Consider the following 55,352-nt stretch of genomic DNA (forward strand, 5'->3'; position numbering starts at 1 on the left):
TGGGCCAGAAGAAGCTCGTTCTTCTCAGCTTCGCTCAGCACATGAAGCGGGGGTGGGGCCATCAGCAGGGTGAATCAAACTCCGAGTCACCGCGCAACCATTTTCTGCCAACCTCCTGAGCAGTTACCCCGGCCCAGACCCGTGCGCGAATTCCGCGCGCGGTTTTTTTTGCGTCCGGAAAGGCCGGTTACCCCCACCCAACCCTCCCCCGAGCGGGGGAGGGCTTGTTTGTGGGCGGAGGGGAGGAGCCAGCGCGATGGGTTTGCTCCCCTCCCCGTCGGGGAGGGGTTGGGGGTGGGGGTTCGGCGCTTCAGGAACGGCGCGGTCTACCGCTCAGAGCGTCGCGATGATCCGGCTGACCGCATTGGCGACGGCGGGGTGGCTGGCGAAGCCCAGGTGGGTGCAGCGCAGGCCGATGGCCAGATCGCGCTCACCCGGCAAGCCGCGCGACGAGCGGGGCGAGACGATGCCATCGCGCGAACTCCACAGCGCCACCGTCGGCACCGGCGGCTTGGGGCCGAAGCAGTGCTCACCCACCGGCGGGTTGTCGACCGAATGCCCGGCAATCGCCTGATAGGCGCGCCAGGCGTTGTTGGCGCGGCGGTCGCCCGAAAACGGCGAGCCGAGCGTGATCACCATCGCCACCGCTTCGGGGTGCAGATGCGCCAGTTCGCGCGCGTACAATCCGCCAAGGCTCCAGCCGACCAGCACCAGTGGCTGGCCTTCCTTGCGCGCCATCGTGCAGACCCGCTCGCACAACCGCTCGAACCGCGCCTCGTCCGCGCCGAAGTTGAAGCCCAGCCCCCAGTCGCTGACCCGGTGCCCCGCCGCGCTCAACCGCTTGCCAAGGCCCTTCATCCGCGCCGGGTGGGTGCCGAAGCCGGGCAGCAGCATGACCGGATGCGATACCTCCGCAATCGGTTGCGGCGTAACGCGCAACGGCGCCGCGCGCCCGGCCTGCCACAGTTCATACGGCGTGCGCAGTTCCCCCAGAAAGCGCCCGATCGCAGGCCCGCGCGCATCGCTGGGACGCGGCTGAAACGCCAGCGCGCGGCGACGCTCAAGCTCGCCGCGCAAGCGGGCAAATTGCTCACCCGCCTGACGAATCAGGCGCGCGGTCTGGCCTTCGGGGGGATTCTCAAGGGTTTGCTGCATCGCGATCATGTGCCGTCCATTGTCTCAACGCACGATGAACGCCAGATGTTTCGGATTGTTTCAAATCAGTGTCAGAAATGTTGCAGGGCTGGTGGGCCGTGCCCCCGCTCATCCGCCCGCTTTGCCACAGTCTATTGGCATTGCATGGACGCGCTTTGTTCCCCATATCCTCCGCATGGCCGAACTCGTTATCCGCAGGGGACTCGAAGAGCCCGACACCTCAGGCACGTTCGTGCCGCACAAGCCGCAGCGCCCGGAAAAGAGCGATGGCGGGCGGCCGTTCAAGGTCGTGTCCGAATACCAGCCGGCGGGCGACCAGCCGACCGCGATTGCCGATCTGGTGGCCTCCGCGCGCGATGGTGACAAGACGCAAGTCCTGCTGGGGGTGACCGGTTCGGGCAAGACCTTCACCATGGCAAAGGTGATCGAGGAATTGCAGCGCCCCGCGCTGATCCTTGCGCCGAACAAGATCCTGGCCGCGCAGCTTTACGGCGAGATGAAAAGCTTCTTCCCCGAAAACGCGGTGGAATATTTCGTCTCCTACTACGATTACTATCAGCCCGAAGCCTATGTCCCGCGCTCGGACACGTATATCGAGAAGGAAAGTTCGACCAACGAGGCGATCGACCGTATGCGCCATTCGGCCACGCGATCCTTGCTCGAACGCGATGACGTGATCATCGTCGCCTCGGTTTCGTGCATTTACGGCATCGGGTCGGTCGAGACGTATTCGGCGATGATCTTTGACCTGAAAGTCGGCAGCAGCGTCGACCAGGGCGAGATCATCCGCAAGCTGGTGGCGCTGCAGTACAAGCGCAACGACACCGCCTTTGCGCGCGGCGCCTTCCGCGTGCGGGGCGACAATCTGGAAGTGTTCCCCTCGCACTATGACGATACGGCGTGGCGGGTGTCGTTCTTCGGCGACGAGATCGAAAGCATCGTCGAGTTCGACCCGCTGACCGGCAAGGCGGGGTCGAAGCTGGAAACCGTGCGGGTCTATGCCAATTCGCACTACGTCACCCCCGGCCCGACGATGCAGCAGGCGGCGGCCGCGATCCGCTTCGAACTGACCGAGCGGCTCAAGGAGCTGACCGAAGCGGGGCGGCTGCTGGAAGCGCAGCGGCTGGAGCAGCGCACCAACTTCGACCTTGAGATGATTGCCGCCACCGGATCGTGCGCAGGGATCGAGAACTATTCGCGCTTCCTCACCGGGCGCCTGCCGGGCGAGCCGCCGCCGACGCTGTTCGAATATCTGCCCGACAACTGCCTGCTGTTCCTGGACGAAAGCCACCAGACCGTGCCGCAAGTCGGCGCGATGGCGCGCGGCGACCACCGGCGCAAGCTGACGCTGGCGGAGTATGGCTTCCGCCTGCCCAGCTGCATCGACAACCGCCCGTTGCGCTTCAACGAATGGGACGCGATGCGGCCGCAGACGATCGCGGTTTCGGCCACGCCCGCCAGTTGGGAGATGGAGCAGGCGGGCGGCGTCTTTGCCGAACAGATCATCCGGCCGACCGGGCTGATCGACCCGCCGGTGTTCATCCGCCCGGTTGAGGATCAGGTGCAGGATTGCATCAACGAATGCCGCGAAACCGCCGCGCAGGGCTATCGCACGCTCGTCACCACGCTGACCAAGCGGATGGCCGAGGACTTGACCGAGTTCATGCACGAGGCGGGCCTGCGCGTGCGCTACATGCACTCCGACGTCGAAACGCTGGAGCGCATCGAACTGATCCGCGACTTGCGGCTGGGCGTCTATGACGTGCTGGTCGGCATCAACCTGCTGCGCGAGGGGCTGGACATTCCCGAATGCGGGCTGGTGTGCATTCTGGACGCCGACAAGGAAGGGTTCCTGCGCAGCGAAACGTCGCTGATCCAGACCATCGGCCGCGCCGCGCGCAACGTGGATGGCCGGGTGATCCTCTATGCCGACCGGATGACCGGCAGCATGGAGCGCGCCATCGCCGAAACCGACCGCCGCCGCGCCCGGCAGGAAGCCTTCAACCTCGAACACGGCATCACGCCGCAAACGATCAAGCGCAACATCCACGACATCATCGCCGACACCGCCAGCCGTGACGGCGTGCTGGTGGAAATCGACGACGACGGCGCCAACAACCTCGTCGGCCACAACTTGCGCAGCCACATCGAGGACATGGAAAAGCGCATGCGCGCCGCCGCCGCCGATCTGGAATTCGAGGAAGCCGGCCGGTTGCGCGACGAAATCCGCCGACTGGAAGCGACCGAGCTTGGCCTGCCTGAGGGCGAGCGGAAAGCGCCGATTGTCGGCCGCAGCAACGAGGGCAAGCCGGGCACGCGCAAGACGCGGTATGGAAAAAGCCAGAAGAAATGGGGGAAGTGAGGTGGGCTTGACCGCGCGCGCCAAATGTCCCATATAAAGGACAGTGACGTGTCGGCCACGGCATACATTCAGATACACACATTTGGCCACGCAGATCGGAAACGGTCGAAAGCGCTCGTATTGCGCAGCGAATGAGCTGGAGGTTGGTATGGTGAATGGTGTGGTATCACAAATAACGATCAACATGACCGATGGTTTGAAAAAATGGTTGGATGAGCTTCCTGATCGAAAGACTCGATTGAGAATTATCGATCGGATCAAGCGCCTTGCGGATGGCAATGCCGGTGATTTCAAATCTGTAGGTGACAATGTACTGGAATTGAGGTTTCGCTTCGGCCCCGGGTATCGAGTGTATTATACATGGCAGAACTCGCGCTTGGTCCTCTTGCTTGCTGGCGGAGACAAGGACAGTCAGCCTCGCGATATTATCCGTGCCAAGGCTTTGGCGAAGGAGGCAAATGATGGCCTTGAAAGTTACGAAGTTTGATCCAGCCGATTACATAGACACAGACGAAGACATCCTCTTCTATCTGGAAGCGGCGATGGAGGGGAATGACCCCCGGCATATCGCCAGCGCGCTTGGAGATATCGCTCGCTCCAAAGGCATGAGCGAGATCGCGCGCAAAAGCGGCCTTGGACGTCAGGCTTTGTACGCCGCGCTTTCCGACAACGGCAATCCGACGCTTGAGACTTTGACCTCGGTACTTAAGGCGCTGGGCTTGCAACTGAGCGTCCAGCGCGCCGCCTGACCAGCGACCGCGCCAACCAGCCCACCCGACACCTCCGATCCCGCTTGAATTCCGTTCCATCTGTGCTGGCCCCGGCTTGCGGTGCGCGGGGCCTGTGGCATATACTCAGGCCATGGTCGGATTGATGCGCATTTTCCCCTTGGTTCTGCTGGCTTTTGCCGTGCTGTCCGGCTGTTCGCGCGCGCCTGCGGCCACGATGCCGAGCGGGCCGGTCGATGCCGTGCGGGTCGGGCTGCCGACCAACGGTGAAGCCAGCGCGCTGCCCGATCCTGCCGCCCATGCAAGCTGGAGCGGTGATGGCCATGCCGTGCGCTATGGCGCCGCCGGAACAGCGCCGCTGCTGGTGCTGGAATGCCGCGCGGGGCAACTGGCGGTCACCCGCAACATCCCGGCCGAGATCGGCGCGCAGGCGCTGTTTGCGCTGCAGGGGCCATCGCACATTCTGCGCCTGCCGGTCGATGCCACGGCCATTCCCGGCCAGCGCGGCTATGTGTGGAAGGGGTCCATCGCGGCGGACGATCCGCGCCTTGCCCTGTTCGGCTCGGCCTTCAACGGCACCTTGCCCGGCGGCGGCATGATCAAGGCCAGCGGCAGTTCGCTCGCCGCCGACCTGATCCGCCGCTGCAGGGCCGAACTGCCGCGCGGTTCCTGATCCACCGCGGCAGGGCTGCGCTGCGCTGCGCCGCGGTTCCTGATCCGCCGCTGCAAGGCTGCGCTGCCGTTCAAGCTTGCCGAAGCCGTTAAAGCTTGCCGAACTTCGCCTCGTAGGCGGCGGTATCTCCGGCGATCAGCAATCCGGCCTGCTCGATCCAGTTGTCGCGAGCGGGGCGTCCGGCAAAGCTGCCGAGTTGCGCATCGATCGCGGCCAGATCGGCGTCGCTCCACCCGGCGATCTGCGCGAAAGTGGTGATGCCAAGTTCCGCCAACCGGCTGCGCAGCTTGGGGCCGAGGCCCTTGATCCGGGTCAGGTCATCGCCGCCTTCGACCACCGCAGCGGGCGTCGGCGCAATCGCTTCGGCAAAGGTGTCGACCACCGCCGCCACGCTGGTTGCTGCCGCTGCGGGGGGAGCGTCGATCAGCGCGCTGTTGCGCTGGGCGGGCGCCGCGCCTTCGGACAGGACATCGCGGTACTCACGCTGCACCGCGCGGGGTTTGCGCCGCGCCAGCAGCAGCCACAGCGCCGCCGCCAGCAGCAAGACAATGCCGCCGACAAGTGCGGGGTTGGCCTGAATCCACTCGATCATGAACGCTCCTGCGGCAATATGGCTGACAACCGGCCAGAAACCGGGCCCGGAACGGGGCCAGAAACCGGGCCAGAAACCGGGACGAATCGCAGCCGCTTTTCCACACCCGGCCACACCTTGCCAAGCCGCATTGCGCGGCCCCCCATGTGCAAGATCAGACGGGCTTCTGCTGCTTGCGGAACAGCAGACGGTCTTCCGGGCCGAATCCGAACCGCCAGATCACCAGACAATAGACCCCCAGAATAGCGGGGATGCCCAGCGACAGCTCGACCCATTCGGGCAGCAGGCGCACGACATAGCCCACCGCGATGGCAGGGGCCGCCGCGGCAAACAGCGCCCACCGCCAGTTGTTGATCCGCTCTTTCAGGATGCGCGCCAGCAAGTGCGCCTTGAGCAAGGAGGACAGCGCCAGCGTCAGCGCCAGTGCCAGCGCGGCCAGACTGGCCTGCACCAGCGCATCGAACCCGGCGCGGCGCGCGGCCAGCATGAATGCCACGGTCAGCACGCCCTGCAAGCCGATGGTGCCAAGGCTGATCCACAAGTTGCGCATCCGCGCGACGTAGATCAGCGCGGCCTCGCTCACCACCGAGGTCGCCGCGACCACTTCGGCGGCCAGCAGCAGCGCCAGCGTGGTGGTGCCGACGACGAAGTTCGGCCCGACCAGCCCCATCACGCCCTTGCCCGGCAGGCCCAGCGCAAGCGCGATCCCGGCTTGCGCGGCGGTGATCCAGAACCCCACCTGACAGACCTGCCGCGCGATGGCGGAACGGTTGCCCTCGCGCAAGTTGCGGGTGATCACCGGGCCCAGAATGGGTTCGAAGCTGGTCTTGAGCTTTTGCGGCAGCGTGGCAACTTGCTGCGCGACATAGTAAATGCCCACCACAGCGGGCGGCGCAAACGTGCCAAGAATGAAGATGTCGAGCTTGCGCGTGCCCCATTCGACCGCGTCGGCGCCAGCGAGCGGCAGCCCGCGCAAGGTCATCCGCATCAGATCGCCCGGGCGCGGCGACCATTGGCGCGGCAGGCCATAGCTGCGCATCAACGGCACGAACGCGGTCAGCATCGCGCCGAACAACGACGCGCCATAGGCGAGGATCAGCCCGCTCTGCTGCAGGCCCGGCACCCATTTGCCCGCCAGCCACAGCGCGCCTGCGACAATCGACAGCGTCCACGGCTCGACCACCGCGCGCGCCCGCACGGTTGCGCCAACATCAAAGCGATAGGCCAGCGCCGCCAGCGCGATGTCGCCCAGCGCCAGCGGCAGGATCGTCAGCGGCAGCAGGCGTTGCAGCGGGGTGAAGTGGCCGCTGGGAAACATCGGCGCGGGAAACAGGATCAGCAGCCCGGCCATGATCCCGGCGACCAGAAACGACAGCAGCAGCGCATCGGCAACGACGCAGGCCGGGGACCGATCATCGCGCGCCAGTTGCTGCGCCAGCCCGCGCTTTTGCCCCAGCGTCGCCAGTTGCGCGGCCAGTTCGACCGCGATCGTGGCCGAGGCAAAGCGGCCCAGATCCTCGGCCCCATAAAGCCGCCCGGCGATGAACAGGAACGGGATGCGCGCCGCCAGCCGCAGCAGGAACCCGAAGAAATTGGTGCGCCCGCCCCGCGCCAGCGCGGCAATGTCGCGCTGTTCGGCCGCAGCGGCGGCCGCAGTCGCGCGCTGTTCCGCCGGAACGCCGGGCACGGTTGCCGCAGCCTCAGCCAAGATCGTGCTCCGCACCACTGGCAAGATCGTGCTCCGCACGCAGGGGCCGCGCGAGCAGTCCGGCAACCGCTTCGCGTGCCGGAACCGTGCCCGCCACCAGTGCCGCCACCGCCGCCACGATCGGCATCGCGATGCCACGCTGGGCCGCAAGGTCCGCCAGCACCGGCGCGGTATAGGCACCTTCGGCCACGGTCGCCGCGCTGGCCAGCACGGCGTCGGCCCGCGCGCCCTCGCCCAGCGCCTTGCCCAGCGAGAAGTTGCGGCTCGATGTCGAAGAACACGTCAGCACCAGATCGCCAAGGCCCGACAGCCCCGCCAGCGTCTCGACTTGCGCGCCCAGCGCCAGGCCAAAGCGTTGCAGTTCGGCAAAGCCGCGCGCAATCAGCGATGCGCGGGCGTTCTGGCCAAGGCCCAGCCCTTCGACCACGCCGCACGCGATCGCCAGCACGTTCTTGACCGCGCCACCGATCTCGGCACCGATCACGTCTTCGGAGAAATAGGGGCGGAAGGCCGGTCGCGCGATCACCGCAGACAGGCGCTGCCACTGTGCGTCGCCGCCACTGCACGCCAGTGTCACCGCCGTCGGCAATCCGGCGGCGACTTCGTGGGCGAACGTCGGGCCGGACAGCACCGCCAGCCGCGCCTGCGGACTGGCCGCGCGGGCAACGTCGGCCATCAACCGCCCGGTTCCGGCCTCGATCCCCTTGGCGCAAAGCACGACATCGGCCTGCGTCGGGCCAAGCCGGGCGAGCACGGTGCCAAGGTGCTGCGCCGGGGTCACCGCCAGCAGCACCGGCACGGTGGCAAGCTCGGCCAGATCGTCGGTCGCGCGGATCGTCGGGTGCAAGCGCGCGCCGGGCAGGAATTGCGGGTTGGCGCGGGTTGCATTGATCGCGGCGATGACCTCGGCCTCGCGCGCCCAGATCAGCACGTCGCGCCCGTCGCTGGCGAGCGTTTGCGCCAGTGCGGTGCCCCATGCGCCCGCGCCCAGCACGGCAACTGTCGCTGCTTGGGAATTGTGCACGCTCATGCCTTTACCCCGGCCCCGCGCGCGGGTGCCGCATTTGCATCCAGAGGCCAGCGCGGCCGCGCGGCCACATCAAGCCCGTCCCGAAAACCGGCGGCAAAGCGCTCTGCCCCGGCCCATCCGATCATGGCAGCATTATCCGTACACAGTTTCACCGGCGGCGCCACCAGCGCAAGGCCCGCGCGCGCCGCAACCTGCTCAAGCGCCCCGCGCAAGGCGGCATTGGCCGCCACCCCGCCCGCCACGACCAGCGCGGTCGGCGGCGGCGCACTGCCTTCGAGCGAGGCGAGCGCGCGGGCGGTGCGGTCGACCACGCAGTCGATCGCGGCCTGCTGGAACGAGGCGGCCAGATCGGCCTGCGCATACTTGCCCGATTCGTGCGCGCGCAGCACCGCGCTTTTCAGCCCGGCGAACGAGAAATGCGGCTCGGCGGTGCCTGCCAATGGCCGGGGCAGCGGCACGGCTTGCGGATTGCCCGCGCGCGCCAGCCGCTCGACCGCCGGACCGCCGGGATAGCCGAGGCCCAGCACTTTGGCGGTCTTGTCGAACGCCTCGCCCAGCGCATCGTCGATGGTGGTGGCAAGGCGGCGATAATCGCCCAGCCCGCGCACTTCCAGGATCTGGCAATGGCCGCCCGACACCAGCAGCAGCAGATAGGGATAGGCCAGGTCCGGGTCGGCAAGCCGGGGGGAAAGCGCGTGGCCTTCCAGATGATTGATTGCCAGCAACGGCTTGCCCGAGGCCATCGCCAGCGCCTTGCCGGTGACCAGTCCGACCATGACACCGCCGATCAGGCCCGGCCCGGCGGTGGCCGCAATGGCGTCGATCCCGGCCAGCGTCAGCCCGGCGTCGGCCAGCGTTTCGGCCACCATCGGGGCGATCACTTCGGCATGCGCGCGCGCCGCGATTTCGGGCACGACCCCGCCATAAGGACGATGCGCCGCGTCTTGCGAAGCGATGTGCTGTGCCACGATCCGCGCATCCAGCGTGGACGCACTTCCGTCGATCACGGCAACCGCTGTTTCGTCGCAAGAGGACTCGATGCCGAGGATCAGGGCCATGGGGAGCTTTCCCTTAGAGATAATCCCGTTTACGGCAAGCGGCGCATGAACAAGACCATAACGCCCGAGCCCGAACCGATCCTTCGCGCGCGCCCGCTGCGGCTCGGCACCCGCCGTTCGCCGCTGGCGCTGGCGCAAGCCAGAGAGGCGCAGGCGCGCCTGTGCGCCGCGCACGGCTGGTCGCTGGCCAGCGTCGAGATCGTGCCCGTGATCGCCACCGGCGACCGCATTCAGGACCGTCCGCTGGCCGATATCGGGGGCAAGGCGCTGTGGACCAAGGAGCTTGAGCTGGCTCTGGCGCAAGGCGAGATCGACTTTGCGGTCCATTCGATGAAGGATGTCGAAACCCACCGTCCCGCCAGCCTGACCATCGCCGCCGTGCTGCCCCGCGCCGATGTGCGCGACGTGCTGGTGGGGGCGGACAGCATTGCCGCCATTCCCCAGGGCGGGCGGGTCGGCACCAGCGCGCCGCGCCGTGCCGCGCAAATGCTCCACTTGCGCCCCGACCTGTCGATCGTGCCGTTTCGCGGCAACGTCGCCACGCGGCTGGGTCGGCTGGAACAGGACGAGGCGGACGTGACGCTGCTCGCCGCTGCCGGGCTTGAACGGCTGGGGCAGAGCGACGTCGGCACCGCGCTGGCCGCCGATCTGTGGCTGCCAGCCCCGGCGCAAGGGGCCATCGGGATCGAATGCCTTGCCGCGCGGACCGATCTGATCGCCGAACTCGCGGCGATCGATCACGCGCCCAGCCATGCCGCGATTCGCGCCGAGCGCGCGCTGCTGCTGGGCCTTGGCGGCACCTGCCACAGCCCCATCGCGGTGCTGACCACGCTTGATCAGGAGGGCGCGATGACCTTGCGCGCCGCGCTGTTCAGCCCCGACGGCGCCGAGCGGATCGAGGACAGCGCGCGCTTTGCGATCGGCGATGACGCGGCCCCCGCAGCGCTCGCCGCGCGCCTGCTGGCCAAGGCGCCACCCGCCATCGCCGCGCACTTCAACGGTATCTGATGCCCCGGCCGCTGCTGGTCTTGCGTCCGGAGCCGGGGGCGACAAGCACGGCCACCGCCGCCCGCGCGCTGGGGCTTGAGCCGGTGGTGGCCCCGCTGTTCCGCATTGCGCCGCGCCGCTGGGCCTGCCCGGACCCGGCCGTCTACGCCGGTCTGCTGGTCGGCAGCGCCAATGTGGTGCGTCATGGCGGCGATCGCCTAGCCGCCTTGCGCGGCCTGCCGGTCCATGCGGTGGGCGAGACGACCGCTGCCGCAGCACAGGCCACAGGGTTCGCCATCGGTTCGGTGGGCAGTGGCGGGTTGCAGGCCGTTGCCGCCGATCTGGCCGCCGGGCGCTATCTGCGGCTTGCCGGAGAGGCGCATGTGCCGCTGGCCACGCCCGCAAACGTCACGGTCGACACGCTGGTGATCTATGCCGCGCAACCCCTGCCGCTATCCCCGATCGCGGTGGAGGCGGTACGGGCGGGCGCGGTGATCCTGCTCCATTCGGGCGAGGCGGCGCGGTATCTTGACGCAGAAATGCACCGCTTGGGCGTGGCGCGCGAATCAGCTAGGATCGCGGCCTTGGCCCCGCGCATTGCCGCATTGGCGGGCACAGGATGGCATGATGTTGGAATCGCTTCACAACGTTCTGACCACGCAGTGCTGGCATTGGCCGCGGAAATGTGTCAGACAGTGTGACTTGGGCGCAACAAACAAGCGAAAAATGCGGGATGCCTGATATCACAATGGGTCACTCGCCAGATACACGACCGACCATCGGGGGCAGATCACGGGGGCGTGCTGTCCCGGCGCTTATCGCGCTGCTGATCGTCGGCGGGCTGGCCAGCGCGGCATTCTATGGCTGGCAAGCCGGTTGGCTGCCGCTTGACCGGATCGCCTCGACAGAAGCCGCGGGCGCGCCCGACGGTGCCGAAAGCGACGACGCATCCGAAGCAGCCAGCGCCAATCAGGCCGCCGCCAATGCGGCGCTGACCAGCGCGGCGGCAAAGGTTTCCGTCCTTGAACAGCGCCTCGCCGAACTCAACCAGCAGGCCAATGCCGCCGCCGGGCAAGCCGGGCGCGCCGAAGCGTTGCTGGTGGCCTTTGCGGCGCGGCGCTCGATCGAGCGGGGACAACCGCTGGGCTATCTTGAAACGCAACTGCGCGTCCATTTCGGCGCCAGCCAGCCGATTTCGGTCGATCAGGTCATTCTGGGCGCGCAGAAGCCGGTCACCCAAGGGTCGCTGGCCGAACAGTTCGCACAGCTTGAACCCCGGCTGGCCGGTGGCGCGCCCGATGAAGGTGGCTGGGGCTGGCTTAGCCGCCAGTTTGCCGAGATGTTCGTGATCCGCCGCGACGATGTGCCCTCGCCCATGGCCGAAAGCCGCATCGCCCGCGCGCGCCAGCAGATCGCCGGTGGCCGCATCGACATGGCCATCGCCGAAGTCGAGCGCCTGCCCTCGCACGCCGCAGCCGCCGACTGGCTGGCCCGCGCGCGCGACTATGTGAAAACCCAGCATGCGCTCGATCAGCTGGAAACGGCGGCCATTGCGGTGCCCGTGCCGCCGGTATTGAACGCCCCGGTGCTGCCGCCAGTACCCGCTCTGTCCGCAGGAGCGGCCGTTGTTGCGCCGACCGTTGGCGGCCCGGCCGTTAGCGGCCCGGCTGCAACCGCCGCGCCGACACCCCAGGCAACCGGATCGACCCGCCAGCCCTGAAGCCGCCAGCCCAAAAACCGCCAGCCCTGAACCAGTCGCCCCGGCTTGCTCAGGCGCGCAGCAGCGGCGGCAAAGCCCCGCTCATGCCGCGCGCCTCATCCATGAAAAAGCGCTTGAGCGGGGGCAGTCGCTGGACGCCTGCCATGCCCAGCCGCCGGATGGCGGAAGGGATGCGCCCCGGAATGCCGAACAGCCGGGTCAGCACATCGGTCGCCCCGGCCACCATGAACGTGTCGAGCGAGCGCCAGCGCTCATAGCGGGCCAGCAATTGCGCATCGCCCGGATCGAGCCCCAGCCGCATGCCCTCGCTCAGCACTTCGACCAGCGCCGCCACGTCGCGCAAGCCCAGATTGAGCCCTTGCCCCGCGATCGGGTGCATCCCGTGTGCGGCATCGCCGACCAGCGCCAGCCGCTGATCGACCATCCTGACCGTGTGGTGGAAGTTGAGCGGATAGGACGTGCGCGGGCTGGCGATCTCGATCGCGCCGAAGATGCCGCCCATGCGCTTGTCCACTTCGGCCAGGAATGCCCGGTCGGACAGGGCCAGCACGCCTGCCGCATCGCGCTCGGCCACGGTCCAGACCAGCGCCGAGCGGTGGCGCGGCGTGCCCGTGGCGTCGGGCGCATCAAGCAAGGGCAGCAGCGCGAACGGCCCGGCCGGATAGAACACCTCCCACGCCACGTTGTCGTGCGGCTTTTCGTGGTTCAGCCCGGCGATGATCGCGCGGTGGCCATAATCCCAGCGCGCGGGCGTGAACCCGGCTTCGTCGCGGGTGGGCGACTTGCGGCCCTCGGCACCGACCATCAGCCGCGCGCGGATCGTCCGGCCATCCCGCAGGATGACCGAGGCGCCCTGATCATCACGTTCGCGCGATGCGACGTGGGCGTTGGGCAGAAAAGTGATCGCCTGCTCGCGCGCGGCGGTCTCGTACATCACCAGCCGCAAGTCGCGGTTTGCGTACATCCGGCCGAGCGAGCCATCCTCGGGCCCCGGCTGGAAATCGATGCGTCCGGGTTTCATCCCGTCGGTGACGGCGATCGCCGCGATCGGGCAGCCGCGCGGCTCCAGCGCCTCGGCCATGCCAAGGTTGGTGTAGAGGTTCCAGCTTGCGGTCGAGATCGCCGAAGCCCGCCCGTCGAACCCGTCCGCCGTTTGCGCCGCCGGGTCCGAACTGTCGATCACCGCGCTGGTGATCCCGGCGCGGGCAAGGCCGATGGCCAGCGTCATGCCGACAAGGCCCCCGCCGATGATCACGACGTCACTGGTAATATCGGTCAAGGCGTCACTCCACAGGTCGAACCGGCCCCGGCGTCAAGGTCGAGGCATCTTCCATCAAATGTACCGGCGGGCACATTGAGCCCGATCAAGGCCGCCAAAGTGGGGGCGATATCCACCGTTTCCACGGGGCTGGGCTGTTCGAACCCGGCCATGCCCTTGCGCCAGAACAGCATCGGCACGCGCCGGTCATAGTCCCACGGACTGCCGTGCGTGGCGACATAGCCCGGTCCGGGCTTGGGCAGAGCCACCACGCCGCGCTGCAACAGCACCACGAAATCGCCCGAACGCGGCGCATAGAACGAGGCGCGGGCGCGCTGGAGCAGCGTCCATGTATCGGGCGAGGCGGTGGGCAGCGGGGTTGCGGCAAGTTCGTCGGCGGTGAACACGGCGGCGACTTGCGGATCGGCGAGCAGTTCGGCCTTGGCGGCGGCGACCACTTGCGCCTTTTGCGCAGGGGCCAGATCGCGCTTCACCCAGAAGTCCCCGGCCGGTCCATCGGCAAGGATCAGGCCCTTGGGGTCAAGCCCCAGCGTGGCGCCGACTTTGTCAGACAAAGCCTCGGGCAGCAGCGCGATCCCGGCCCGCTGCGCCTTGGGCAAGGCTTGCTGGTCAAGCCGCTCGGGCAAGTCGAAGCCGCCGTGGTCCGCCGTCAGCACCACCGCATAGTCGATGCCGCGCTGGTCAAGGCTGGCGAAGAAATCGCCCAGCGCGGTGTCGAGCTGGTGCAACTGGATGCACATCTCGGTGCCCTCGGTTCCATAGCCGTGGCCGACGAAATCGGTGACCGACAGGCTGACCGAGAGCATGTCGGGCGTCGCGCCCTTGCCCAGCATCTGCTCGTCGACCAGCCGCGTCGCCAGATCGAGCACCGCGCGATCCAGCCGGGGCGAAACGCGAAACCCGTTGGCATCGCCGGCATTGAGCGCGAACCGCCCGGTGCCGACCGTGACCGGCCCGGCCGTTACCGCACGTTCGCGCGCGCCGCACCAGTCGGGCAAGTCGAACGGCTTGTCGCCCGCCGTGATCGTGGTGGTGACAGCGGCGTTCTGCGCAACGGCGGTCGGCCCGACTGCGCGGCCTTCCAGCGTGGTGAAGCCACTGCCTTTCCACCAATAGCCCTGATCGATCACGTGCCCGCCCATCATCAGCGTGGCGCGGTCCTTGCCCGAAACCGCCAGGTTGCGGCTGGTCGGCCAGACCGCCTTGATCCGCTCGCCCAGCGTCGGCACCAGCAAGTGCCCGACCGAGGCGACATAGTCCTTGGGGTCGGCCGCCGTCCGGGTCTCATCCTCGGCGCAATAGACCACCTTCTTGGCGCGGGTCACCGACTGGTCGATCCAGTTGTTGGCGATGATCCCGGTGTGCGCCGGGCGCATCCCGGTCAGGATCGTCGAGTGGCCGGGGCAAGTCTCGGTGGCGGCGTGGCTCTGATAGCCCGCCGGAAACACCGCGCCTTGCTGCAAACGGCCAAGCCCGCCGGTAAAGTGGCTGCGATACTGCGCAAACAGATCGGCCGAAAACTGGTCGACCGCAATCGCCACCAGCAAGCGCGGGGCATTTGCCGGAACGGCAGGAGCCGCAGCGGCAACAGGCGCAACCGATCCCTTGTGGGCCGTATTGTGGGCGGTTCGGGCCAGCGCCGCAGGCGCGAACGGCAAGCTCAGCGTCGCCAGCAGAAGGGCAGCTTTGCGGGAGAGGGTCATGTACCTTTGGGCTCCTGAAACGGGCAACGCTGGATATGGCCGGGCTGGACTCGGCAAGAAGGCGAACCTATCTAACCGCTGATGGCCCTGCGGAACGTCCGGTGCAAGGGGGCCTGCACCTTCGTTCCTGATCGGGTAGCCATGCGTCACGCGGGATTGCAAGTACTTGGAATCAAGACCCGCTGGATCATAGCGATGTTTGTGACCGCGCTGTGGCTGGCGCTGGGTTCGGTTGCGGCGCAGGCCGAACGGCTCGATCCGGCCGCGCCCTCGCACATCCGCGCCTCGCTGGTGGCCGAACGGCCCGCAGCGCCGGGCGAGACGATCCAGCTGGCGGTGCTGATGCAGCCTGCCGCCAACTGGCACGGTTACTGGTCCAATCCGGGCGATGCGGGACTGCCACTGCTGCTCGACTGGACCCTGCCCAAGGGCGCGAAGGCTGGCGACATGCGGTTCCCCGTGCCGCAGACGCTGCTCATCGCCGGGCTGATGAACCATGTCTATGAACATGATTTCGCGGTGCTGGTGCCCTTCACCCTGCCCGCCGACGCCAAGCCGGGCCAGACGCTGGCGCTGTCGGCCAAGGCGCAATGGCTGGCCTGCACCACCACGATCTGCGTGCCCGAAGAAGCGACGCTGACCGGCAGCGTGGTAGTCGGATCGGGCGCCGCCGACCCGCGCTTCGAAGGCTGGCGCGCCGCGCTGCCCGCCCCGCTCGACCGCGCCGGTGTATTCAGCGCCACGCCGCAAGGTTTGCGGCTGGCCATCCCCTTCCCGGCCAGCGCCAAGCTGGATCAGCCGCACTTCTTCATCGATGGGCAGGGCGTGATCGACTATGCCGCGCCGCAAGTGTTCACCCGGCAGGGCGACTGGCTGCTGGTCGATCTGGCCCGGCCCAAGGGTCAGGGCGCGGAACAGGCCACCCGGCTGTCAGGCGTGCTCGCACTTGGCAAAGCTGCGGGCGGCATCGCGCTGACCGCCAGCGCCGGGCCGCTTCCCGCAGGCGCCGATGGCGGCGCGGCGACGGGCGCATTCTCGCTGGTGACGCTCGCGCTGGCTGTGCTGGGCGCGCTGGCCGGTGGACTGGTGCTCAATGTCATGCCCTGCGTGTTCCCGATCCTCAGCCTCAAGGCGCTGGCACTGGCGCGCGGCAACAGCGAACATGCCCGCACCGAAGGCCTTGCCTATACCGCAGGCGTGGTGCTGGCCTGTCTGGCGCTGGGCGGCGCGATGCTGGCCTTGCGCGCGGCGGGTGAGCAGGTCGGCTGGGCGTTCCAGTTGCAAGACCCCGGCGTGGTCGCGCTGCTGTTGCTGCTCGCGGTGGCGATCACCGCCAACTTCGCCGGACTTTACGAACTGCCGGGCCTGTCGCTGGAAGGCGGCGCGCCGGGCAAGCACGGGGCGTGGGGATCGTTCGGCACCGGCTTGCTGGCGGCCTTCGTGGCGACGCCGTGCACCGGTCCGTTCATGGCCGCCGCGGTCGGCGCCGCGCTGGTGCTGCCGACTTGGGCGGCGCTGGCGGTGTTCGCCGCGCTGGGATTTGGCCTTGCGCTGCCGTTCCTGCTGATCGGTTTCGTGCCCGCCTTGCGCAAGCTGCTGCCGCGTCCGGGGGGCTGGATGAACACCTTCCGCCGCGCGATGGCGGTGCCGATGGGGCTGACCGTGCTGGCGCTCGCGTGGCTGGCATGGCGGCTGGGCGGCCCCGGCTATGCCGCGCTGGTGCTGGCGCTGGCGGCGCTGCTGGTGCTGACTCTGGTGTTTGCCGGGCGTGGTCAAAGCCTGGGCAAGCCGGTGGCGCGGCTGGTGGTTCCGGCCGTGGTGGTGCTGGCCGCAGTCGGCCTTGGCATCGCCCCGCGTCTGGTCAGCGCCGACCACGGCAGCGAGGCAAGCGCCATCGGCGCGCAACCCTTCAGCGAAGCCGCACTCGCCAAGGCCCGCGCCTCAGGCAAGCCGGTGTTCGCCTATTTCACCGCCGACTGGTGCCTGACGTGCAAGGTCAACGAAGGCGTCGCCATCGAAACCGACGCCACCCGCGATGCCTTCCGCAAGGCAGGCGTGGTCGTGCTGGTGGGCGACTGGACCCGCCGCGATGCCGCGATCAGCCGCTTCCTGACCACGCAAGGCGCGGGCGGCGTGCCGCTGTACTTGTGGTATCCGGCCCATGGCGAAGCGCAGAAACTGCAGCAAGTGCTGACGCCCGACACGCTGACCGCGCTGGTGAAGCATTAAGGGTTCGCGGGAGGGCGCGAAGAAAGTTCCTTCCCCATCGTCACCCTGAACTTGTTTCAGGGTGACGAAGAAAAAGGCAATGGCGGCAGCGTCCCTACAGGCTCTGCCCGTCGTCCAGCGAGATGTGCGCGCCGGTGACATAGGCCGAGGCATCCGAGGCAAAGAACAGCAGCGGATCGTCGAGCGCGGTGATCGGGGTCAGGCGGCGGCGCGGCCAACTGGCGATCTGGCGCTGGCCGGCCTCGGTATCGAACCATTCGCCGTCGATCTCGGTACGGATGTAGCCGGGCTGGATCACGTTGACGTTGATGCCCAGCCGCGCCCATTCGCGCGCCAGCTGGCGGCCAAGGTGCTGCACCGCCAGCTTGGTGGCGGCATAGGCCGAATCGCCCTGCCCGGTCATGTGCGAAGTGATCGAGCCGAGCAGGATGATCCGCCCGCGCCCCGTTTCCTTTGACCCCGCCTTGATCAGCCGCCGCGCGCCTTCGGTGGCGGTGAGGTACACCCCGTTGAAATTGGTGTCGACCAGCCGGTGCAGCCGCTCGGGCGTGATATCGATCGCACGTCCGGCCTCGGCAATCCCGGCATTGGCGACGACCACGTCGGGGGTGCCGAACACCGCCTCAGCCGCATCGAACGCCGCGGCAATCGACGCCGCATCGGTCACGTCGAGCGCCACCGCATGCGCCCGGCCCCCGGATGCCACGATTGCGTCGGCCAGCGCGGCCACGCGCTCCACCCGGCGCGCACCGATCACCACCGCAGCGCCAGCGGCTGCAAACAGCCGGGCAAAGTGCGCGCCAAGGCCCGAGCTTGCCCCGGTGATCAGCGCAATGCGCCCTTCGAGCGAATAGTGTGGGCGTTCCATGGCCATCCTTCCCCCTGATGTGGTCGACTTAATGGGTCGATTAACAGGTCAGCGAACAAGGTCGAGTCAGAACTTCCGATCAGAACTTGTTGTCGCGGGGGAAGCCGTTGGGCGGCAGCCGTCCGGCGGCGCCGCGCGCCACCTTCCACGGTAGCAGATCCTTTTCCACGCGGGTGCGGCCGCTGTCGCCGCCCATCGCCCAGGTCAGCCCGTCTTCAAGCTTGAGCGTGATGGCGTCGGCCAGCCCGCCGTCCTTGTAGCGTTGCAGGCCGACGCCCTGCCCGCGCGCCAGCACCGGCACTTCGCTGAGCGCAAAGATCACCAGCTTGCGGTTCTCGCCCATTACCGCCACGTGATCGTGCTCTGCCGCGATCTCGCGCACGATCTGCAGCTTGACGCCGGGCTTGGTCGAAACGACCCCACGCCCCTTGCGCGTTTCGGCGAGCAATTCGTCCATCTCGGCGGCAAAGCCGCGCCCGGTGTTGGTGGCCAGCAGCAGTTGCCCCTTAGGCCGATAGGGCACCACGGCGATGACCTGCGCCTCGGGATCAAGGTCGAGCATCGTGCGGATCGGTTCGCCAAAGCCGCGCGCACCCGGCAGCTTGTCGGCCCCGAGCGTGTAGAACCGGCCATTGTCGAGCGCGAACAACAGTTTGTCGGTGGTCTGCGCGTGAAAGGCAAAAGCCGGGCCATCGCCTTCCTTGAACTTGAAGTCGGTATCGAGCGCGACGTGCCCCTTCATCGCCCGCGCCCAGCCGCGCTGCGACAGGATCACCGTCACCGGCTCCTTCTCGATCATCGAATCCATGTTGAATTCGCGCGTGGGCGCGGCTTCCAGAATGGTCGTGCGGCGCCGTCCGAGCGGGGTTTCCGGTCCGTATTCCTTGCGCAGTGCGCGCAAGTCCGCCTTCAGCCGCCGCTTCTGCAGCTTCGGATCGTCGAGCAGCGCCTGCAAGTCGGCCTGCTCGGCCAGCAGCTCGTCGCGCTCCTTGCGCAGTTCCATTTCCTCAAGCCGCCGCAAGCTGCGCAGCCGCATGTTGAGGATCGCTTCGGCCTGACGGTCGTTCAGCCCGAACTCGGCCATCATCACCGGCTTGGGCTCGTCCTCGGTGCGGATGATCTCGATGATCCGGTCGAGGTTGAGGTAGGCGATGATGTAGCCGTCGAGCAGTTCCAGCCGGTTGGCGATCTTGTCCAGCCGGTGCTGCGCCCGGCGCAACATGATCGCGATCTGGCTGACGATCCATTCCTGCAGCAGCAGCTTCAGCCCCAGCACGCCGGGCGTACGCCGCGCATCGAGCACGTTGAGATTGAGCGAGAAGCGCGTTTCCAGATCGGTCAGCCGGAACAGCGATTCCTTGAGCAGATCGGGATCGACGTTGCGGCTTTTGGGCACCAGCACGATGCGGATCAAGGTGTCCGATTCGTCGCGCACATCCTCAAGGATCGGCAGCTTCTTGTCACCGATCAGCGCGGCGATCTGCTCGATCAGCTTGCCCTTGTGGACCATGTAGGGGATTTCGGAGAGGACCAGTTGCCACTGGCCGCCGCCCAGCTTCTCGATGCCGGTCGGCTCCCAGCCCGCATCCTCGCCCTTGTCGTTGACGATGCGCCCGGTGGAAAAGCGCCCGCGCGTACGGATCGCGCCCTTGCCCGCTTCATAGGCGGCGCTGATGGCCGCCGGGCTGTCGACCACGATCCCGCCGGTCGGGAAGTCGGGGCCTTGGAACACCCGCATCAGGTCGGCATGTTCGGCCTGCGGATTGTCGATCAGCACCAGCGCGGCATCGACGATTTCGGCAACGTTGTGGCTGGGGATCGACGTCGCCATGCCCACCGCGATGCCGGTGGAACCGTTGGCGAGCAGGTTGGGGAACAGGCCGGGGAAGATCTCGGGCTCTTCCTCCTCGCCGTTGTAGGTCGGGTGGAAATCGACCGTGCCTTCTTCAAGGCCGGCCATCAGCCGCATCGCGGTGCGGGTCAGCCGCGCCTCGGTATAGCGATAGGCCGCCGCGTTATCGCCGTCGATGTTGCCGAAGTTGCCTTGGCCCTCGACCAGCGGATAGCGCAGCGCAAACTCCTGCGCGAGCCGGACCATCGCGTCATAGACGCTGGCATCGCCGTGCGGATGGTACTTGCCGATCACGTCGCCGACCACGCGCGCCGACTTCTTGAACGCGCCGGTGGCGTCCAGCTTCAACTGGCGCATCGCCCACAGCAGCCGCCGGTGGACCGGCTTCAACCCATCGCGCAAGTCGGGCAGCGAACGCGCCGTGATCGTCGACAGCGCATAGACCAGATAGCGCTCGGACAGCGCGGCATCGAACGGCGCATCGACGATGGCGTCGAATGGATCGGAATCGGGCGGGGTGTCGATGGCCATGGCGCTATTGCTCTAGCAAGTCCACGGCCCGCCGCAAACCTGCGGAACATGCCGATCCCCCGTTCATTTGGACAAGGAAACTTTCCCCCTCAGTGCAGGAGACCAAGCCATGTCCAAGCGCGTGCTCATTCTGGCCACCGACGGCTTTGAACAGTCCGAACTCATCGAACCCAAGCGGTTGCTGGAAGAGGCCGGGTACGAAACCGTGGTCGCCAGCCCGAAACCCGGCACGATCAAGGGCTGGAACCACACCGACTGGGGCACCAGCGTCAAGGTCGATGCCCTGCTCGACGAGGTCGACGCCGATGATTTTGATGCGCTGCTGCTGCCCGGCGGCCAGATGAACCCCGATGTGCTGCGGCTCAACGATCGCGTCCTCGAACTGATCGAGGACTTCGACGATCTGAACAAGCCGATCGCCGCGATCTGCCATGCCCCGTGGTTGCTGATCGAGGCCAACATCGTCGATGGCCGCACCGTCACCGGCTGGGCCTCGATCCGCACCGACCTGGCCAATGCCGGGGCCAACGTGGTCGATCGCGAAGTGGCGGTAGACGAAAACCTGATCACCAGCCGCCAGCCCGGCGACATTCCGGCGTTCGTCCACGCGCTGATCGACCTGCTCGAATCCGAAGATCCCTATACCGACGACGAAGCCGAAACCGACGAGGAGAACGAAGGCGGGCCGGTGATACCCGACTGACCTGCCGGCCTGCCGTTCAGCCGCGCTGCATGTCGCGCGATTCGTCGGGGATGCGCACTTCCAGACCGTCAAGTTCGGCGGTCAGGCGGATCTGGCATGACAGGCGGCTGGTACGGGTAACGGCGGTGGCGAGGTCGAGCATGTCCTCCTCGTCCTCGCTCGCTTCGGGCAGGCGGTCGAACCAGCCGGGCGCGATCACGACATGGCAGGTGGAGCAGGCCATCTGCCCTTCGCACGTGCCTTCCAGCGCCATGCCGACGCCCTGGCCCAGTTCGAGCAGGCGCTGGCCTTCGTGGCCGGTCGCCTCGACCTTGGTCCCCTGCGCGGTGACGAACGTGACCTTCACCATCGACTCACACTCCCTGCGCCAGCGTCGCAGCGTTGATCGCCGCGGCTGCGCCCAGCAGTTCATCCTCCGTCGTATAGCGTCCAAAGCCTATGCGGATCGCGGTTTTGGCCTGCTTGTCCGAAAGTCCGAGCGCGCGCAAGACGTGGCTGGGTCGGCCAGACCCGCTGGCGCAGGCAGAACCGGCCGAAAATGATACAGTGCGGCAATCCGACAACAGTCTTGCCACGTCCACGCCATCGCGCCGCACGTTCAGGTTGCCCTGCCAGCGCGCATCGGCGCTGCCGTTCAAGGCCCAGTCGGCAAACAGCGCGCGCGCCGTCTCCCACAGCTTTTCCACATGCAGCCGGTCGCTTTCCCCCAGACTTGTGCACAGCGCGGCAGCAGCGCCGAAGCCTGCACACAACGCGGGGCTGAGCGTGCCAGAGCGCAAGCCGCCTTCCTGTCCGCCGCCGTGGATCAGCGGTTGCAGGGCCACACCATCGCGCACCCACAGCGCGCCGATGCCCTTTGGTCCGTAAAGCTTGTGCGCCGACAGCGCGATCAGGTCGGCATTGGCGGGCGCGGCGATCTTGCCTGCGCCTTGCACCGCATCGCACAGGAACAGCGCGCCAGCCGCATGGGCCCGCTCGGCCAGTTCCGCAACCGGCTGGATCGTGCCGATCTCGTTGTTGACCTGCATCACCGCGACAAGGCCGGTGCCGTCGGGGATCGGCACCGCCGGATCGACCAGACCATCGCCCCCCACCGGCAGCAGATGGCAGGCGGGATCGGCAAAACGGGCGGTATCGAGCACGGCGGCGTGTTCGATCGCCGACACCGCCAGCCGTTTGCGCCCCGACCCCAGAATGGCCAGATTGAGCGCTTCGGTCGCGCCCGAGGTGAACACCACCCGGCCCCCCGGCGGCAACAGCGCGGCCACCTGATCGCGCGCCACCTCGATCGCGGCTGCCGCCGCCCGGCCCGATCGGTGCGGACTGTGCGGGTTGGCAAAGCCTGCCGCCTCGGGCCCGGCCAGCCATGGCAACATCGCGGCCCGCGCCTCGGGCGCAAGCGGGGTTGTCGCCTGATAGTCGAGGTAGATCATGCGCCCGCCACCTCGGTCCAGGCGGCAAGGAAGCGGTCGATTTCGGCCCGCGTGGTTTCGCGCCCGATCGACACCCGGATCACTTCGCCCGCGCCCTCGCACCGCATCGCGGTGAGCACATGGCTGGCCTTGAGCGAGCCCGACGAACAGGCGCTGCCCGCCGAAACCGCAATCCCCATCCCGTCAAAGCGGATCAGTTGCGCGGTCGCCGACTTGCCCGGCATCCGGTACGCGCCGATGGAGGCCAGGCGCGGCGCACCTGCCGCCACCACTTCGCCACCTGCTGCGACGATCCCTGCCTCAAGCCCATGGCGCAAGGGGGCGGCGTCGGTCAGCCAGTCGTGGCCAGCTTCAAGCGCTGTCGCCATGGCCAGCGCGCCCGGCAGGTTCTCGGTGCCGGGACGATAGCCGCGCTCCTGCCCGCCGGTCGGACGCAGCAAGGCCCAGTCGCGCACCAGCAGCGCGCCGATGCCGATCGGCCCGCCGAACTTGTGCGCCGATACCGCGATCAGGTCGGCGTCGGGCAAGGCGATCTTCCCCGCCGTCTGCGCGCAGTCCGCCAGCAGCAGCCCACCTGCCGCGCGGACTTGCGCGGCGATCCGGTCGAGCGGCTGGATCACGCCCGTCTCGTTGTTGGCGTGCTGAATGGCGACCAAGCCTTGCGGTCCCTCCGCCGCATCACCCAGCAACCCGGTTCCGGCACGGACCGGCCAGCGCGCCGCGGCGCCGGACAACCGCAGCACCGCCTCATGCTCCACCTCCGCAACCGCGCTCAGCGGCTTGGCGCTGCGCCCGATGGCAATGGCCAGCGCCTCGCTCGCGCCGCTGGTGAAGATCACCTCGCCCCGCCAGCCCAGCGCGGCCTGCACCCGCGCGCGCGCCTGCTCCAGCGCGGCGCGCGCGGCGCGGCCCGCTTTGTGCGGGCTGGACGGGTTGGCCCAAAGCCGGAAACCCTCCTCCATCGCCGCCCTTGCCTGTGGCAAAAGCGGCGTGGTGGCTGCATGGTCGAGGTAGATCGGGGGCAAGGGCAAAACGGGGGGCAAGGGCATTTTTCCGCAAACGTTGCTTTCGGGTAACGAATTTCTATATAGCACACGGTTCAATTCCCAGCCCCGACGGAAATCGTCGGCGTGGCGCCAGCAGACAGGTTCATCAGGACAACCGATGCCCGCAGTCATTTTCCCCGGTCCCGAAGGTCGTCTCGAAGGGCGTTTCCAGCCCGCCACGCGCAGCCGCGCGCCCGTTGCGATGATCCTGCATCCCCACCCGCAGGCCGGGGGCACGATGAACGACCGCGTCACCCAGGCGCTGTACAAGACCTTCGTCCAGCGCGGCTTTGCCACGTTGCGCTTCAACTTCCGTGGCGTCGGCCGCAGCCAGGGCAGCTTTGACAACGGGATCGGCGAGCTGTCCGATGCCGCCGCCGCGCTCGACTGGGTGCAGTCGATCCACCCCGAAGCCAGCACGACGTGGATCGCGGGCTATTCCTTCGGCGCGCTGATCGGCATGCAACTGCTGATGCGCCGTCCGGAAATCCGCGGCTTCATCTCGGTTTCGCCGCCCGCCAACATGTACGATTTCAGCTTTCTGGCGCCGTGCCCGGCTTCGGGCATCATCGTGCAGGGTGCCGCCGATACGGTCGTCACGCCCAATGCCGTGCAGAAGCTGGTCGACAAGCTGCGCACGCAAAAGCACATCACCATCCATCACGATGAAGTGCCGCGCGCCAACCATTTCTATGAAAACGAACTTGATGAGATGATGCGCGCCGTCGACAACTACCTCGACATGCGCCTCTCGCCGGATTGCCCGATCAAGTAACGGGCAGATTTTCCGAAACTCTGACAAGGGCCGCAAAGCACATGCTTTACGGCCCTTGTCAGTGATGGCGCGCCTTGTCCGCCAGCGTTTCGCCCGATGGTGTCGGCAGCGTCCAGATGACGATGTTGGTCGCCATGACCAGCGCCAGCCCGATCATCAGCGCCGGCCGCTGGCGCTCACCCCGCCGCAGCAGATAGACGGCTCCGGCGGCCAGCGCGGCCGCCGTGAGCATCAGCAGGGACAGGGCGATATCCAGCATCGCGGAGCCTTTCTTGCCGGTCAGCCGCCGAACAGGCCCTTGGCCAGTCCGCCAAGGTCGTTCAGGGGGTTGCCGTCGCCATCCTTGTCGAGAAAGCCGGTGACCAGCTTGGCCGCGTCGGGGTGCTGCGACAGCGCGGTGGCGAAGCTGGCAAGCGATCCTTCGCCGCCGATATGGCCAACAATCTGCTGCAACACGTCGCTGCCAAGGCCAGAGGTGGCCGCTGCGGTTTCCACTGTGTCGCCCGGCGCCTGATGCCCGGCGGCAAGCGCGGCGATGGCCGATTCGACTTGCGACGGATCGATCCCGACCTTGGTCGCAAGGTTCTGCACGTCGACGTTGCTGCTGACCTGGCCAAGGATCTGGTCAAAAATGCTCATGTGCCTATCTCCGATCGACCGCGAGGTGGGGCGAAAGCCCGTTCGAATCGACGGCGAACCCTACAACGCGCAGACCGGTGGCGGGAGAAAAAAAGGGCGGCCCCCAAGGACCGCCCCAGTCGAGTGGGTGAGACGCAATGCGCCCCGATCGATGTCAGATGTGGATGCCTTCCAGCGTCAGCGCCTGGGTGTGGCCGTTGACGTCGTTGAGGAAGAAGGTGACGCCCGCCCCCGGGCCGGTGGTGTAATCCTTGAAGCCACCCTTCGACGGGTTGTCCAAAAGGAACTGCGCCAGCCGGTTGATGTCGCCCTGATCGTCAAGCCAGTAGGCGCCGGTGCCCTTGCGACCGACATTGAGCCCGCCGAAGATGTCATCGAAGCCGGTGATGCGGACGGCATCGTGATCGGTAAAGGTCAGATCCTTGACGATCACCCACTGGTACACATCGTACTGCGGATGGCCCGCGCCGTGGTAGTCGATCTTCTGGTTGCCCTCGGCAAAGCGGAAGTAGAACTGGTCCGCGCCGCTGCCGCCGGTCAGCGAATCCTGACCGCCGCCGCCCTTCAGGATGTCATCACCGGCGCCGCCCGTGAGGATATCCTTGCCGACGCCGCCGTAGAGCACGTCGTTGCCGTCACCACCCTTGAGAACGTCGTTCCCGCCCTCCCCGTTCAGGACATCGTTGCCCGCACCGCCGAGGAGAACATCGCCCCCCTTGCCGCCGCTGAGTGTATCCGCGCTTGCTGTGCCGGTAAGCGTATCGGCACCGGCCGTTCCTGTCGTTGTCGCCATTACATTCTCCTAGACCGCCCCTTGCCCGCACCGCGCGGAGCGATGAACAAAACCAATTTGATGCGGAAGTTTTACGTATTTTCACTTAAACGTCGTAAGTATTATTCTTGGGAGATCGAATATTTGCCGCGATTTACGAAGTTGTTTGCGATTCATCAGGTCGATCTTCCTGACTCATCATAGGGTTTTTGCGCCGCAGCGAATGTGCCTTTCCCGTTCAAATCGGGGCAAACGTTGCGAGACACGTTCAATTCGGAGTGAACTGTCGCGGACGCAGACAATTTGTGCCGCAAACCAAGGGCATTGCCGGGTGCGGGGACCAGACCTCAGGTGGCGCGGACAAGCCGAATGGGCGCGTCGGGCACCCCCGGCGCGATCAAGCCCGTCGATTTCGTGATGTGAACAAGCGGCGCGATGCCGCTCTGGCGTGGCGCAAAGCCTATTGCTGTTGCGCGGCCTGCGCTTGTTGCTGGCGCTGCTGCGCTTCGGCGATCAGCGCGCCGTCGATGGCCTTGGCCGCGCCATAGCCGGCGCGCGCGCGCAGCCGCTCGGCATAGGCGACGAAGGCCGGGCGTTCGGGCAGGGACTTGAACGACAGGCCCCAGTCCACTTGCGCGCCGACATAGACATCGGCCATCGTGAACCGGTCGCCGCAAACATAGGCATGGTCGGCCAGATGCCCCTCAAGCGCGGCGACGGCGCGATCGTAGCTGCCGAAACCGACCATCGCCTGACGCCCCTCGGGCACCTCCCACCCCATCGAGCGGGCGACGATCGCCTGCTCCAGTGGCCCGGCGGCAAAGAACATCCAGCGGTGATAGTCCGCCCGTTCGGTGTCGGTCGGGGCAAGGTCGGTGCCGTCGGCAAGATAGGCGCAGATCGCCGCGCATTCGCTGATCACGCGTGGGCCTTCGGGTGCATGGTGGACGACCACCGGCACCTTTCCCAGCGGGTTGGCCGCCAGCAGCCCAGCGGGCCGGGCAGCCCAGTCGACCAGCACCTGTTCGTAGTCCGCGCCCGCTTCGTGCAGCGCCCAGCGTGCGATCTGCCCACGCGACATCGGATGGGTGTAGAAAGTGTAGTCGGCCATCGTCATTCTCCCCGAGGACCGACGACACCGAACAGCGCGCCTTGCGGATCGCGGGCGACGACCACCCAGTCGCCGCCGGGCACTTCGTGCGGTTCGGCCAGCACCGTGCCGCCGTGCGCCTCGATCGCGGCCCGCGCCGCCAAGGCCGAAGGTACCCCGAAATAGGCACGCCACAGCGGCAGATCGGCCTCGTTCTGGCGCTGCATGATGCCACCCAGCATCAGGCCGTGATGGTTGATGAAGTGATAGTTCCCGGCCGGTCCCATCGGCATGACTTGCGCAAGGTCGAACCCGAAGTGCCGGGCATAGAACGCCAGCGCGCCGGGCAGATCGGGCGTCAGCAGGTCGTTCCAGCGGACATGCTGTACCTTGTCGCGCGAAAACGCCTCGCTCACCGCATCCGGGGCATCTTGCGGCGGGATCGGCCTCATCAGGTAGAACGGCGTGCCGGAAGGGTCGGTGACCATCGCGAAGCTGCCCTCGGCAATGTCCATGCGCGGACCCAGTGCCCGCCCGCCATCGGCTAGGATGGCCGCTGTCGCCGCATCGACATCCTCGACCGCGAAATAGGGCACCCAAGCCGAATGCGCGCCTTCTGCCTGCATGTCAGCCGTCAACTGCAGGACGCCGCCCGCGTTGCTGCCATTGCTGCGCAGGAAATGCCGATAGTCGATCGGTGAATGGGGGTCGTGGCCGCTGAGCGTCCAGCCGACGACCGCGTTGTAGAACGCCCCCGCGCCATCGGCATCGGTGGTCATCAGTTCGTACCAGACGATACTGCCCCGGACGATATTGGCGACATGATTGGTCATCACCGCACTCCCCATTTGCCCAGCGAGTTTTTTTGCGCGAGTCTGATTGCGCGAGTTTGATTGCGCGAGTCTGCTTGCCCTTTGGGGCAAAGTACCGGATCGCCGGTGGCACGGCAAATGCGGCGACGCGCCGTCAGGCCAGCGCCATGATCCGCTGGCGCAGCCGCTCCTCACGCGTGGCCACTTGCACCCAGGCATCGTCCGTCTGCAACCTTGCGTACCAGGCCGCCGTGCGCGGCCGGAGCGTCAGATCGATGCAGGGCAGGCAGTATTCCATCGTGCAGAACATGCTGCCGATGCTGTAGTCGGCCAAAGTCAGCGATTCGCCGACCAGCCAGCCCTGTTCGGGGACGACGCCCTCAAGATAATCGAGAATGCGCGGCAGTTCCGCCTCACCCTGCCGGGCGAGTTCCTCATCCCCGCCGATCTGCATCAGCTTGGGCCCGACCACCCGGTTGAACAGGATCTTCAGCCCCGAGACGGCAAAGATCGTGTCGGCAACCTCGTCGAACCAGATCACCCGGCCGCGCGCCTGCGGTTCGGCCGGTAGCAGCACGGGTTCGGGCACTTTGGCTTCCAGGTAGAGCGCGATCGCGGTCGAATCAGCCAGAATGAACCCATCGTCGTTGATCGCGGGGATTTTCCCGAAAGGGCTGACCGCCAGAAATTCCGGATCGGTAACGCCGGGGCCACCCCGTCCGGATTCGAACGCAATCCCCTTTGCCGTAGCGACAAGCGCCACTTTGCGGACAAATGGCGAAATCAGCGCACCGTACAGTTTCATGTCTGCTCCCCCTGATCATTCGTCCGGTTCTTGTTTCCGGATGCAGGAAGAATATTGCAGGTAGCCGCGCCCACGTATAGGCGAACAAGCGATGACCGAACTTCCGAACCACGCGACCACGCTGATCGCCGCGCCCGATACCGAAATCGACGTCCGCGAGACGTTCGGAATCGATATCGACATGAAGGTTCCCGCCTTTAGCCAGGCGGACGAACGTGTTCCCGACACGGACGCGAACTATGTGTTCGACCCCGACACCACGCTGGCGATCCTTGCAGGCTTTGCCCACAACCGCCGCGTGATGGTGCAGGGCTATCACGGCACCGGCAAATCGACGCACATCGAGCAGGTGGCCGCCCGGCTGAACTGGCCGTGCATCCGCATCAACCTTGACGCGCACATCAGCCGCATCGATCTGGTCGGGCGCGACGCCATCGTGCTGCGCGATGGCCTGCAAGTCACCGAATTTCGCGAAGGTCTGCTGCCCTGGGCGCTGCAGACGCCGACCGCGCTGGTGTTCGACGAATACGATGCCGGTCGCCCCGACGTGATGTTCGTGATCCAGCGCGTGCTGGAAACCGAGGGCAAGCTGACGCTGCTCGATCAGAACCGGGTGATCCGCCCGAACAAGTGGTTCCGCCTGTTCGCCACCGCCAACACCGTCGGCCTCGGCGACACCAGCGGGCTGTATCACGGCACGCAGGCGATCAACCAGGGCCAGATGGACCGCTGGAATATCGTCGTCGCGCTCAATTATCTTGCGCCTGCGACCGAGATCGACATCGTCACCAAGAAGGTGCTCGGCCTCGACCCCAAGGTGGCCGCCGACATGGTGCGGGTCGCCGACTTCACCCGCAAGGGCTTCATCGCCGGGGACATTTCCACCGTGATGAGCCCGCGCACCGTGATCAGCTGGGCGCAGAACACCGCGATCTTCAACGACGTGGGTTTCGCCTTCCGCCTGTCGTTCCTGAACAAGTGCGACGAAGCGGAGCGCGTTCTGGTGGCCGAATATTATCAGCGCGTGTTCGGCAAGGACTTGCCCGAAAGCGTCGCCAACAAGGCATAACTGGCGGGGCTTAACCGGCGGGGCATGACCGGGCGAAGCATGTGCCTTGCCCGGTCGCGCAATCCGACCCCGATCAGCCGTGCGGCGTGATAAGGTACTTTTCGCCCGTGCGGCGGGCGTTGTATTCCAGCACCGCGTCGCGCGTCAGCGCCTGTTCCAACGTGACTTCGGCCTTGTAATAGCTGGCGAACGTGGTCGTCAGTTCGTCGCGCACGCGCTGGCGCAGGCGACCGGCCACTTCCAGACCGGCCTTCTGCAGGAACGGGAACAGCAGGAAGCCCGACACGTCCCAGCTGAAGCCGAAGTTGCGGTTGAGGATGGTCGGCGACAAGTCGAGAGCGCCATAGATGTAGAGCTTCTTGGCCGAATTGCTGCCATACCGGCTATAGGCCGCGCCGCTGTTGGCAACCTGCTCCATCGCGCCAAGGATCTGGCTGCCCAGCCGTCCACCACCGATCGCGTCGAACGCCATCGTCGCGCCGGTCGCCCGCAACGCCGCGATCAGGTCATCGGCAAAGCTTTCGGCGCTGCTGTCGATCACGTGTTCCGCGCCGATCCCCTTGAGGATCGCCACTTGTTCGGGCGAGCGCACGATGTTGACCAGCGGCACGCCATCGGCCTGACAGATCTTCACCAGCATCTGCCCAAGGTTTGAGGCTGCCGCCGTGTGGACCAGCCCGGTGTGGCCTTCCATCCGCATCGCCTCGACAAACGACAGCGAGGTCAGCGGGTTGACGAAAGCCGACGCGCCTTGCGCCGCGGTCGTTCCGGCGGGCAGTTCAAGCACGTCACCCGCCTTCACCAGCCGATGGGTGGCGTACATGCCGCCGGGGATGGCCGTCACCCGCTTGCCCAGCAACGCCTGCGCTTCCGGAGCCTCGCCCGCCGCGATCACCGTGCCCGCGCCCTCGTTGCCTACCGGCATCGCCTCGCCATGACGGCCGGCCATCGCGCGGATCGCAGGCTCGGGCATCTGTGCCACGATCCGGCCATCGCTGTAATCGGCGTTGGCGACGTCGGCCGGGCCGAACAGCAGGCCAAGGTCCGACGGATTGATCGGCGCGGCTTCGATCTTGATCAGGATTTCACTGCCGGTCGGCGCCGCCAGAACCTCGTCGCGCAATTCGACGATCAGGCGGCCATCGGCCTCCAGCGTCGATACCAATTGCTTTCCACGCACTTCGCCCATGTCACTCTCCCGGATATGATGCGTGGACGAAGTATAGCCCTTCGGGCGGCGCGTTAAGTCCTAATCTGCAACGGTCTTTGGCGGCAAGCGCGGCACCCATGTCGGCCACGCTCCATTCGCCGCGCCCGACCAGCACCAGACAGCCGACCATCGAGCGCACCTGATGGTGCAGAAAGCTGCGCGCCGCCGCCTCGACGATCACCCGCTCGCCCTCGCGCCGCACGTCCAGCCGGTCGAGCGTCTTGACCGGAGAGGCCGCCTGACAATGCACCGAGCGGAACGTGGTGAAGTCATGCTTGCCCACCAGCAGTTGCGCCGCGGCCTGCATCGCCTGATGGTCCAGCGGACGGGCCACCCGCCAGGCCCGCGCCAGCTCCAGCGTCAGCGGCGCGCGACGGTTGACGATGCGGTATTCGTACGATCTGCCGGTGCACGAAAACCGCGCGTGCCAATCTTCGCTGACCTCGCGGGCCTCGATCACCGCAACCGGATGCCCGGCAAGGCGCAAGCGCGCGCTGATCGCCTCGGACAGCCGGAACGCATCGAAATCGCGCGACAGATCAAAATGCGCGCGCATGGCCAGCGCGTGAACCCCGGCGTCGGTACGCCCGGCGGCGTGGAGCGTGACCGCCTCGCCCACCACCGAAAAGGCCGCTTCCTCCACCGCCTGCTGCACCGTGGGGCCATGGCCCTGCCGCTGGAATCCCATGAAGGGTGTGCCATCCCATTCCAGCGTCAGTGCAAAGCGCGGCATCAGCCCAGCACCGTGCCGGCGGGGATGGCGCGGCCGCGCAACAGCGCCGCGGTGTCCATCGCCGGACGACCCGCGCGCTGCACCTGCAACGGACGCAAGGCGCCTTGCCCGCACGCGATGGTCAGTCCGTCATCGAGCACGGTTCCCGGCGAACCATCTGCATCCACCACCTCTGCCGCCAGCACGCGATAACGCTCTCCCTCAAGCTCGAAGAACGCCCCCGGCCCCGGCGCAAAGGCGCGCACCTGCCGCTCCACCGCGCCTGCGCCTTGCGTGAAATCCAGACGGCTCTCCGCCTTGTCGATCTTCGCGGCATAGGTCACGCCAAGTTCGGGCTGCGGCACCGGGGGATGGCCGGGCAGATCGGCGAGCACCGCGACCATCAGCCGCGCACCCGCCTCGGCGATGTCCTGCGTCAATTCGCCCGCTGTCTTACCCGCAACCGGTGTGGCCCACGTCGCCAGCATCGGCCCGGTATCGAGCCCGCGCTCCATCTGCATGATGGTGACGCCTGTTTCGATATCCCCCGCCAGAATCGCGCGCTGCACCGGCGCCGCCCCGCGCCAGCGCGGCAACAGCGAGCCATGGACGTTCAGGCACCCCAGACGCGGCGCGGCCAGCACCGGCACCGGCAGGATCAGGCCATAGGCCGCAACCACTGCTACATCGGCCTGCAACGCGGCAAAGGCGGCCTGCTCGTCCGCGCCCTTCAGCGAAACCGGCGTGCGCACCGCGATCCCCAGCGCCTCGGCCGCCAGTTGCACCGGCGAGGGCTGCAGCTTCTTGCCCCGCCCCGCCGGGCGCGGTGGCTGGCTATAGGCGGCGACCACCTGATGCCCGGCATCGACCAGCGCGCGCAGGCTGGGCACGGCAAAGTCCGGGGTTCCCATGAAGATGATGCGCATTGCCTGAAAAGTGCCTTCCGTTTTGCCGGATTGGCCCTATCTCCCAGCCCATGGCATCGCAAGAGATCGAGGCGCTGAGCGGCGCATTGGCCCGCCTTCCCGGACTGGGCCCGCGTTCGGCGCGGCGCGCGGTGCTGTGGCTGATCAAACGGCGCGAGACCGCGCTTGACCAACTGGTCGATGCGCTTGCGGTGGTGCGCGAGCGGCTGGTCGAGTGCGACACCTGCGGCAACGTCGACACCGCCAACCCTTGCGGTATCTGCACCGACACCCGCCGCGATGCGCGCGCCATCTGCGTGGTCGAGGAAGTGGCCGACTTGTGGGCGCTCGATCGCGCGCGGCTGTTCACCGGCAAGTACCACGTGCTCGGCGGGCGCCTGTCTGCATTGGAAGGCGTGCGCCCCGAAGACCTGACCATCGGCAGCCTGCTCGACCGCGTGGCCAAAGGCGGCATCGACGAGGTGGTGCTGGCGATGAACGCCACGCTCGAAGGGCAGACCACCGCGCACTACATCGCCGAACGGCTCGAAACCTTCCCCATCCGCGTGACCCAGCTCGCCCACGGACTACCCGTCGGCGGCGAACTCGATTACCTTGATGAGGGCACTTTGGCTCAGGCGCTGCGCGCGCGGCGACCGGTGGGTTGAACGCAGGGAGGCCTGCAGATGGCGGTACAAGGCATTGGCGGTTACTTTTTCCGCGCGAACGATCCCGAAGCGCTCGCCGCATGGTATGCCGAACATCTGGGCATGGGCCCGGAATGGGAGCAACAGGCGGGGCCGACGGTCATTCAGCCTTTCCCCGCCGATTCCGCCTATTTCCCCCTTGTGCGTCAGGCCATGCTCAATTTGCGGGTGGACGACCTGCCGGGGATGATCGCAAAGCTTGAGGCATCCGGCATCGCTGTCGAACGCAACCCCGACTGGGATGGCGTCTATGGCTCGTTTGCCCGGATCACCGACCCGGAGGGCAATCCGATCGAATTGTGGGAGCCGCGATCAGTCTGATCGCATTCCACCGCTTGCGAGTCGGCCCCGTGTTGCCTATCTCCCAGCCATGGCCATTCGCGAGATCATCGAAGTTCCGGACCCGCGCCTCAAGCAGGTTTCCGCCCCCGTCACCGCGTTCGACGACGAGCTGCGCACGCTCGTCGCCGACATGTTCGAGACGATGTACGATGCCCCCGGCATCGGCCTCGCCGCGATTCAGGTGGGCGTGCCCTTGCGCGTGCTGGTGATCGACCTGCAGCCCGATGACCCCGATGCCGAACCCGAAGTGTGCACAGCGCACGGCGGCCACCACCATCACCACCAGCCGACCAAGAAGGAACCGCGGGTGTTCATCAACCCCGAAATCCTCGAACCGTCGGCGGAACTGACCCTCTATCAGGAAGGCTGCCTCTCGGTTCCTGACATCTATGCCGAGGTCGAGCGCCCCGCGCGCATCCGCGCCCGCTGGCAGGATCTTGACGGCAACGTCCACGAACAGGACATCGACGACCTGCTGGCCACCTGCCTGCAGCACGAGATGGACCATCTCGAAGGCATCCTGTTCATCGACCGCCTGTCGCGCCTCAAGCGCGGTATCGCCTTGCGCAAACTGGAAAAGCTGCGCCGCGTGGCGTGATGCCAGGGTCTGGAGCGGGGTTTTCCGCTCCAATCTGGCGCAGCCGGTTGCATTGAGGGATCGCGCAGGATAGGTTCACGCTTCGTTCCAGATTGAGGCGCTGCGTGACTTCACCGATTCTCCTTGTGATTCTTGTGCTTGTCGCTGCTGGCGTCGGGCTTGCTGTGGGATTCTTCCTTGGCGGCAGAACCGGCGCCGAGTGGAGGGCCCGCGCCGACTCGCGCGAGGTTGAGGCGCGCGAGATGGAGGGCAAGGTCAAGGCGATGACCGTGGACCTTGCCGCCACCTCCGAACGAGCAAAGCTGCTCGATCAGGTCGCCGCCGAACTCGCCGCAGTCCGTGCCAGCCGCGACGAATTGTCCCCAGCACTTGCCGCCGCGCAGGCCCGGCTGGGTGAACTGGACGGTCTGCGCGCCGAACTCGCGCAACTCGCCGCAGATCGCGCCACCATCCGCGAAGAGCGCGATGCGCTGCGTCCCGCGCTCGCCACGGCGCAAGCCCGCGCCGCTGAAGGCGACATCGCCCGCGCCGAACTCATCACGATTCGCGCCGACCGTGACGCCGCCCGCACCGAACTTGAGCGGTTGAAGGCCGACGCCGGACACTTCGACGAACAGAAGCGCCTGCTGGTCGAAGCGCAGGAGGCACTGCGCAAGGAATTCGAGAACGCCGGCAACAAAGTGCTGGAAAAGGCGCAGGAAAGCTTCCTCACCCGTGCCAGCGCCCGGTTCGAGGAAAGCGAGAAGAGCGCCTCCGAACGGCTGAAAGCGCTGCTTGCCCCCGTCGACCAGCGCCTGAAAAGCTATGAGGAACAAGTCGGCAAGCTGGAAAAGGACCGCGTCGATGCGTTCGGCAATCTGGGCGGGTTGATCCAGTCGATGCGCGATGGACAGGAAGCGGTGCGCACCGCCGCGCTGCAACTGGGCAACAGCTTGCGCAACGGCCCCAAGACACGCGGCCGCTGGGGCGAACTGCAACTGCGCAACGTGCTCGAACAGTGTGGCCTTGCCGAACACACCGACTTCGTGACCGAACAGTCGGTCGAGACCGACGAAGGACGGCTGCGTCCCGACGCCATCGTGCGCATTCCCGGTAACAAGTTGCTGGTGATCGACGCCAAAGTCTCGCTCAACGCCTATCAGGATGCGTTTGAAGCCGCTGACGATGACGCGCGCCTGATCGCGCTCAACGCCCACGTCCAGTCGATGCGCAACCACATCCAGACGCTCGGTGCCAAAAGCTACCAGAGCCAGTTTGCCGAGGCGCCCGATTACGTCCTCATGTTCGTACCCGGCGAACACTTCATCGCCGCCGCGCTTGAGCGCGATCCCGCGCTGTGGGACTTCGCCTTTGAACGGCGCGTACTGCTCGCAAGCCCGACCAACCTTGTCGCCATCGCCCGCACCGTCGCCCAAGTCTGGCGGCAGGACGGGCTCGCCCGCGAAGCGCGCGAAATCGGCAAGATGGGCGGCGAGCTTTACGACCGGCTCGCGGTCGCGGCCGAACATCTCAAGCGCGTCGGTTCAGGGCTGGACAGCGCGGTCAGCAACTACAACAAGTTCGTCGGCAGCTTCGAACGCAACGTGCTGTCAGCCGGCAAACGCCTGCGCGACAAGCACATCGAAATCGGCAAGCGCGAGATCGAGGACGTGCCGCTCGTCGAAAGCGCGCCACGCTACGCCGACGCGTCTAACGAGACACCCGCGCTGCCCGAGGCGGCGGAGTGATGCCCTGTCCGGCAATCAGCCCCCCAGCGTCGCCAGTACCTCATAGGCCAGCACCGCGCCCGCGATTGCAGCGTTGAGGCTGTCGGCGCGGCCTTTCATCGGCATCGTCACGCGCAAGTCGCAGGCGAGTTCGTAATCCTCGGGAAGCCCGCGCGATTCGTTGCCGACCAGGACGAAGCAGGGCGCAGCGTAAGGCGCGCCGCGATAGGGCACCGCATCGCGCAAGCTGGCGGCGACCAGCTGCCCCTGCCCGGCACGCAACCATGGCAGGAATTCGTCCCAGCGCGCTTGTGCAAGGGCGACGGTGAACAGGCCGCCCATGCTGGCACGCACCGCCTCTACCGAGAAGGGATCGACGCAATCGTCGATCAGGATCAGGCCGCCAGCACCCACCGCATCGGCGGTGCGCAGCATCGTGCCAAGGTTGCCGGGATCGCGCATCGCCTGCGCCACCAGCCAGATCGGCGCTGCGGCCGGATCGATCCGATCGAGCCCGGTGTCCCATTCGGCATAGACCCCGGCGACCGACTGCGGGTTGTCCTTGCCAGTGACTTTGGCCAGCAGTTCGATCGGCAATTCGAGCACTTCGCCGCCCGCCGCCTCGACCGCGTGTTCGAGTTCATCGAGCAGCGGATGAGCCTCGCGCCCTTGCGCCATCAGCAGCAGTTCGGGAATGCGGCCGGCAATGCGCGCGTCGGTCAGCAGGCGCAGCCCCTCGGCCAGAAAGCGCCCTTCGCGGCGGCGGTGCTTCTTGTCGCGCAGGGCGCGCACGGCCTTGACAGTTGGGTTGGAAAATCCGGTGATCGTCTTGCGTGGCATTGCCGCCCCATGCGCCAGCAACGGCCGCGCTGCAAGGCGCTGGCCGCGCGATCAGTCCTCGCCGAAACCGTCTTTGACCAGACCGGCGACTTTGGCAAGGATCGGCTCGACATCGGCGTCCGGTCCGGTGACGACGATCTCGATCGTGTCGCCTCTGGCCGCGCCCAGCATCATCAGCCCGAGGATGGAACCGCCATTGGCGTCGGTGCCGTCCTTGCTGACGATGACCCCATAGCCTTCGGGCAGTTTGGCAACCGCATTGACGAACTTCGCGCTCGCCCGCGCATGAAGGCCGCGTTCATTGACGATGGTAACCGTCTCGCGCGCAATATTGGCCGGGTCAGCCATCAACTTCAGCCATCGATCATGCGTCCTGTCCCAGGAATTCCGAAGCAATCGTAATGTAATTGCGCCCGGCATCGCGTGCCGCTGCCGTCGCTTCGCGCACGCCCATGCACGAGCGCGCCTTGGCCAAGCGGATCAGCATCGGCAGGTTGATGCCAGCGATAACCTCGACCTTGCCCGCCTGCATCAACGAGATGGCAAGGTTTGACGGCGTGCCGCCGAACAAGTCGGTCAGCACGATCACGCCCTCGCCACTGTCGACCCGGCGAATGGCGTCGGCGATTTCGCGACGTCGCTTTTCCATGTCGTCATTGGGGCCGATGCAGACACCGACGATGTCCTTTTGTCGCCCGACAACATGCTCCATCGCGTGGATGAATTCGTCGGCGAGGGCGCCATGGGTTACAAGGATTAGACCGATCATGAACGGAACTGGCTCCGAAGGGCAGCCATCAGACCCCGAAAATGCGGGCCTGTGACCGACGGCACGGGATCATCGCAAATGCGAGACCTCCGGCAACCCGAATCACTGTCTTTCAGTGTGCATTCCATCCCACGGACCTGATTGTTCTTATGGTTCAAGACTATGGCATTGTACGTAAGACATTACACCTGTGTTCCCTCAAGCAGGTCCGCTCCGCGCGAGGCCAGGTTGCGATGCAACAATGTGGGAGAAAAACCGGCGTCGCGCAAGGCTGCTGCGATCTGTTCGGCCATGAAAACCGAGCGGTGTTTCCCTCCGGTACAACCGAAAGCCACGTTAACGTAGGGTTTTCCTTGCGCCTCGTAACGCGGGAGCAGCAACAAAAGCAGTTCGTGAATGCGCGCGAACGCCTCGGCAAAGGCCGGATCCTGCCGGATGTAATCGCCCACGGCGGCATCGCGACCGGTCAGCGGGCGCAAGCCATCGACCCAATGCGGGTTCGCCAGAAAGCGCATGTCGAAGACCAGATCGGCCAGTGGCGGTGTGCCGCGCGAAAAGCCGAAGCTGCTGATGGTAAGCGTGAGGTCGCGGGGTCGTTCGGTGCGGAAATGGTCGCGAATCGCCTGTTGCAAATCGTTGGTGGTGAAGTCGGTGGTCGAAATCACCACTTCGGCCCAACGCCGCAACGGGTCGAGCAACTCGCGTTCGGCGGCGATCCCGGTGGCCGCCGGTTTGTCCTCGCTCATCGGATGGCGGCGGCGCGTTTCGTTATAGCGGCGTTCGAGTTCCTGCCCACCGCAATCAAGGAACAGCGTGGTGATCGAAAGGTCCGTGCGCTGCGACAGCTTCTTGACGCTGGCGATGGTGCGCGAGGGATCGAAGCCGCGGGTGCGTGTGTCAAAGCCGATGGCCAATGGCGCGCCCGCATCGAGTCTGGCGGTACCCTGCTCGGTTTCGAGCAGCCGGTCGAGCAGGCGGATCGGGAAATTGTCGATCGCTTCCCAGCCCATATCCTCAAGCGCGCGCATGGCCGTGGTCTTGCCCGCACCGAGCAGGCCGGTGACAAGCAGGATGCGCTGGGGCGTCTGACGCGGCGGATCTTGATCAGGTGCAGCGATCATCTTTGTGTTCTGCGCCTAACTTTGCCCGATGGGAAGCCCGCGATCGGAACAACCGTAGTCATCGCCCGCAGGATCCTTGTCCTGTTAAGCCGATCAGACATCGGGCAGGCCGAACTGGCGCAAGGCCACCTCGGCGCGCAAACCCAGAACTGGCGTATCAGGATAAAGCCGGACCAGTGGCAGCGGCACGCCCGCGCGCACGGCGGTATCGGCCGCCGCGATGAAACGGGGCGCTCTGGGATCGAGCGCCAGCACCAGCGCCACGATCGCACCGGCCACCGACGGAACTTCGATGATGCCAAGGTTGCGCACTTCGAGCTTGCCGGCAATGGCGGTTGGCGGGCTGGCCAGCACCCGCCCGTCCTCGGCGCGCAACAGCACGCCATCATCCCCGACCAGGATCGCGCCCCGGTCGATCAGCGCCAGCGCCAGACTGGACTTGCCCGATCCCGGCGGCCCTTCGATGAGGATCGCCCGCGATCCGATCATCACGCATGTCGCCTGATGCTGCAGCCCCGCAATGGCTTGGCTCATTCCTCTTCATCCTCCTCGGCCAGTGGCAATTCCAGGATCAGACAGGCCCCGTGCGCGCCATCGGCGCGGTCGGCGATCGTCAAAGAACCATCATGCGCTTCGGCGATTGTCCGGGCAATGGCAAGCCCAAGGCCGCTGTGATCCCCGAACGCCTCATCGGCGGGGCGCACCGAATGGAACCGTTCGAACACCCGCTCGCGCTGGTTGGGAGGAATGCCCGGCCCTTCGTCGCTGACGGTCAGCCAGACCCGCCCGCCCTCGCCATGGACCGCGACATCGACGGCACCACCGGGCGGGGAAAACGAGACCGCATTGTCGAGCAGGTTGTCGAGCACGCGCTCCAACCGCAGCGCATCGCCGTGCACCACCGTCGGGCCATCGCCGCGGCGGAAACGGATCGGTCCGGGCTTGGGACGTTGATCGAAACGCCGGTCATGCCGCGCATCGGAGCGTAGGTCGCGGTGGCGCGAGCCCCGGCGTGAATCCTCCACCAGCATCGCGGGCAGCACCCCGCGCGAGGCGACCGCCTGTGCCGCAAGATGCGCAAGATCGAGCGGCGCAAACGTGGCGCGGCTCAATTCGGCGTCGATGCGGCTGGCGTCGGCGATTTCGGTGATCAGGCGGTCGATGCGCTGCACATCGTGGCGGGCGATGCCGTTCAATTGCTCGCGCAGTCCCGCGTCCTCGACCTTGTCGAGCGATTCGATCGCGCTGGCCAGACTTGCCAGCGGGTTCTTGAGTTCGTGTGCGACGTCGGCGGCAAAGCTCTCCACCCCGTCGATCCGCTGGCGCAGCGCGGCGGTCATGTCGGAAAAGGCGCGGGCCAGCAGGCCGATCTCGTCGCCGCGTTCGGGCAGGCGCGGCACCACGACCTCGCGATCACGACCCAGCCGGACACGCACCGCCGCCCGCACCAGCGCGCGCAACGGCTGGACGATGGTGCGCGCCAGAAACAGCGACAACTGGATCGACAGCACGAAGGCCAGCCCGATGATGATCACCAGCGTCTGGCGCGCATCGCGCACTTCCTGCGTGACATCGAGCGCATTGCGCATGGCCAGCAGCATCGCGCCCTTGTGCCCCACGGGCGTGGCGGCGGTGATCACCGGGGTGCGATCGGGGGCATAGCGCAAATAGACTTCGGTGCGCGCCGCGCTGCGGGCACGGGCGATCTCGGGCCAGTTGCCGGCGCCGGGCTGCGGCGGTTCGCGATAGCGCTCGATCGCCGGTGCGCCGACCACCAGATCGACCCCGCGATCAAGTCCGCGCGCCGCTTTTTGATACCACGGCTCACGCGCGGGATCGATGAAGGCAAAAGGCGGCGGCGCCAGCAGGAAGCTGTCCTCAAGCAAGGCCCCGCGCGCGTCGTACAGGGTAAGCCGCAACCGCTGCTCGGTCCCGATCCGCGCCAAAAGGGTGCGTACCCGGCTGCGCGGCACGCCATCGAGCGCATCGGCGGCAATCTCGGCTTCGGCGCGGGCCAGCTTGAAACGCTCGCCGATCAGCTGCGTGCGATAGCTGTCGAGATAGAAGAAGCTGCCGGCCAACAGTGCCAGCGCGATGCCGTTTACCGTCAGGATGCGCGTGGTCAGCGACACCCCGCGCGTCCGCCACAGCCGCCGCCGGGCTATCGGACCAACCGCATTGCGCAAGCGCTGCGACCGGGCGATCGGCGCATCAGGTTTCGGCAAAACTGTATCCGGCACCATAAAGCGTTTCGATGGCGGCAAAGCCCGGGTCAACCGCGCGGAATTTGCGGCGCAACCGCTTGATGTGGCTGTCTATCGTCCGATCATCGACAAAGACATCGTCCTGATAGGCGGCATCGAGCAACTGGTTGCGCGTCCGCACGACGCCCGGGCGCAGCGCCAGCGTTTCAAGGATGAGGAATTCGGTCACGGTCAGCGCCACGGGAAGTCCGTCCCATTCGACATGATGGCGCGCCGGGTCCATGACCAGTCGCCCGCGCCGGATCGGTTCGGGCAGCGGTCCGGTCGGTGCATCCTCGCCGTGTCCGGGTTCCTGCCGCACGATATCGCTGCGGCGAAGAATCGCGCGGATCCGGGCGATCAGCAGGCGCTGGCTGAACGGTTTGGCGATGTAATCGTCCGCGCCCAGCGAAAGCCCCAGCGCCTCGTCCGCCTCGTCGTCCTTGCTGGTCAGGAAAATGACCGGCAGGTCGCTGCGTTCGCGAAGCCGCTGCAGCAGTTCCAGACCATCCATGCGCGGCATCTTGATATCGCAGACGGCCAGATCGGGCGGGTTCTCGACCAGCGCCTTCAACGCCGCCGCGCCATCGTTGTAGACACGCGTTGCAAAACCCTCGGTCTGCAGCGCGATCGATACCGTGGTCAGGATGTTGCGGTCATCATCGACCAGAGCGATGACCCGCTGACCGGCGACCGTTTGGGGCGCATTCGGCTGAACCGGGATCGGAGCGGCACTTGCACCGTCGCTGCGGGGTTCGGGCGTGCTGGCCATGTTGGTTCGATACCTGCTGCGCTGACGGCCTTTCCGATTACCGGTTCTGCCGCGCGCTGGCAACCACACGCGATCCTGCATGCGCAACTGCGCATGACCCGCCGGGCATCGAACAGCGTACAGTTGTGAATCATGCAACTTGCTGCGCAAAAATCTTGGTTGTCCTAGCGGCGACAACGCAGCAAACGGGCTTGACGGGCGGGCCGTTTGCGAGTCTGTGCATTCGTATTCAAGCCAGCTACAAACCTACCACGCCCTGCCTCAGGTGCAGGGTTGCAGAACGGGAGAAGCGAAGTGACCGCAACCAGGCTCAACGTATCGCTTGCGCAGCAGGGCTTTCCCGAGCCGGCTGAACTCTTCGCCAACCTCGGCACCGCGCCGCTGGTCGAACACGCCGTCCGCAACGGTGAAGGCGTGCTGGCCAAGGACGGCCCGTTCGTGGTCGCTACCGGCAAGCACACCGGCCGCAGCGCCAAGGACAAGTTCATCGTCCGCGATGCCGAAACCGAAAACACCGTATGGTGGGGCAAGACCAACGTCGGGATGACGCCCGAGCACTTCGCCGCGCTCAAGGCCGATTTCATCGCCGCGCTGGGTGAGAAGGACAAGCTTTACGTGGCCGACCTGTTCGGCGGCAGCCAGCCCGAACACCGTGTCAACGTGCGCGTGATCAACGAATTCGCTTGGCACAACTTGTTCATCCGCACGCTGCTGGTGCGTCCCTCGGCCGATGAACTGGCCGGCTTCGTGCCCGAATACACGATCATCGATCTGCCCAGCTTCCGCGCCGACCCCGAACGCCACGGCGCCCGGACCGAAACCGTGGTTGCGGTCAACTTCACCGAAAAGCTGATCCTGATCGGCGGCACCGCCTATGCCGGTGAAATGAAGAAGTCGGTGTTCGGCATCCTCAACTACCTGCTGCCGGTCAAGGGCGTGATGCCGATGCACTGCTCGGCCAACATCGGCCCCGATGGCGACACTGCGGTGTTCTTCGGCCTTTCGGGCACCGGCAAGACCACACTGTCGGCCGACGCCAGCCGCACCCTGATCGGCGACGATGAACATGGCTGGTCGGACACCGCCGTGTTCAACTTCGAAGGCGGCTGCTACGCCAAGATGATCCGTCTGTCGGCCGAAGCCGAGCCGGAAATCTTCGCCACCACCAAGCGTTTCGGCACCGTGCTGGAAAACGTGGTGATCGATCCCGACACCCGCGAAATCGATCTGGACGATGCCTCGCTGGCCGAAAACAGCCGCGGTTCGTATCCGATCGACTTCATCCCCAACGCCAGCGCCGACAATCTGGGTCCGGTGCCGCAGAACATCATCTTCCTGACCGCCGACGCTTATGGCGTGCTGCCTCCGATCGCGCGGCTGACCCCGGAACAGGCGATGTATCACTTCCTGTCGGGCTACACCGCGCGCGTCGCGGGCACCGAAATCGGCGTGACCGAGCCTGAAGCCACGTTCTCCACCTGCTTTGGCGCGCCGTTCATGCCACGCCATCCGTCTGTTTACGGCAACCTGCTGAAAGAGCGGATCAACAAGGGCGGCGTGAAGTGCTGGCTGGTCAATACCGGCTGGTCGGGCGGCAAGGCCACGCAGGAAGGCATCAAACGCATGCCGATCAAGGCCACCCGCGCGCTGCTCAACGCCGCGCTCGATGGCAGCCTGAACAATGCCGAATTCCGCGAAGACCCCAACTTCGGCTTCGATGTTCCGGTCGAAGTGGCGGGTGTCGACACCAAGCTGCTCGACCCGCGCGGCGCCTGGGCCGACCCTGAGGCCTATGATGTGACCGCGCAGGATCTGGTGCGCAAGTTCATCGACAACTTCGAGCAGTTTGCCGAACACGTCGATGAAAGCGTGCGCCAGGCAGCGCCCGTCGCCGCCTGAACGATCTCCGACGCTGCAGCGTCGGAGGCCCGCGCCAAACACGTGGGCAAACAACTGGACGGGGCTTCGCCCCGCTGGCAGGAGGCTCCGCCGCGTGCGGGGCCTCTTTCCTTTTTGCGCGAAAGCGACCATCACCATGACCACCCACCCGATCCGCCCTTTTCCCGATGATGCGGCCGTGCGCGCGGTGGGCGAAGGTCTGCTGGCCCGCACCCTGCCCAAGGCGGAATGGACGCACGAGGCGCATCTCGCGGCGATGCTGTGGTTGCTGCGCGAACGCCCCGACTTCGCGCCCGAAGCAGAACTTCCCGCCACGATCAGCGGCTACAATCTGGCAGTCGGTGGCGAGAACACCGACAGCGCGGGCTATCACGAAACGCTGACCCAACTTTACATTCGCGGCGTGCGCGCGTTTGCCGCCACGCTGCCCGCAGACGTTGCGCTAGTGACAGCGGTCAACGCACTGCTGGCCAGCGAGATCGGCCCGCGCGACTGGCCGCTGTGCTTCTATTCGCGCGAACGGCTGTTCAGCGTCGAGGCCCGGCGCGGCTGGGTCGAACCCGATCTGGTGGCCATTCCCGACGCCTGACCGGACTGACGTCCAAGAGCCGCCCGTTCCTGCGGCGCGCTATCCCACGCGGCGCGGGACGAACGGATACGTCCGCCGTTCGACCACTTCCTGCACCGCGCGGTGGGCTTCCTGAATCGCGGCATCGGTGTGCGGGCTGGCAGCGGCGTCACTATTGGCGATGCTGACCAGTCCGAACGGCTGGCGGCCGATCACGCATGGGCGGTCGGGGCTTTCGCTATAGACCCATTCCACCGGATCGTAGATGCTGTTGTAGGTATAGGCATAGCCGTGCGGCCAGCGGTTGACGGTGATGGCGGCAATGTCGCGCGCGGCATCGAACCCGGCTCCACCGAGGATGCGCTGCAACTGCCGGCGGGTTTCGCGCTCGAAGTCGGCAAAGCTCTGCGCGAGCAAGTCCGCGCGGCCGAGCCGGTGCTGATCGCGGCGCGGCAGGCCGGGCTTGTTGGCGTACTTCACCAGATGCAGCACGACCGGCTCGTCAGGGCTTTGCGGATGATGCAGTTCGCCAAGACCCACCGCTTCGGTCAGGCCGACTTCCTGATGGAACATCGTCGGGCAACTGAAATTGGCCGCGCCCAGCTTGTGGAACGCGCGCCAGTTGGTGACGGCCACGCTGGTATAGACGAGCGGCCCCTTCACGCCATAGGCCAACGCCTCCTTCTGCGCGGACGGCAGTTCGGGCATCAGGTAGGGGATCATCATGTTCCACCCGGCCAAAATGACGGCGCCCCCGCGCACTTCGGTCAGTTTGCCATCCTTGACATAGCGCACCGCCACGTCGGGCGCTGTCGCCGGATTGCCGCGATGCGCCACGTTGACCACCACGCTCGACCGGCGGATGCGGGTGGAATTTTCGGGCCGATCGAGCGCTGTGTAGTCGAACACCGCGGTGCCCATGTCCTCTTGCGTGCGGCCAGTGGTGGCTTCGGGCACCAGTTTCGCGACCAGCAGCCGCGCCAGCGTGGCATTGCCATCGGGGAAGTGGATCGACTTGTCGCCCTCGCGCTGGCGGCCGTGCTGACCGCCGGGAAGATCGGCAAACAAGTCCGCCGGAACCTCGCCCAGCGCCATCCCGGCAAAGCCCGGATAGCCCTGCACCCATGCAAACAGCGCCGGAACCGCATCGCCGCCGACGCAGAAGCTGGCCATGCCGATGGTCTGGAAGAACCAGTAGACTTGCGGGTCGACCCCGACTTTTTCGAGCAGGAACTGCTTGTACGAATGGCGCGCGAGCCAGTCCTTCTTGGCGGTGGCATCAAGACCCGGCAGGAAGTCGGGCTGGTCTGCGGCAAACAGCCGGGCAAGATCGGCGCGCGTCCTTGCCGTCAGTGGCGCCTTGGCAAGCTGGGCCGGATCGAGCTTGCCCCCGCGCCAGCCGCCTCCCAGCGGCAGGACCACATCCTTGCCGCCAAAGGTTTCGGCATCGAACACCAGCCCGTGCCCCATGCCCAGCGAGCTATAGAGCTTGGCATTGCCCGCGTTGTCGCGTTCATACCGCGCCAGATCGACGCCCAGGTCGTCGAGCAGGGTACGCGACCACTTGTCATACCGCGCCGGGCTTTCGATGTTGAGCGTGCCGCCGTTGACCACCAGCTTGCGCCCATTGACGGTGAATTCGTTGCGTTTGGCATGGCCGCCGAAATCGTCGTGGTTGTCGAGCACGAGCACCCGCGCGCCCGGCCCCACCCGCTTGTGAAAGAAGTGCGCGGCCGACAGCCCCGACAGTCCGCCGCCTACGATCACGAGGTCGTAATGTTCGCCGCTGTCCACCGCATCGGCCAGTTTCAGCGTGCCATCGCGCAAGGCATGCGCCGCCTCGAACGCGCCGGGGTGCGATCCGCGCATGCCGGTGCGCGCAGGCGGATAAGGATCGAGCGGCAAGGGTACCCCGCCACCCTCGGCAAAAGCGAACTGCGGCAGGCCACTCCCCAGCAGGCCAGCCCCCAGCAATCCGGCGCCCGCCGCGACGCCATTGACGAAATCGCGCCTCGTGATCGCCCGGTCCATGCCAAGTTTCCGGTCATCCCCGATGTTGCGGTTCTGGTTGTTCATGCCGCCTGCCCCCTTGTTAGCGGGCGCTAGATTGCGCCGCCGCCCGGTGCTGTCCAGTCGGCAATTCCCGCCTTTTTCAATCCATTCGAAAAAGGACGGCGAAGGGCTGGCCGCCTCGCCGCGTTGAGGGGACAGGACAGATTGCAAGGACGCGCGAACCTCCAGCCGCGTAGCCCTGCCCTGCTCCGGTAGACGGCCACCTGCCCCCAGAGCAGCAGGCGAACCCACGGGCGCATCCCAGTCCCCGCGCCCCGCCCCTCTCTCCACCCCCCCGGAGAGAGGGGCGATTTTTTGACCATCGCGCCCGATACGGCGGCAAGGGCGTGCAATTCCCTACCAAAACGATTGACATTTTGAGCCGCGCTTTCAAGAGACTGCGGTCATGATCCGCCTCTCCTCTGTATCCAAGCGCTTTGCCGACGGCACCGTGGCGCTCGACGGCATCGATCTGACCATCCCGAAGGGCGCGGTGTTCGGCATCATCGGGCGTTCGGGCGCGGGCAAGTCCACCCTGCTGCGGCTGATCAACGGGCTGGAGCGCCCCACGTCCGGCGAAGTGCGGGTTGACGATCAGGTGGTCAACACCTTGCGTGAGGCCGATTTGCGGCCCTTGCGGCGGCGGATCGGCATGATCTTTCAGGCGTTCGGCCTGCTGGCCAATCGTACCGTCGCCGCTAACGTGGCGCTGCCGCTGGAACTTGCGGGGATCGCCCCGGCCGAACGTGCCGCGCGCGTGGCCGCATTGCTCGACCGGGTGGGGCTGACCGACCGGGCCGACGCCTATCCGGCCCGGCTTTCGGGCGGGCAGCGCCAGCGGGTCGGCATCGCGCGCGCGCTGGCCACCCGACCCGACATCCTGCTGTCAGACGAAGCGACCAGCGCGCTCGATCCCGAAACCACCCGGTCGGTGCTGGCGCTGCTGGCGGACCTCAACCGCGAAATGGGGCTGACCATCGTGCTGATCACCCACGAACTCGAAGTCGTGCGCGCGATCTGCGATCACGTGGCGGTGCTTGACGGCGGGCGACTGGTCGAAAGCGGGCCGGTCGATAGCGTCTTTTCCGGGACCAGCGAGCAGGCAACGCTGGCGCTGTTGGGAGATGGCCAGTGAACGACGGCTTTTTCCAGCACGTGGTGTGGAGCGATATCGGTCAGGCCACGCTCGATACGCTGACGATGCTTGCCGGATCGCTGGCGCTCACGATCGGACTGGGCATTCCGCTGGGCGTGCTGCTGTTCGTGACCAGCGACGGACAGATCGACCAGAGCCGCCCGGTCAACCGCGTGCTGGGCATCGTGGTCAACGTGCTGCGCTCGATTCCGTTCGTCATCCTGCTGATCGTGATGATCCCGCTGACGCTGGCAATGGTCGGCACGTCGCTGGGCGTTGCCGGAGCGATCCCGCCGCTGGTCGGCGGGGCAGCGCCGTTCTATGCCCGGCTGGTCGAGGCGGCGCTGCGCGATGTGCCGCGCGCAACGATCGAAGCGGCGCAGGCGATGGGCGCCACCCGGTTGCAGATCATCGGCAAAGTGCTGCTGCCCGAAGCGCTACCCGGACTGACGGCAGGAGCGACCGTCACCGCGATCACGCTCGTCTCGTTCACCGCCATGGCTGGCGTCGTCGGTGCCGGGGGGCTGGGCGATCTTGCGATCCGCTATGGCTATCAGCGCTTTCAGGCCGATGTGATGCTGGTGACCGTCGTGCTGCTGGTAGTGCTGGTGCAATTCATCCAATGGGCTGGCGATCGCCTGACCCGCCTTGTCGATCATCGTTGAAGGGCTGAAATCCATGAAGCGTCGCGCTTTTCTGACATTTGGCGCCGTTCTGCTGCTGGCCGCCTGTGGCCATGGTGGTTCCGGATCGGGCGGATCATCGGGTCAGGTGCTGACCATCGCGGCAACCGCCGTACCGCACGCCGAAATCCTCGAACATATCAAACCCGAACTAGCCAAGCAGGGCGTGAACCTCGATATCCGGGTGTTCAACGATTACGTACAACCCAATCTGCAGGTCGATCAGGGCCAGATCGACGTCAACTATTTCCAGACCGGCCCCTATCTCGATGAGTTCAACAAGGCGCGCGGCACGCATCTGCAACCGATCGCGGGGATCCACATCGAACCGCTGGGCGCTTATTCCCGCCGGTGGAAGTCGCTTGCCGATCTGCCGGTCGGTGCAACGGTGGCGATCCCCAACGAGCCGAGCAACGGTGGCCGCGCGCTGCTGTTGCTGCAAAAGGCCGGGTTGGTGCAGTTGAAGAACCCGGCATACCCGCTGTCCAGCGTGCACGATGTAATCGGCAATCCGCGCAAGCTGGTGTTCCGCGAACTCGAATCGGCCACGCTGCCGCGCACGCTGGGTGAGGTCGATCTGGCCCTCATCAACACCAACTATGCGCTTGATGCCAAGCTCAATCCGGTGCGCGATGCGTTGGCGGTCGAGGACAGCAGATCGCCCTATGTCAACTTCGTAGTGGGCAAGCCGGGCGCCGAAGCCGATCCGCGCGTCAAGAAGCTGATCGCGGTGCTGAAAAGCGACGATGTCCGCAAGTTCATGGCCGAACGCTACAAGGGCGCGGTGCTGCCGGTGTTCTGACCGCCTGTCGGTGGCAGGCTAACCCAGGATCGGCGGATCGAAGGCGCGCACTGGCGGGACGTCGCCCTCCCAACGCCGCGCCTCGATCAGGCACGTGTGCGCGCTGCACCCTTGCGACAGCGCCGATGCCCCGCGGTCGAGCGTCAGCACGTTGGGGTTGCCGTGCCGGTCAAGATCGCCATCGGGGTCGTACCATGCCCCGGTCGATAGCCGCGCCACGCCGGGCATGATCGCGGGGTTGAGCACGGCTCCGGCCAGGCAGCGGCCGCGGTCGTTGAACAGTTCGACCACGTCACCCTCGCCAATGCCGCGCGCAGCCGCATCGGCGGGGTTGAGGTGCACGCCTTCGCGCCCGTGCACTTTTCCCGCGCGGCTCCATGGCGAAGGATCGAGCTGGCTGTGCAGGCGCCGTGCTGGCTGGTCGGAAATCAGGTGCAGCGGATGATGCCGCGCTTGCGGCGCGCCCAGCCACTCGAACGGTTCGCGCCACACCGCGTGGCCGGGGCAATCGTCGAGCGCGAACCCGGCGATGCGTTCGGAGAAGAGCTCCAGCTTGCCCGACGGCGTGCGCAGCGGGTTGGCCTGCGGATCGGCGCGGAAGGCGGCATGCATGTCGAACGGTTCGTCGTGGGTGGACAGGTCGATCAGGCCCTGCTGCCAGAATGCATCGAATTCGGGCAGGTCGATGCCTTGTGCCGCCACTGCCGCGCGGTTGGTGGTGTAGATGTGGCGCAGCCAGTCCATTTCGCCGCGCCCTTCGGCAAAGGCCTGCGCCGTGCCCAGTCGCTCGGCCAGTCCGGCAAGGATGACGTGGTCGTCGCGCGCCTCGCCCTGCACCGGCACCGCCTGCTTCATCGCGATGTAGTACCCTTCGCGCGTGGCAAAGCCGATGTCGTTGCGCTCCAGCGCGATGGTGGCCGGCAGCACGATGTCGGCATGGCGCGCCGCCGCATTCCAGTACTGTTCCTGCACCACGATGGTTTCGGGCCGGGCCCATGCCCGGCGCAGGCGGTTGAGATCCTGATGATGGTGGAACGGATTGCCCCCCGCCCAATGCACCAGCCGGATATCGGGATAGCGGTAGTGCCCGCCGTTGTAGCGAAACGGCTCACCGGGGTGCAGCAGCATGTCGGCCAGCCGCGCACAGGGGATGAAGTCGGCCACCGGATTGCGCCCTTGCGGGAAGACCGGGCCGGGGATTTTCACATGCGCGCTGCCCATCAGGTTCATCGCGCCATAGCCGAGGCCGTAGCCGCCGCCGGGCAGGCCGATCTGCCCCAGCATCGCCGCCAGCGTCACCAGCGCCCAGAACGGCTGCTCGCCATGCGCAGCGCGCTGCAAGGCCCATGACGCGTTCAGCATCGTGCGGTTGGCGAGCATGGCCGCCGCCAGATCGCGCGTCACTTGCGCCGGAACCCCGGTGATCGGCTCGGCCCATTCGGCGGTCTTGGCCACCCCATCGCTCTGCCCGGTGAGGTAAGGCACGAAACGGTCGAAGCCGACGGTGTGGCTGTCGATGAAGCCGCGATCGAAGCGTGGATCGTGCAGCACGGCATGGGCCAGCGCCAGCATCATCGCGGTGTCGGTATTGGGTCGCAAGGGCACCCATTCCACCCCCTCGCCCGCCTCGAAATTGTCGCCCACCGGACCGATGTTGACGATCCGCACGCCCGCACGGGCCAGCGAGTGCAGTCCATCGCGCACGCGGTGACGCCCCGCCCCGCTGGACGAGACTTGCGCGTTCTTCAACGGCACCCCGCCGAACGAGACGAACAGCGTGCAGTGCTCGGCCAGCACCGGCCAACTGGTGTGCGAGGCGTTGGAGGTGTCCATGTCCGCCGCGATGTGCGGCATCAGCACCCGCCCCGCGCCCAGACTGTAGCTGTCGACGCTGCGCACATAGCCGCCGATCGTGTTGTAGAACCGGTGCAACTGGCTTTGCGCATGGTGGAACCGTCCCGCACTGGCCCAGCCGTACGATCCGGCAAAAATCGCGGCATTGCCATGATCTGCCCGCACACGGGCGATTTCACCGGCGACAAGGTCGAGCGCTTCATCCCAGCCGACCTCGACGAACGGTTCGTCCCCCCGGCCGGTCCGGTTGCGCCCATCCAGCCAGCCGCGACGGACAGCGGGCCGGGCGATGCGCAAGCCCGCCACCTCAGGCGCAAGCTGATCCAGCCCGATGCGCGTCGGATCGGGATCTGCCCGCAACGGCCGCAGCACCGGTTGGTCCGTGCGGTCACCCCGCTCGACCTCGTAAATGCCCCAGTGCGCGGCCGAGTATGTGCGATCCGTCAAGCGACTGCCTTTCGAATGGTGATCATGAGGAACTGCAGGGACGGGATGCCTAAAAACTGCCGCTGCGCGCAACCAAAATGGCGATCGATCATTGCCAATATAGGCTGAAGCATTTCCCATACCTCGATATTCGCACGTAATTAAAGTCACTTACGCCGTCACATCAAGTATCGCGATATGCGGTTGAGCAATGCGCGATAACCCCACAATGGAGCAATCACGCATTGGTCCCCGCGCACTTTACGTGGGGGAAATCGTGAAACTGAACCGGAACCTTGCCGTTCTGGCAGGCGTGGCGCTTGGCGCCCTTGCCCAGAGCGTCGCCGTCCATGCCGCCGAAGCACCTGCTGCCGCGCCGGAAGCCACTGCACCTGCCGATGCGGCCGCGCCTGCCGACAGCGATGGCGGGGCCATCGTCGTCACCGGACTGCGCGGCGTCGAGTTGCGCTCGATCACCAAGAGCCCGGCGCCGATCGATGTGCTGCGCGGCGATCAGGTCAATTCGATCGGTCGCGCCGAATTCGGTGAGGCGCTGACCAAGCTGCTGCCTTCGTTCAACTTCGTGACCAATCAGGCGGGCGTGACCTCGATCGTCCGTCCGATCACCAATCGCGGTCTTGGCCCGGCCTATACGCTGGTGCTGGTCAACGGCAAACGCCGCCACAACAGCGCTTCGATCACCGCCGGTTCGGGCGACAACAGCGGCGTCAACCCGGTCGATTACGACCTGATCCCGGCGGGTCTGGTCGGCACGATCCAGGTGCTCAAGGACAGCGCCGCCGCGCAGTACGGTTCGGACGCGGTGGCCGGTGTGGTCAACGTCAAGCTCAATGACAGCGACCACGGCGTCAACGCCTCGGTTACCGGCGGCAGCCTGTATGAAGGCAATGGCAGCCTGCAAAGCTGGAAGGCGCAGGCCGACGCAGGCTTCAAACTGGGCAATGGCGGCTTCCTGCATGTCAGCGGCGATGTGCGTCATCGCGGGCAGGCCTGGTGGAATTTCCCGGCCACCAACCTTGCCTTCTACGGTTCGCCCACCGCACCCAGCGCCGCGGCGCAGGCCAAGAACGCCGCATGGAACAAGGACGGCGCCCATAACGGCGACCCCAAGATCAACGCCTGGAACATCGCCTACAACGCGCGCCTGCCGATCTCGGACAGCACAACGCTGTACTCGTTCGGCACGTATGGCCACCGCGAAAGCGCGGCGGGCAACAACGTGCGCCGCGAAAACAGCAAGGCCAGCTTCGACGTGCTGTTCCCCAATGGCTATCACCCGGTCAACAACATCGCCGAAAACGACTATCAGGTCGTCGTCGGCGCCGATGGCGATGCTGGCGGTTGGAAATGGGATCTTTCCACGACGTATGGCCGCAACCGCGCGCACCATTCCAGCGACCTGACGCTCAACCCCTCGCTCGGACCGACGGGGCCGACGCACTTCGACAATCTGGCGACCTACATCTTCGACCAGTGGACCACCAATGCCGACGTCACCAAGGCGCTCGACGTCGGGCTGGCCAAGCCCTTGCAGGTTTCGCTTGGTGCCGAATACCGCCGCGACCAGTTCAAGACGCTGGCGGGCGATGCCGACGGCTATCGCAATGGCGGCTATGTCTACAAGGCGGGCGACCAGCTCGACGATCCCAACCTCGGCCAGCTCGCACTTGTCGGCGCGCAATCCTCGTTCACCATCCGCCCCGGAGAGCAGGCGAACATCAGCCGCAACGTGCTGGCAGGCTATGTCGATCTGGGCATCTATCCGCTCGATCAATGGTATATCGGTGCGGCGGGCCGCGTCGAGCACTACAGCGACGCATCGGGCACCACGGTGGGCGGCAAGTTCAACACCCGCTTCGACATCACCGACCACTTCGCGCTGCGCGGAACGGTGGGGACGGGCTTTCGTGCGCCGTCGCTTTCGCAGATCGGTTATGCCCAGACCGACAACCGCACCGCCATCGTCGGCGGCGTGATCGTGCCCTCGCTGTCGGTGCTGGCGCTCAACACCTCGCCGCTGGCCCGCGCGCTTGGTGCAGCCGACCTCAAACCCGAAAAGTCGGTCAACTTCGGGATCGGCGCGGTCTGGGAGATCAGCCCCAGCTTCTCGATCACGGCTGACGGCTATCAGGTGACGGTCAAGAACCGCATCATCCGCAGCAGCAACCTGGCCGGGGCGAACGTGACGGCCGCGCTGATCGCCAACGGCTATACCGGCACCGAATTCGTCACCTACTTCGCCAATGCGCTCGACACCCGCAGCCGTGGGGTCGACGTGGTGGTCGAAGCGCGGCACAACTTCGGCGATCTGGGCAAGCTCAACCTCTCGGCATCGTTCAACTACAACGAGACCGCGATCCGCCGCCTTGCCGACACGCCTGCGGCGCTGGGCACGCTGCGCAGCGGTTTCGTGTTCTTCGGGCGTGACCGGCAGGGGGAACTGTCGGTCGGCAATCCCAAGACCAAGCTGGTGGTCTCGGCCAACTGGTCGATCAAGCCGTTCGAGATCAATGTGCAGACCACGCGTTATGGCAAGCTGACTTACTGGCGCTCGCAGTTGGAAACGCAGGATCGCGTCTATGGCGCCAAGTGGATCACCGACATCGACGTGGGCCTGAACGTGTCCCGCTTTGCCAAACTGTCATTCGGCGCGGCCAACGTGTTCGCGGTCCGGCCCGATGCCTATCCGGAACTGGGCGATCCCAATACCGGCTCGTCGGGCTTCGTCTATGGCCCATCGCCGTTCGCACCCAGTGGCGGCTATTACTATGGCCGTATCGGGTTGTCGTTCTGATGGCGGGCGGACGGGAGGCTGACGCAACTGGGGGCGTAAAGCGGCGCGAACTCCTGTCCGCCGCATTTGTGGCAACGGCGACCGGAGCCTTGCCTCCGGTCGCCGCGCGCGCCGCTGCGGGCCCATCCGCACCCCCAGCCGAAACAGGCCCGGCCGCCAGACCTCAGGCGTTCCTGACGCTCAGCCCGGCGGAAGCAGAGTTCCTGACCGCTGCGGTCGATACCCTGATCCCGGCCGACGCGCTGTCGCCCTCGGCGAGCGACCTTGGCGTGGTCGTGTTCATCGACCGGCAACTGGCGGGAGCCTGGGGTGGCGGGGCGCGGCTCTATCGCAGCGGGCCATTCGTCAAGGGCAAGCCCGAGCATGGCTATCAACTGCCGCTGACCCCGCGCGAGTACTTTGCCGCCGGGATTGCCGCGGTGGACCTGTGGGCGCGCACCGGCTTCGGGCGTCCGCTGGCTGCGCTCGACCAGCCCACCCGCGAGGCAGCGCTGCACCGGCTGGAGCGTGGTGAAGCCGATCTTGGCGAGCTTTCCCCGCGCGATTTCTTCGAGGCGCTGCTGGCGATCACCATCGAGGGTTTTCTGGCCGATCCGATCTATGGCGGCAACCGCGACAAGGCGGGCTGGAAGATGGTCGGCTACCCCGGCCTGCCCGCGACTTACGCCAATGCGGTGGTGCGCGCCAAGGGTCAGCCGTTCCACCCCGCTCCCAAATCGATCGAGGACTTCCTGTGAGCGTTACCCGCCTGAAGCCCGTCGACGTCGTGGTCATCGGGGTGGGCTGGACCGGCGCCATTGCCGCGCGCGAACTGACCCGCGCCGGGCTGTCGGTGGTAGGGCTGGAGCGCGGACCCTTGCGCACGCCGGGCGAGGATTTCGTGTTGCCGGGTATTCGCGACGAACTGCGCTATGCGATCCGGCAGGAACTGTTTCAGGATTCCTCGGTCGAGACGGTGACGATGCGCCACGCGCGCGGCGAAGCAGCCTTGCCGATGCGGCGCTTCGGTGCGTTCACGCCGGGCACCGGCACCGGTGGCGCCGGATCGCACTGGAACGGCATGCACTGGCGCTACCTGCCCTATGACCTCAACCCGCGCCGCCACATCACCCAGCGCTATGGCAAGGGCGCGATCCCGGCCGAGATGACCATCGGCGACTTCGGCATCGAATGGGACGAGATCGAGCCCTATTACGACCGGTTCGAGAAACTGTGCGGCGTTTCGGGCAAAGCCGGGAACATCGGCGGGCGGGTGATCGCGGGCGGCAATCCGTTCGAAGGCGCGCGCACCAGCGAGTTTCCCAACCCGCCACTGGTACGCACCGCCGCCGGTGACATTTTTGCCGCCGCCTCCGAAAAGCTGGGCTACAAGCCGTTCCCGCTGCCCGCCAGCAATTCCAGCCGCGCCTATACCAATGCCGAAGGGGCGACGCTGGGCGCCTGCGCCTATTGCGGGCATTGCGAGCGCTTCGGCTGCGAGGTCAATGCCAAGGCCAGTCCCAACACCACCCTGTTCCCGGCGCTGCTGGCCGACCAGCGCTTCAGCTTGCGCACCAATTCCTATGTCCGCGACC

General features: G+C 66.4%; 53 protein-coding genes (1 of these 53 running past the window's edge). 23 read left to right on the forward strand and 30 right to left on the reverse strand.

The window, feature by feature from the left end:
- Positions 1-333: 333 nt before the first annotated feature.
- The gene (locus LDN95_RS09560; protein ID WP_226017446.1) at positions 334-1,155 is read right to left on the reverse strand and encodes a triacylglycerol lipase; all 822 of its coding nucleotides are present in this window, start codon (positions 1,153-1,155) and stop codon (positions 334-336) included.
- Between the two features lie 175 nt (positions 1,156-1,330).
- Between LDN95_RS09560 and uvrB the strand changes: the two genes are divergently transcribed.
- The 4 genes from uvrB (at position 1,331) to LDN95_RS09580 (ending at position 4,918) form a co-directional block, all read left to right on the forward strand.
- Positions 1,331-3,517, forward strand: coding sequence for an excinuclease ABC subunit UvrB (gene uvrB, locus LDN95_RS09565; RefSeq protein ID WP_226017447.1), 2,187 nt, complete (start codon positions 1,331-1,333; stop codon positions 3,515-3,517).
- Positions 3,518-3,701: 184 nt separating this feature from the next.
- Positions 3,702-4,004 carry a type II toxin-antitoxin system RelE/ParE family toxin gene (locus LDN95_RS09570; RefSeq protein WP_226017448.1) on the forward strand — a complete coding sequence of 101 codons (303 nt, stop codon included), beginning with the start codon at positions 3,702-3,704 and terminating at the stop codon, positions 4,002-4,004.
- Positions 3,979-4,266 (forward strand): addiction module antidote protein, encoded by a 288-nt coding sequence (locus LDN95_RS09575; RefSeq protein ID WP_226017449.1) that lies wholly within the window; start codon positions 3,979-3,981, stop codon positions 4,264-4,266. Before LDN95_RS09570 ends, LDN95_RS09575 begins: the two co-directional genes overlap by 26 nt.
- 112 nt (positions 4,267-4,378) lie before the next feature.
- On the forward strand, positions 4,379-4,918 hold the full coding sequence (locus LDN95_RS09580; protein ID WP_226017450.1) for a hypothetical protein: 540 nt from the start codon (positions 4,379-4,381) through the stop codon (positions 4,916-4,918).
- Between the two features lie 88 nt (positions 4,919-5,006).
- Here the strand turns inward: LDN95_RS09580 and LDN95_RS09585 are convergent, their stop codons facing one another.
- The 4 genes from LDN95_RS09585 to tsaD form a co-directional block, all read right to left on the reverse strand.
- Positions 5,007-5,510 (reverse strand): hypothetical protein, encoded by a 504-nt coding sequence (locus LDN95_RS09585; RefSeq protein WP_226017451.1) that lies wholly within the window; start codon positions 5,508-5,510, stop codon positions 5,007-5,009.
- A gap of 154 nt (positions 5,511-5,664) precedes the next feature.
- Entirely contained in the window at positions 5,665-7,218 is a 1,554-nt protein-coding gene (locus LDN95_RS09590) for a lipopolysaccharide biosynthesis protein (RefSeq protein WP_370631676.1), read from the reverse strand.
- Positions 7,211-8,248 (reverse strand): NAD(P)H-dependent glycerol-3-phosphate dehydrogenase, encoded by a 1,038-nt coding sequence (locus LDN95_RS09595; RefSeq protein ID WP_226017452.1) that lies wholly within the window; start codon positions 8,246-8,248, stop codon positions 7,211-7,213. Before LDN95_RS09595 ends, LDN95_RS09590 begins: the two co-directional genes overlap by 8 nt.
- A complete protein-coding gene (gene tsaD / locus LDN95_RS09600; RefSeq protein WP_226017453.1) occupies positions 8,245-9,306 on the reverse strand; it encodes a tRNA (adenosine(37)-N6)-threonylcarbamoyltransferase complex transferase subunit TsaD in 1,062 nt (353 codons plus the stop codon). Before tsaD ends, LDN95_RS09595 begins: the two co-directional genes overlap by 4 nt.
- Positions 9,307-9,351: 45 nt before the next feature.
- On the opposite strand from tsaD, the gene hemC reads away from it, so the two are divergent.
- Genes hemC through LDN95_RS09615 form a run of 3 tightly spaced genes read left to right on the forward strand, consistent with a single transcriptional unit; the run spans position 9,352 to position 12,013 of the window.
- Positions 9,352-10,314: a hydroxymethylbilane synthase gene (hemC, locus tag LDN95_RS09605; RefSeq protein ID WP_226017454.1), complete on the forward strand. Its 963-nt coding sequence runs from the start codon at positions 9,352-9,354 to the stop codon at positions 10,312-10,314.
- Entirely contained in the window at positions 10,314-10,994 is a 681-nt protein-coding gene (locus tag LDN95_RS09610) for a uroporphyrinogen-III synthase (RefSeq protein ID WP_226017455.1), read from the forward strand. Before hemC ends, LDN95_RS09610 begins: the two co-directional genes overlap by 1 nt.
- Positions 10,995-11,026: 32 nt before the next feature.
- Entirely contained in the window at positions 11,027-12,013 is a 987-nt protein-coding gene (locus LDN95_RS09615; RefSeq protein WP_226017456.1) for a hypothetical protein, read from the forward strand.
- Between the two features lie 49 nt (positions 12,014-12,062).
- On the opposite strand, the gene LDN95_RS09620 is transcribed toward LDN95_RS09615, so the two are convergent.
- Positions 12,063-13,241, reverse strand: a complete 1,179-nt coding sequence (locus LDN95_RS09620; RefSeq protein ID WP_370631677.1) for a UbiH/UbiF/VisC/COQ6 family ubiquinone biosynthesis hydroxylase — start codon at positions 13,239-13,241, stop codon at positions 12,063-12,065.
- Between the two features lie 47 nt (positions 13,242-13,288).
- A complete protein-coding gene (locus tag LDN95_RS09625) occupies positions 13,289-14,995 on the reverse strand; it encodes an alkaline phosphatase family protein (protein ID WP_226017458.1) in 1,707 nt (568 codons plus the stop codon).
- Positions 14,996-15,190: 195 nt separating this feature from the next.
- Between LDN95_RS09625 and LDN95_RS09630 the strand changes: the two genes are divergently transcribed.
- Complete coding sequence (locus LDN95_RS09630) at positions 15,191-17,224, forward strand: protein-disulfide reductase DsbD (protein WP_226017459.1); 2,034 nt, start codon at positions 15,191-15,193, stop codon at positions 17,222-17,224.
- A gap of 94 nt (positions 17,225-17,318) precedes the next feature.
- Here the strand turns inward: LDN95_RS09630 and LDN95_RS09635 are convergent, their stop codons facing one another.
- Both LDN95_RS09635 and parC read right to left on the reverse strand, forming a co-directional pair.
- A complete protein-coding gene (locus tag LDN95_RS09635) occupies positions 17,319-18,092 on the reverse strand; it encodes an SDR family NAD(P)-dependent oxidoreductase (RefSeq protein WP_226017460.1) in 774 nt (257 codons plus the stop codon).
- Positions 18,093-18,171: 79 nt separating this feature from the next.
- Positions 18,172-20,475: a DNA topoisomerase IV subunit A gene (gene parC / locus LDN95_RS09640; protein ID WP_226017461.1), complete on the reverse strand. Its 2,304-nt coding sequence runs from the start codon at positions 20,473-20,475 to the stop codon at positions 18,172-18,174.
- Between the two features lie 109 nt (positions 20,476-20,584).
- On the opposite strand from parC, the gene LDN95_RS09645 reads away from it, so the two are divergent.
- On the forward strand, positions 20,585-21,178 hold the full coding sequence (locus LDN95_RS09645) for a type 1 glutamine amidotransferase domain-containing protein (RefSeq protein WP_226017462.1): 594 nt from the start codon (positions 20,585-20,587) through the stop codon (positions 21,176-21,178).
- A gap of 16 nt (positions 21,179-21,194) precedes the next feature.
- Here LDN95_RS09645 and LDN95_RS09650 read toward each other — a convergent pair whose 3' ends face one another.
- The 3 genes from LDN95_RS09650 to LDN95_RS09660 are packed head-to-tail and all read right to left on the reverse strand — an operon-like array spanning position 21,195 to position 23,660.
- Entirely contained in the window at positions 21,195-21,527 is a 333-nt protein-coding gene (locus LDN95_RS09650; RefSeq protein WP_226017463.1) for a 2Fe-2S iron-sulfur cluster-binding protein, read from the reverse strand.
- 4 nt (positions 21,528-21,531) lie between these two features.
- Positions 21,532-22,611 (reverse strand): cysteine desulfurase family protein, encoded by a 1,080-nt coding sequence (locus LDN95_RS09655; RefSeq protein ID WP_226017464.1) that lies wholly within the window; start codon positions 22,609-22,611, stop codon positions 21,532-21,534.
- Entirely contained in the window at positions 22,608-23,660 is a 1,053-nt protein-coding gene (locus tag LDN95_RS09660; protein ID WP_226017465.1) for a cysteine desulfurase family protein, read from the reverse strand. The genes LDN95_RS09655 and LDN95_RS09660 overlap by 4 nt, the downstream gene beginning before the upstream one ends.
- Positions 23,661-23,775: 115 nt before the next feature.
- On the opposite strand from LDN95_RS09660, the gene LDN95_RS09665 reads away from it, so the two are divergent.
- The gene (locus tag LDN95_RS09665; RefSeq protein ID WP_226017466.1) at positions 23,776-24,432 is read left to right on the forward strand and encodes an alpha/beta hydrolase; all 657 of its coding nucleotides are present in this window, start codon (positions 23,776-23,778) and stop codon (positions 24,430-24,432) included.
- Between the two features lie 58 nt (positions 24,433-24,490).
- On the opposite strand, the gene LDN95_RS09670 is transcribed toward LDN95_RS09665, so the two are convergent.
- The 6 genes from LDN95_RS09670 to LDN95_RS09695 all read right to left on the reverse strand — a co-directional run bounded on the left by LDN95_RS09670 (position 24,491) and on the right by LDN95_RS09695 (position 28,550).
- Positions 24,491-24,691, reverse strand: a complete 201-nt coding sequence (locus LDN95_RS09670) for a hypothetical protein (RefSeq protein WP_226017467.1) — start codon at positions 24,689-24,691, stop codon at positions 24,491-24,493.
- Between the two features lie 20 nt (positions 24,692-24,711).
- Entirely contained in the window at positions 24,712-25,071 is a 360-nt protein-coding gene (locus LDN95_RS09675; RefSeq protein ID WP_226017468.1) for a hypothetical protein, read from the reverse strand.
- 154 nt (positions 25,072-25,225) lie between these two features.
- Entirely contained in the window at positions 25,226-25,864 is a 639-nt protein-coding gene (locus tag LDN95_RS09680; RefSeq protein ID WP_226017469.1) for a calcium-binding protein, read from the reverse strand.
- A gap of 439 nt (positions 25,865-26,303) precedes the next feature.
- Positions 26,304-26,954 carry a glutathione S-transferase family protein gene (locus LDN95_RS09685; RefSeq protein ID WP_226017470.1) on the reverse strand — a complete coding sequence of 217 codons (651 nt, stop codon included), beginning with the start codon at positions 26,952-26,954 and terminating at the stop codon, positions 26,304-26,306.
- Between the two features lie 2 nt (positions 26,955-26,956).
- Positions 26,957-27,766 (reverse strand): VOC family protein, encoded by an 810-nt coding sequence (locus tag LDN95_RS09690; protein ID WP_226017471.1) that lies wholly within the window; start codon positions 27,764-27,766, stop codon positions 26,957-26,959.
- Between the two features lie 133 nt (positions 27,767-27,899).
- Positions 27,900-28,550, reverse strand: a complete 651-nt coding sequence (locus tag LDN95_RS09695) for a glutathione S-transferase family protein (protein WP_226017472.1) — start codon at positions 28,548-28,550, stop codon at positions 27,900-27,902.
- 91 nt (positions 28,551-28,641) lie between these two features.
- Here LDN95_RS09695 and LDN95_RS09700 point away from each other — a divergent pair, with 91 nt between their 5' ends.
- Positions 28,642-29,619, forward strand: a complete 978-nt coding sequence (locus LDN95_RS09700; protein ID WP_226017473.1) for an AAA family ATPase — start codon at positions 28,642-28,644, stop codon at positions 29,617-29,619.
- 73 nt (positions 29,620-29,692) lie between these two features.
- Here the strand turns inward: LDN95_RS09700 and LDN95_RS09705 are convergent, their stop codons facing one another.
- Genes LDN95_RS09705 through fmt form a run of 3 tightly spaced genes read right to left on the reverse strand, consistent with a single transcriptional unit; the run spans position 29,693 to position 32,467 of the window.
- A complete protein-coding gene (locus LDN95_RS09705) occupies positions 29,693-30,808 on the reverse strand; it encodes a zinc-binding dehydrogenase (RefSeq protein WP_226017474.1) in 1,116 nt (371 codons plus the stop codon).
- Position 30,809: 1 nt separating this feature from the next.
- Positions 30,810-31,562: a tRNA pseudouridine(38-40) synthase TruA gene (gene truA / locus LDN95_RS09710; protein WP_226017475.1), complete on the reverse strand. Its 753-nt coding sequence runs from the start codon at positions 31,560-31,562 to the stop codon at positions 30,810-30,812.
- Entirely contained in the window at positions 31,562-32,467 is a 906-nt protein-coding gene (gene fmt / locus LDN95_RS09715; RefSeq protein WP_226017476.1) for a methionyl-tRNA formyltransferase, read from the reverse strand. The genes truA and fmt overlap by 1 nt, the downstream gene beginning before the upstream one ends.
- 50 nt (positions 32,468-32,517) lie before the next feature.
- On the opposite strand from fmt, the gene recR reads away from it, so the two are divergent.
- From recR to rmuC, 4 genes are all read left to right on the forward strand, one after another.
- A complete protein-coding gene (recR, locus tag LDN95_RS09720; protein ID WP_226017477.1) occupies positions 32,518-33,114 on the forward strand; it encodes a recombination mediator RecR in 597 nt (198 codons plus the stop codon).
- Between the two features lie 18 nt (positions 33,115-33,132).
- Entirely contained in the window at positions 33,133-33,474 is a 342-nt protein-coding gene (locus tag LDN95_RS09725) for a VOC family protein (RefSeq protein WP_226017478.1), read from the forward strand.
- A gap of 49 nt (positions 33,475-33,523) precedes the next feature.
- Positions 33,524-34,093: a peptide deformylase gene (gene def / locus LDN95_RS09730; RefSeq protein ID WP_226017479.1), complete on the forward strand. Its 570-nt coding sequence runs from the start codon at positions 33,524-33,526 to the stop codon at positions 34,091-34,093.
- Between the two features lie 104 nt (positions 34,094-34,197).
- Positions 34,198-35,820: a DNA recombination protein RmuC gene (gene rmuC, locus LDN95_RS09735; RefSeq protein ID WP_226017480.1), complete on the forward strand. Its 1,623-nt coding sequence runs from the start codon at positions 34,198-34,200 to the stop codon at positions 35,818-35,820.
- 15 nt (positions 35,821-35,835) lie between these two features.
- Here the strand turns inward: rmuC and LDN95_RS09740 are convergent, their stop codons facing one another.
- From LDN95_RS09740 to LDN95_RS09770, 7 genes are all read right to left on the reverse strand, one after another.
- Positions 35,836-36,639, reverse strand: a complete 804-nt coding sequence (locus tag LDN95_RS09740) for an RNA methyltransferase (RefSeq protein ID WP_226017481.1) — start codon at positions 36,637-36,639, stop codon at positions 35,836-35,838.
- Between the two features lie 51 nt (positions 36,640-36,690).
- On the reverse strand, positions 36,691-36,987 hold the full coding sequence (locus LDN95_RS09745) for an HPr family phosphocarrier protein (RefSeq protein WP_226017482.1): 297 nt from the start codon (positions 36,985-36,987) through the stop codon (positions 36,691-36,693).
- A 16-nt stretch (positions 36,988-37,003) separates the two neighbouring features.
- Positions 37,004-37,408: a PTS sugar transporter subunit IIA gene (locus LDN95_RS09750; protein WP_226017483.1), complete on the reverse strand. Its 405-nt coding sequence runs from the start codon at positions 37,406-37,408 to the stop codon at positions 37,004-37,006.
- A 182-nt stretch (positions 37,409-37,590) separates the two neighbouring features.
- Positions 37,591-38,529, reverse strand: coding sequence for an RNase adapter RapZ (gene rapZ / locus LDN95_RS09755; RefSeq protein WP_226017484.1), 939 nt, complete (start codon positions 38,527-38,529; stop codon positions 37,591-37,593).
- Between the two features lie 93 nt (positions 38,530-38,622).
- Positions 38,623-39,063, reverse strand: a complete 441-nt coding sequence (locus LDN95_RS09760) for an HPr kinase/phosphorylase (protein WP_226017485.1) — start codon at positions 39,061-39,063, stop codon at positions 38,623-38,625.
- Positions 39,060-40,772, reverse strand: a complete 1,713-nt coding sequence (locus tag LDN95_RS09765) for an ATP-binding protein (RefSeq protein WP_226017486.1) — start codon at positions 40,770-40,772, stop codon at positions 39,060-39,062. Before LDN95_RS09765 ends, LDN95_RS09760 begins: the two co-directional genes overlap by 4 nt.
- Positions 40,741-41,544: a response regulator transcription factor gene (locus LDN95_RS09770; protein ID WP_226017487.1), complete on the reverse strand. Its 804-nt coding sequence runs from the start codon at positions 41,542-41,544 to the stop codon at positions 40,741-40,743. The genes LDN95_RS09765 and LDN95_RS09770 overlap by 32 nt, the downstream gene beginning before the upstream one ends.
- 294 nt (positions 41,545-41,838) lie before the next feature.
- Between LDN95_RS09770 and LDN95_RS09775 the strand changes: the two genes are divergently transcribed.
- Both LDN95_RS09775 and LDN95_RS09780 read left to right on the forward strand, forming a co-directional pair.
- Entirely contained in the window at positions 41,839-43,443 is a 1,605-nt protein-coding gene (locus LDN95_RS09775; protein ID WP_226017488.1) for a phosphoenolpyruvate carboxykinase, read from the forward strand.
- 136 nt (positions 43,444-43,579) lie between these two features.
- Positions 43,580-44,032 carry a hypothetical protein gene (locus tag LDN95_RS09780; protein ID WP_226017489.1) on the forward strand — a complete coding sequence of 151 codons (453 nt, stop codon included), beginning with the start codon at positions 43,580-43,582 and terminating at the stop codon, positions 44,030-44,032.
- 39 nt (positions 44,033-44,071) lie between these two features.
- Here LDN95_RS09780 and LDN95_RS09785 read toward each other — a convergent pair whose 3' ends face one another.
- Entirely contained in the window at positions 44,072-46,087 is a 2,016-nt protein-coding gene (locus tag LDN95_RS09785) for an NAD(P)-binding protein (protein ID WP_226017490.1), read from the reverse strand.
- 382 nt (positions 46,088-46,469) lie between these two features.
- Between LDN95_RS09785 and LDN95_RS09790 the strand changes: the two genes are divergently transcribed.
- From LDN95_RS09790 to LDN95_RS09800, 3 genes are read left to right on the forward strand one after another with little or no spacing between them, the layout of a single operon-like run.
- Positions 46,470-47,198 carry a methionine ABC transporter ATP-binding protein gene (locus LDN95_RS09790; RefSeq protein WP_305082581.1) on the forward strand — a complete coding sequence of 243 codons (729 nt, stop codon included), beginning with the start codon at positions 46,470-46,472 and terminating at the stop codon, positions 47,196-47,198.
- Positions 47,195-47,863, forward strand: coding sequence for a methionine ABC transporter permease (locus LDN95_RS09795; protein WP_226017491.1), 669 nt, complete (start codon positions 47,195-47,197; stop codon positions 47,861-47,863). Before LDN95_RS09790 ends, LDN95_RS09795 begins: the two co-directional genes overlap by 4 nt.
- 13 nt (positions 47,864-47,876) lie before the next feature.
- On the forward strand, positions 47,877-48,683 hold the full coding sequence (locus tag LDN95_RS09800; protein ID WP_226017492.1) for a MetQ/NlpA family ABC transporter substrate-binding protein: 807 nt from the start codon (positions 47,877-47,879) through the stop codon (positions 48,681-48,683).
- 18 nt (positions 48,684-48,701) lie between these two features.
- Here LDN95_RS09800 and LDN95_RS09805 read toward each other — a convergent pair whose 3' ends face one another.
- Positions 48,702-50,984, reverse strand: coding sequence for a molybdopterin-dependent oxidoreductase (locus LDN95_RS09805; RefSeq protein WP_226017493.1), 2,283 nt, complete (start codon positions 50,982-50,984; stop codon positions 48,702-48,704).
- 256 nt (positions 50,985-51,240) lie between these two features.
- On the opposite strand from LDN95_RS09805, the gene LDN95_RS09810 reads away from it, so the two are divergent.
- The 3 genes in view from LDN95_RS09810 to LDN95_RS09820 are tightly spaced (each overlapping or abutting the next) and all read left to right on the forward strand, a layout consistent with a single transcriptional unit that may run on beyond the window.
- Positions 51,241-53,778 (forward strand): TonB-dependent receptor domain-containing protein, encoded by a 2,538-nt coding sequence (locus tag LDN95_RS09810; protein ID WP_226017494.1) that lies wholly within the window; start codon positions 51,241-51,243, stop codon positions 53,776-53,778.
- Positions 53,778-54,515, forward strand: a complete 738-nt coding sequence (locus tag LDN95_RS09815) for a gluconate 2-dehydrogenase subunit 3 family protein (RefSeq protein WP_226017495.1) — start codon at positions 53,778-53,780, stop codon at positions 54,513-54,515. The genes LDN95_RS09810 and LDN95_RS09815 overlap by 1 nt, the downstream gene beginning before the upstream one ends.
- A protein-coding gene (locus LDN95_RS09820) for a GMC family oxidoreductase (protein ID WP_226017496.1) crosses the window boundary here: on the forward strand, positions 54,512-55,352 show its start. 935 nt of this gene lie beyond the right edge of the window; only the first 841 of its 1,776 coding nucleotides appear in the window; the start codon lies at positions 54,512-54,514; the stop codon falls past the right edge of the window. The genes LDN95_RS09815 and LDN95_RS09820 overlap by 4 nt, the downstream gene beginning before the upstream one ends.

Origin of the sequence: Novosphingobium sp. FKTRR1 (assembly GCF_020404405.1) — a bacterium.
GTDB lineage: Bacteria > Pseudomonadota > Alphaproteobacteria > Sphingomonadales > Sphingomonadaceae > Novosphingobium.

What these genes read in the sequence shown, in the direction of transcription:
- LDN95_RS09740 (WP_226017481.1), bottom strand. Translation starts at nt 36,639, where the DNA reads ATGCCACGCAAGACGATCACCGGATTTTCCAACCCAACTGTCAAGGCC.
- rapZ (WP_226017484.1), bottom strand. Translation starts at nt 38,529, where the DNA reads ATGATCGCTGCACCTGATCAAGATCCGCCGCGTCAGACGCCCCAGCGC.
- LDN95_RS09680 (WP_226017469.1), bottom strand. Translation starts at nt 25,864, where the DNA reads ATGGCGACAACGACAGGAACGGCCGGTGCCGATACGCTTACCGGCACA.
- LDN95_RS09645 (WP_226017462.1), top strand. Translation starts at nt 20,585, where the DNA reads ATGTCCAAGCGCGTGCTCATTCTGGCCACCGACGGCTTTGAACAGTCC.
- recR (WP_226017477.1), top strand. Translation starts at nt 32,518, where the DNA reads ATGGCATCGCAAGAGATCGAGGCGCTGAGCGGCGCATTGGCCCGCCTT.
- def (WP_226017479.1), top strand. Translation starts at nt 33,524, where the DNA reads ATGGCCATTCGCGAGATCATCGAAGTTCCGGACCCGCGCCTCAAGCAG.
- LDN95_RS09745 (WP_226017482.1), bottom strand. Translation starts at nt 36,987, where the DNA reads ATGGCTGACCCGGCCAATATTGCGCGCGAGACGGTTACCATCGTCAAT.
- LDN95_RS09630 (WP_226017459.1), top strand. Translation starts at nt 15,191, where the DNA reads ATGTTTGTGACCGCGCTGTGGCTGGCGCTGGGTTCGGTTGCGGCGCAG.
- LDN95_RS09575 (WP_226017449.1), top strand. Translation starts at nt 3,979, where the DNA reads ATGGCCTTGAAAGTTACGAAGTTTGATCCAGCCGATTACATAGACACA.
- LDN95_RS09785 (WP_226017490.1), bottom strand. Translation starts at nt 46,087, where the DNA reads ATGAACAACCAGAACCGCAACATCGGGGATGACCGGAAACTTGGCATG.
- LDN95_RS09650 (WP_226017463.1), bottom strand. Translation starts at nt 21,527, where the DNA reads ATGGTGAAGGTCACGTTCGTCACCGCGCAGGGGACCAAGGTCGAGGCG.
- LDN95_RS09690 (WP_226017471.1), bottom strand. Translation starts at nt 27,766, where the DNA reads ATGACCAATCATGTCGCCAATATCGTCCGGGGCAGTATCGTCTGGTAC.
- tsaD (WP_226017453.1), bottom strand. Translation starts at nt 9,306, where the DNA reads ATGGCCCTGATCCTCGGCATCGAGTCCTCTTGCGACGAAACAGCGGTT.
- LDN95_RS09595 (WP_226017452.1), bottom strand. Translation starts at nt 8,248, where the DNA reads ATGAGCGTGCACAATTCCCAAGCAGCGACAGTTGCCGTGCTGGGCGCG.
- LDN95_RS09800 (WP_226017492.1), top strand. Translation starts at nt 47,877, where the DNA reads ATGAAGCGTCGCGCTTTTCTGACATTTGGCGCCGTTCTGCTGCTGGCC.
- LDN95_RS09655 (WP_226017464.1), bottom strand. Translation starts at nt 22,611, where the DNA reads ATGATCTACCTCGACTATCAGGCGACAACCCCGCTTGCGCCCGAGGCG.
- LDN95_RS09625 (WP_226017458.1), bottom strand. Translation starts at nt 14,995, where the DNA reads ATGACCCTCTCCCGCAAAGCTGCCCTTCTGCTGGCGACGCTGAGCTTG.
- fmt (WP_226017476.1), bottom strand. Translation starts at nt 32,467, where the DNA reads ATGCGCATCATCTTCATGGGAACCCCGGACTTTGCCGTGCCCAGCCTG.
- LDN95_RS09675 (WP_226017468.1), bottom strand. Translation starts at nt 25,071, where the DNA reads ATGAGCATTTTTGACCAGATCCTTGGCCAGGTCAGCAGCAACGTCGAC.
- LDN95_RS09790 (WP_305082581.1), top strand. Translation starts at nt 46,470, where the DNA reads ATGATCCGCCTCTCCTCTGTATCCAAGCGCTTTGCCGACGGCACCGTG.
- parC (WP_226017461.1), bottom strand. Translation starts at nt 20,475, where the DNA reads ATGGCCATCGACACCCCGCCCGATTCCGATCCATTCGACGCCATCGTC.
- LDN95_RS09815 (WP_226017495.1), top strand. Translation starts at nt 53,778, where the DNA reads ATGGCGGGCGGACGGGAGGCTGACGCAACTGGGGGCGTAAAGCGGCGC.
- LDN95_RS09750 (WP_226017483.1), bottom strand. Translation starts at nt 37,408, where the DNA reads ATGATCGGTCTAATCCTTGTAACCCATGGCGCCCTCGCCGACGAATTC.
- LDN95_RS09770 (WP_226017487.1), bottom strand. Translation starts at nt 41,544, where the DNA reads ATGGCCAGCACGCCCGAACCCCGCAGCGACGGTGCAAGTGCCGCTCCG.
- LDN95_RS09580 (WP_226017450.1), top strand. Translation starts at nt 4,379, where the DNA reads ATGGTCGGATTGATGCGCATTTTCCCCTTGGTTCTGCTGGCTTTTGCC.
- LDN95_RS09760 (WP_226017485.1), bottom strand. Translation starts at nt 39,063, where the DNA reads ATGAGCCAAGCCATTGCGGGGCTGCAGCATCAGGCGACATGCGTGATG.
- LDN95_RS09570 (WP_226017448.1), top strand. Translation starts at nt 3,702, where the DNA reads ATGACCGATGGTTTGAAAAAATGGTTGGATGAGCTTCCTGATCGAAAG.
- LDN95_RS09665 (WP_226017466.1), top strand. Translation starts at nt 23,776, where the DNA reads ATGCCCGCAGTCATTTTCCCCGGTCCCGAAGGTCGTCTCGAAGGGCGT.
- LDN95_RS09560 (WP_226017446.1), bottom strand. Translation starts at nt 1,155, where the DNA reads ATGCAGCAAACCCTTGAGAATCCCCCCGAAGGCCAGACCGCGCGCCTG.
- LDN95_RS09620 (WP_370631677.1), bottom strand. Translation starts at nt 13,241, where the DNA reads ATGACGCTGGCCATCGGCCTTGCCCGCGCCGGGATCACCAGCGCGGTG.
- truA (WP_226017475.1), bottom strand. Translation starts at nt 31,562, where the DNA reads ATGCCGCGCTTTGCACTGACGCTGGAATGGGATGGCACACCCTTCATG.
- LDN95_RS09695 (WP_226017472.1), bottom strand. Translation starts at nt 28,550, where the DNA reads ATGAAACTGTACGGTGCGCTGATTTCGCCATTTGTCCGCAAAGTGGCG.
- LDN95_RS09660 (WP_226017465.1), bottom strand. Translation starts at nt 23,660, where the DNA reads ATGCCCTTGCCCCCCGTTTTGCCCTTGCCCCCGATCTACCTCGACCAT.
- LDN95_RS09725 (WP_226017478.1), top strand. Translation starts at nt 33,133, where the DNA reads ATGGCGGTACAAGGCATTGGCGGTTACTTTTTCCGCGCGAACGATCCC.
- LDN95_RS09765 (WP_226017486.1), bottom strand. Translation starts at nt 40,772, where the DNA reads ATGGTGCCGGATACAGTTTTGCCGAAACCTGATGCGCCGATCGCCCGG.
- hemC (WP_226017454.1), top strand. Translation starts at nt 9,352, where the DNA reads ATGAACAAGACCATAACGCCCGAGCCCGAACCGATCCTTCGCGCGCGC.
- LDN95_RS09585 (WP_226017451.1), bottom strand. Translation starts at nt 5,510, where the DNA reads ATGATCGAGTGGATTCAGGCCAACCCCGCACTTGTCGGCGGCATTGTC.
- LDN95_RS09610 (WP_226017455.1), top strand. Translation starts at nt 10,314, where the DNA reads ATGCCCCGGCCGCTGCTGGTCTTGCGTCCGGAGCCGGGGGCGACAAGC.
- LDN95_RS09780 (WP_226017489.1), top strand. Translation starts at nt 43,580, where the DNA reads ATGACCACCCACCCGATCCGCCCTTTTCCCGATGATGCGGCCGTGCGC.
- uvrB (WP_226017447.1), top strand. Translation starts at nt 1,331, where the DNA reads ATGGCCGAACTCGTTATCCGCAGGGGACTCGAAGAGCCCGACACCTCA.
- LDN95_RS09700 (WP_226017473.1), top strand. Translation starts at nt 28,642, where the DNA reads ATGACCGAACTTCCGAACCACGCGACCACGCTGATCGCCGCGCCCGAT.
- LDN95_RS09670 (WP_226017467.1), bottom strand. Translation starts at nt 24,691, where the DNA reads ATGCTGGATATCGCCCTGTCCCTGCTGATGCTCACGGCGGCCGCGCTG.
- LDN95_RS09685 (WP_226017470.1), bottom strand. Translation starts at nt 26,954, where the DNA reads ATGGCCGACTACACTTTCTACACCCATCCGATGTCGCGTGGGCAGATC.
- LDN95_RS09635 (WP_226017460.1), bottom strand. Translation starts at nt 18,092, where the DNA reads ATGGAACGCCCACACTATTCGCTCGAAGGGCGCATTGCGCTGATCACC.
- LDN95_RS09615 (WP_226017456.1), top strand. Translation starts at nt 11,027, where the DNA reads ATGCCTGATATCACAATGGGTCACTCGCCAGATACACGACCGACCATC.
- LDN95_RS09705 (WP_226017474.1), bottom strand. Translation starts at nt 30,808, where the DNA reads ATGGGCGAAGTGCGTGGAAAGCAATTGGTATCGACGCTGGAGGCCGAT.